50 protein-coding genes and 1 other annotated feature (1 of these 51 running past the window's edge) are annotated in these 57,671 nt (G+C 56.6%); of the genes, 26 read left to right on the top strand and 24 right to left on the bottom strand.

The genetic code is table 11. The features are described 5' to 3' along the window. The 6 genes from A4E19_10105 to A4E19_10080 form a co-directional block, all read right to left on the bottom strand. Positions 1–561, bottom strand: partial view of a hypothetical protein gene (locus A4E19_10105; protein ID OQW30260.1) — the 5' portion only. The gene continues 18 nt to the left of window position 1, outside the view; 561 of the gene's 579 nt are visible here — the first part of the coding sequence; its start codon is at positions 559–561; its stop codon lies beyond the left edge, outside the window. A gap of 86 nt (positions 562–647) precedes the next feature. After that, positions 648–1,157: a hypothetical protein gene (locus A4E19_10100; protein OQW30259.1), complete on the bottom strand. Its 510-nt coding sequence runs from the start codon at positions 1,155–1,157 to the stop codon at positions 648–650. A 78-nt stretch (positions 1,158–1,235) separates the two neighbouring features. Beyond that, entirely contained in the window at positions 1,236–2,066 is an 831-nt protein-coding gene (locus tag A4E19_10095; GenBank protein OQW30258.1) for a methane monooxygenase/ammonia monooxygenase subunit C, read from the bottom strand. 198 nt (positions 2,067–2,264) lie between these two features. After that, positions 2,265–2,912 carry a DNA-binding response regulator gene (locus A4E19_10090; protein ID OQW30257.1) on the bottom strand — a complete coding sequence of 216 codons (648 nt, stop codon included), beginning with the start codon at positions 2,910–2,912 and terminating at the stop codon, positions 2,265–2,267. Then, entirely contained in the window at positions 2,909–3,958 is a 1,050-nt protein-coding gene (locus A4E19_10085) for a hypothetical protein (protein ID OQW30256.1), read from the bottom strand. Before A4E19_10085 ends, A4E19_10090 begins: the two co-directional genes overlap by 4 nt. A 142-nt stretch (positions 3,959–4,100) precedes the next feature. Further along, on the bottom strand, positions 4,101–4,280 hold the full coding sequence (locus A4E19_10080) for a hypothetical protein (GenBank protein ID OQW30255.1): 180 nt from the start codon (positions 4,278–4,280) through the stop codon (positions 4,101–4,103). A 2-nt stretch (positions 4,281–4,282) separates the two neighbouring features. Between A4E19_10080 and A4E19_10075 the strand changes: the two genes are divergently transcribed. Genes A4E19_10075 through A4E19_10060 form a run of 4 tightly spaced genes read left to right on the top strand, consistent with a single transcriptional unit; the run spans position 4,283 to position 8,240 of the window. After that, on the top strand, positions 4,283–5,266 hold the full coding sequence (locus tag A4E19_10075) for a hypothetical protein (protein ID OQW30254.1): 984 nt from the start codon (positions 4,283–4,285) through the stop codon (positions 5,264–5,266). Between the two features lie 21 nt (positions 5,267–5,287). Continuing rightward, on the top strand, positions 5,288–6,076 hold the full coding sequence (locus tag A4E19_10070; GenBank protein OQW30347.1) for a hydroxymethylpyrimidine/phosphomethylpyrimidine kinase: 789 nt from the start codon (positions 5,288–5,290) through the stop codon (positions 6,074–6,076). A gap of 4 nt (positions 6,077–6,080) precedes the next feature. Further along, the gene (locus A4E19_10065) at positions 6,081–7,409 is read left to right on the top strand and encodes a hypothetical protein (protein OQW30253.1); all 1,329 of its coding nucleotides are present in this window, start codon (positions 6,081–6,083) and stop codon (positions 7,407–7,409) included. A 60-nt stretch (positions 7,410–7,469) separates the two neighbouring features. After that, positions 7,470–8,240 carry a hypothetical protein gene (locus tag A4E19_10060; protein ID OQW30252.1) on the top strand — a complete coding sequence of 257 codons (771 nt, stop codon included), beginning with the start codon at positions 7,470–7,472 and terminating at the stop codon, positions 8,238–8,240. Positions 8,241–8,294: 54 nt separating this feature from the next. On the opposite strand, the gene A4E19_10055 is transcribed toward A4E19_10060, so the two are convergent. Beyond that, on the bottom strand, positions 8,295–9,041 hold the full coding sequence (locus A4E19_10055) for a hypothetical protein (GenBank protein OQW30251.1): 747 nt from the start codon (positions 9,039–9,041) through the stop codon (positions 8,295–8,297). 1,009 nt (positions 9,042–10,050) lie between these two features. Here A4E19_10055 and A4E19_10050 point away from each other — a divergent pair. From A4E19_10050 to A4E19_10030, 5 genes are all read left to right on the top strand, one after another. Next, positions 10,051–11,667 (top strand): hypothetical protein, encoded by a 1,617-nt coding sequence (locus A4E19_10050; protein OQW30250.1) that lies wholly within the window; start codon positions 10,051–10,053, stop codon positions 11,665–11,667. 154 nt (positions 11,668–11,821) lie between these two features. Next, positions 11,822–14,692, top strand: a complete 2,871-nt coding sequence (locus A4E19_10045; GenBank protein OQW30249.1) for a hypothetical protein — start codon at positions 11,822–11,824, stop codon at positions 14,690–14,692. Beyond that, positions 14,689–16,488 (top strand): hypothetical protein, encoded by a 1,800-nt coding sequence (locus tag A4E19_10040; protein ID OQW30248.1) that lies wholly within the window; start codon positions 14,689–14,691, stop codon positions 16,486–16,488. Before A4E19_10045 ends, A4E19_10040 begins: the two co-directional genes overlap by 4 nt. 13 nt (positions 16,489–16,501) lie before the next feature. After that, a complete protein-coding gene (locus A4E19_10035; protein ID OQW30247.1) occupies positions 16,502–18,892 on the top strand; it encodes a hypothetical protein in 2,391 nt (796 codons plus the stop codon). A gap of 73 nt (positions 18,893–18,965) precedes the next feature. After that, positions 18,966–20,924 (top strand): hypothetical protein, encoded by a 1,959-nt coding sequence (locus A4E19_10030; GenBank protein ID OQW30246.1) that lies wholly within the window; start codon positions 18,966–18,968, stop codon positions 20,922–20,924. A gap of 39 nt (positions 20,925–20,963) precedes the next feature. On the opposite strand, the gene A4E19_10025 is transcribed toward A4E19_10030, so the two are convergent. Then, a complete protein-coding gene (locus A4E19_10025; GenBank protein ID OQW30245.1) occupies positions 20,964–21,716 on the bottom strand; it encodes a hypothetical protein in 753 nt (250 codons plus the stop codon). A 797-nt stretch (positions 21,717–22,513) separates the two neighbouring features. After that, on the bottom strand, positions 22,514–24,559 hold the full coding sequence (locus A4E19_10020; protein ID OQW30244.1) for a universal stress protein: 2,046 nt from the start codon (positions 24,557–24,559) through the stop codon (positions 22,514–22,516). A 419-nt stretch (positions 24,560–24,978) separates the two neighbouring features. On the opposite strand from A4E19_10020, the gene A4E19_10015 reads away from it, so the two are divergent. Next, entirely contained in the window at positions 24,979–25,620 is a 642-nt protein-coding gene (locus tag A4E19_10015) for a hypothetical protein (GenBank protein ID OQW30243.1), read from the top strand. Positions 25,621–25,892: 272 nt separating this feature from the next. Here the strand turns inward: A4E19_10015 and A4E19_10010 are convergent, their stop codons facing one another. The 5 genes from A4E19_10010 to A4E19_09990 all read right to left on the bottom strand — a co-directional run bounded on the left by A4E19_10010 (position 25,893) and on the right by A4E19_09990 (position 29,238). After that, positions 25,893–26,585: a hypothetical protein gene (locus tag A4E19_10010; GenBank protein OQW30242.1), complete on the bottom strand. Its 693-nt coding sequence runs from the start codon at positions 26,583–26,585 to the stop codon at positions 25,893–25,895. Between the two features lie 187 nt (positions 26,586–26,772). Continuing rightward, entirely contained in the window at positions 26,773–27,126 is a 354-nt protein-coding gene (locus A4E19_10005; protein OQW30241.1) for a hypothetical protein, read from the bottom strand. A gap of 7 nt (positions 27,127–27,133) precedes the next feature. Beyond that, complete coding sequence (locus tag A4E19_10000) at positions 27,134–27,793, bottom strand: hypothetical protein (GenBank protein OQW30346.1); 660 nt, start codon at positions 27,791–27,793, stop codon at positions 27,134–27,136. Positions 27,794–27,874: 81 nt separating this feature from the next. Beyond that, a complete protein-coding gene (locus tag A4E19_09995; protein OQW30345.1) occupies positions 27,875–28,354 on the bottom strand; it encodes a sulfurase in 480 nt (159 codons plus the stop codon). Positions 28,355–28,356: 2 nt separating this feature from the next. Further along, entirely contained in the window at positions 28,357–29,238 is an 882-nt protein-coding gene (locus tag A4E19_09990; GenBank protein OQW30240.1) for a hypothetical protein, read from the bottom strand. Positions 29,239–29,330: 92 nt separating this feature from the next. Here A4E19_09990 and A4E19_09985 point away from each other — a divergent pair, with 92 nt between their 5' ends. Genes A4E19_09985 through A4E19_09975 form a run of 3 tightly spaced genes read left to right on the top strand, consistent with a single transcriptional unit; the run spans position 29,331 to position 35,660 of the window. After that, positions 29,331–31,190, top strand: coding sequence for a hypothetical protein (locus A4E19_09985; GenBank protein ID OQW30239.1), 1,860 nt, complete (start codon positions 29,331–29,333; stop codon positions 31,188–31,190). Next, the gene (locus tag A4E19_09980; GenBank protein ID OQW30238.1) at positions 31,187–34,639 is read left to right on the top strand and encodes a permease; all 3,453 of its coding nucleotides are present in this window, start codon (positions 31,187–31,189) and stop codon (positions 34,637–34,639) included. Before A4E19_09985 ends, A4E19_09980 begins: the two co-directional genes overlap by 4 nt. 25 nt (positions 34,640–34,664) lie before the next feature. Further along, positions 34,665–35,660: a hypothetical protein gene (locus A4E19_09975; protein OQW30237.1), complete on the top strand. Its 996-nt coding sequence runs from the start codon at positions 34,665–34,667 to the stop codon at positions 35,658–35,660. A gap of 475 nt (positions 35,661–36,135) precedes the next feature. Here A4E19_09975 and A4E19_09970 read toward each other — a convergent pair whose 3' ends face one another. Beyond that, positions 36,136–36,822, bottom strand: a complete 687-nt coding sequence (locus tag A4E19_09970) for a hypothetical protein (GenBank protein ID OQW30236.1) — start codon at positions 36,820–36,822, stop codon at positions 36,136–36,138. A gap of 291 nt (positions 36,823–37,113) precedes the next feature. Here A4E19_09970 and A4E19_09965 point away from each other — a divergent pair, with 291 nt between their 5' ends. Next, positions 37,114–37,989: a hypothetical protein gene (locus A4E19_09965; GenBank protein ID OQW30235.1), complete on the top strand. Its 876-nt coding sequence runs from the start codon at positions 37,114–37,116 to the stop codon at positions 37,987–37,989. Between the two features lie 12 nt (positions 37,990–38,001). Beyond that, a complete protein-coding gene (locus A4E19_09960; protein ID OQW30234.1) occupies positions 38,002–38,262 on the top strand; it encodes a hypothetical protein in 261 nt (86 codons plus the stop codon). Positions 38,263–38,332: 70 nt separating this feature from the next. Here the strand turns inward: A4E19_09960 and A4E19_09955 are convergent, their stop codons facing one another. The 3 genes from A4E19_09955 to A4E19_09945 form a co-directional block, all read right to left on the bottom strand. Beyond that, entirely contained in the window at positions 38,333–38,875 is a 543-nt protein-coding gene (locus A4E19_09955; protein OQW30233.1) for a signal peptidase II, read from the bottom strand. After that, entirely contained in the window at positions 38,854–41,658 is a 2,805-nt protein-coding gene (ileS, locus tag A4E19_09950; protein ID OQW30232.1) for an isoleucine--tRNA ligase, read from the bottom strand. The genes A4E19_09955 and ileS overlap by 22 nt, the downstream gene beginning before the upstream one ends. Positions 41,659–41,739: 81 nt before the next feature. Continuing rightward, positions 41,740–42,813 (bottom strand): quinolinate synthase, encoded by a 1,074-nt coding sequence (locus A4E19_09945; GenBank protein OQW30344.1) that lies wholly within the window; start codon positions 42,811–42,813, stop codon positions 41,740–41,742. A 193-nt stretch (positions 42,814–43,006) separates the two neighbouring features. Further along, positions 43,007–43,109: a binding site (TPP riboswitch), on the top strand. 169 nt (positions 43,110–43,278) lie between these two features. Here A4E19_09945 and A4E19_09940 point away from each other — a divergent pair. The 10 genes from A4E19_09940 to A4E19_09895 all read left to right on the top strand — a co-directional run bounded on the left by A4E19_09940 (position 43,279) and on the right by A4E19_09895 (position 52,035). Then, positions 43,279–45,138, top strand: coding sequence for a phosphomethylpyrimidine synthase ThiC (locus A4E19_09940; protein ID OQW30343.1), 1,860 nt, complete (start codon positions 43,279–43,281; stop codon positions 45,136–45,138). Between the two features lie 9 nt (positions 45,139–45,147). Next, on the top strand, positions 45,148–45,948 hold the full coding sequence (locus A4E19_09935) for a ribose 1,5-bisphosphate isomerase (GenBank protein ID OQW30231.1): 801 nt from the start codon (positions 45,148–45,150) through the stop codon (positions 45,946–45,948). Positions 45,949–46,091: 143 nt separating this feature from the next. Continuing rightward, positions 46,092–46,514: a hypothetical protein gene (locus tag A4E19_09930; protein ID OQW30342.1), complete on the top strand. Its 423-nt coding sequence runs from the start codon at positions 46,092–46,094 to the stop codon at positions 46,512–46,514. 90 nt (positions 46,515–46,604) lie between these two features. Next, positions 46,605–47,030, top strand: coding sequence for a histidine kinase (locus A4E19_09925; protein OQW30230.1), 426 nt, complete (start codon positions 46,605–46,607; stop codon positions 47,028–47,030). Positions 47,031–47,048: 18 nt separating this feature from the next. Further along, positions 47,049–48,161 carry a glycine cleavage system protein T gene (locus tag A4E19_09920; protein ID OQW30229.1) on the top strand — a complete coding sequence of 371 codons (1,113 nt, stop codon included), beginning with the start codon at positions 47,049–47,051 and terminating at the stop codon, positions 48,159–48,161. After that, a complete protein-coding gene (locus tag A4E19_09915) occupies positions 48,161–48,580 on the top strand; it encodes a globin (GenBank protein OQW30228.1) in 420 nt (139 codons plus the stop codon). The genes A4E19_09920 and A4E19_09915 overlap by 1 nt, the downstream gene beginning before the upstream one ends. An 890-nt stretch (positions 48,581–49,470) precedes the next feature. Next, the gene (locus A4E19_09910; GenBank protein ID OQW30227.1) at positions 49,471–49,692 is read left to right on the top strand and encodes a hypothetical protein; all 222 of its coding nucleotides are present in this window, start codon (positions 49,471–49,473) and stop codon (positions 49,690–49,692) included. A 5-nt stretch (positions 49,693–49,697) separates the two neighbouring features. Continuing rightward, positions 49,698–50,249 (top strand): hypothetical protein, encoded by a 552-nt coding sequence (locus A4E19_09905; GenBank protein ID OQW30226.1) that lies wholly within the window; start codon positions 49,698–49,700, stop codon positions 50,247–50,249. 47 nt (positions 50,250–50,296) lie between these two features. Beyond that, positions 50,297–51,364, top strand: a complete 1,068-nt coding sequence (locus A4E19_09900; GenBank protein OQW30225.1) for a hypothetical protein — start codon at positions 50,297–50,299, stop codon at positions 51,362–51,364. 245 nt (positions 51,365–51,609) lie between these two features. Further along, positions 51,610–52,035 carry a hypothetical protein gene (locus A4E19_09895; protein OQW30224.1) on the top strand — a complete coding sequence of 142 codons (426 nt, stop codon included), beginning with the start codon at positions 51,610–51,612 and terminating at the stop codon, positions 52,033–52,035. Positions 52,036–52,089: 54 nt separating this feature from the next. On the opposite strand, the gene A4E19_09890 is transcribed toward A4E19_09895, so the two are convergent. Together A4E19_09890 and A4E19_09885 are read right to left on the bottom strand one after the other, a co-directional pair. Then, entirely contained in the window at positions 52,090–52,572 is a 483-nt protein-coding gene (locus tag A4E19_09890) for a hypothetical protein (GenBank protein OQW30223.1), read from the bottom strand. Positions 52,573–52,677: 105 nt separating this feature from the next. After that, positions 52,678–54,147 carry a hypothetical protein gene (locus A4E19_09885; GenBank protein OQW30222.1) on the bottom strand — a complete coding sequence of 490 codons (1,470 nt, stop codon included), beginning with the start codon at positions 54,145–54,147 and terminating at the stop codon, positions 52,678–52,680. Positions 54,148–54,258: 111 nt separating this feature from the next. Between A4E19_09885 and A4E19_09880 the strand changes: the two genes are divergently transcribed. After that, positions 54,259–54,495, top strand: coding sequence for a hypothetical protein (locus A4E19_09880; protein OQW30221.1), 237 nt, complete (start codon positions 54,259–54,261; stop codon positions 54,493–54,495). 30 nt (positions 54,496–54,525) lie between these two features. On the opposite strand, the gene A4E19_09875 is transcribed toward A4E19_09880, so the two are convergent. The 4 genes from A4E19_09875 to A4E19_09860 form a co-directional block, all read right to left on the bottom strand. Beyond that, positions 54,526–54,933 (bottom strand): acetyltransferase, encoded by a 408-nt coding sequence (locus A4E19_09875; GenBank protein ID OQW30220.1) that lies wholly within the window; start codon positions 54,931–54,933, stop codon positions 54,526–54,528. A gap of 351 nt (positions 54,934–55,284) precedes the next feature. Beyond that, positions 55,285–55,605, bottom strand: coding sequence for a hypothetical protein (locus A4E19_09870; GenBank protein OQW30219.1), 321 nt, complete (start codon positions 55,603–55,605; stop codon positions 55,285–55,287). Between the two features lie 254 nt (positions 55,606–55,859). After that, on the bottom strand, positions 55,860–56,252 hold the full coding sequence (locus A4E19_09865) for a DUF4440 domain-containing protein (GenBank protein OQW30218.1): 393 nt from the start codon (positions 56,250–56,252) through the stop codon (positions 55,860–55,862). A 401-nt stretch (positions 56,253–56,653) separates the two neighbouring features. Then, a complete protein-coding gene (locus A4E19_09860; protein OQW30217.1) occupies positions 56,654–56,995 on the bottom strand; it encodes a hypothetical protein in 342 nt (113 codons plus the stop codon). Positions 56,996–57,671: the final 676 nt, after the last annotated feature.

Below are 57,671 nucleotides of genomic sequence, written 5' to 3'. Positions count from 1 at the left end.
CGCCATGAGATCGTCGATGGTTAAGAGACTGATCAGTCGCACTTTTTCCCTTTCCACTCGTGCTCTCCCATCCTGTTCCTGGCGGTCCACGATCACTAATGCATGATCCACCAGAAGCCCGACCTCTCGTGCAACTCCCACAGCTTTCAGCAGCGACCCACCACTTGTCAGCACGTCGTCCACGATCAGCGCTCGATCGCCCGAGCGAATACTGCCTTCGATCAGTTTTCCCAATCCATGGTCTTTCACTTGTTTACGTACCACGAACGTCCGCCAGAGACGCTGATGGGAAGCGGCACAGGCAAAATCGGAAATGGTCACGGCAATCGGGATGGCTCCGAGTTCGAGGCCGCCCAGACAATCGAATTCAATGTCAGTGCAAGCGTCATAGGCCAGTCGGGCGACGAGACGACGTGCTTCCGGATGGGCCATGAGGGCACGGCAATCGACATAGAAAGGGCTGATCTCGCCGGATGCGAGCTTGAATCCCTTGTCACGATTCCATTTGAACGACTGCGTCTCGTGAAATGCTTGTGCCAGTTGCTCCTGAAGTGTGGCCATTCTTCCTCCATCAGGCAGTGACCGCTGCTGGCCTGCATTCTACACCGGGTGGCCAGCCTATGACATGTCTTTTCATGCCGAATGGATTAGGAAAACCGTCGGATTTGCTCAGCTAGTGTGTTCGCCACCAGCTCAAGATCGAATGGCCAGGCGTAACGGAGGGTGACATCTGGGTACTTCGGCCGCAGATGATCGAGAATTTCTGGAATCTCCACTTCCGAATGGGACCCGCCTGGTGTAAACATCGTTGTTGTCACGGTAATGTGCGTCGCTCCTTGCTTGATCAGCGATTCGACGGATGCCTCCAATGTCGGAGCACAAAATTCGTTGTACGCGACGGCAAAGAGGGCGCCGTCGAGTTGAGGCCTAAGGCGCGCCGCTACTGTTTCAAGACCGGCTTGGTAGGGATCCGTTTCGGCGGTTCTCGGCCATTGGCGGATCTTGGTATCAAGGTCGAGCTCCTCCGCGGATGGAGGAAGCTTTGCCGCACGCCGTTGTGCTTCCAATCGTTTTAACTTGGTGACGAGTTCCTGTGGGCATCCCTTCGGAATGCCGCCGTGACCGACCAAAATGACGCCTCGCTTCTCCGTCTTCATGAATCCTCCGAGACATAGTTGGGCCCGGAACTCTCTCCACGGGAGTTCCGGGCCGTCCTAACCCGCTTGCGGGTCGCTTTAGTAGACCGTCTTCGACCCCGGGCCCACCTGGCTGGGGAACGGATCCAGGATGCTCTTCGGCGCATTGTTCCAGATCACGTCCGCCAAGTTCGACATCCGGCTCACGATCTGCGCCGCCACGCCCCCGGCCGCCCCGAACAACCCGCACCAGCCCAACGTCACAAAGCCCCAGTGCAACGGGGCACTGAACAGCTCATCCACGAACCAGAACGCATGGCCCCACTCGTTGAGTCCGACATTCGGCAGAATGAACATCGGCCCCACTATCGCCGCGACTAAAGCGAACGAGGTCGCTTGGCTATACAGCGGCAACCGCGTCTGTGCATACAGATAGCTCGCCACCCCGCACGTGATGTACAGCGGGAACGTCCCGTAGAACGCCACGATGTGGCTCGCCGTGAAGCTCGTGTCCCGGATGATCACTTGATGCCACGCCGCATCCTGCTCCAGTGTGTAGCTGCCCGCGTAGTACACCCCCCAGATGTAACACACCAACCACCCCATCCAGTAAAAGTACCGCTTCAGCTCCAGCTTGTGGTCCAGGTTCGCCAGGTTCCGATCCCGCGTCACCCAGATCCACCCGATGGTCACGGCAAAGAAGACGGCATTGGCCAAGATGTTAAACCGCCACAGCCCCATCCACACCGAGTCAAATTCCGGGGTCATCGAATCCAACCCGTGCGAGTACCCGAACGCCCGCTGATACAGCACCCAAAATACCCCGATCCCTAACATCGCCAACCAGCCGATCTTCACCGGCTTCGAATCGTACCACTGCGAGATGTCATACCCCTTATCATGTGTTGTTGCTGTCTGAGGTGATGCCATGCTTAGACCCCCTTTTTCGGACAATGCTCCTTCCCTAACCCCTAGCCGCCGTGAACAATGCCTCCTTTCGTTGAAAGAGCGGCCAACCCGTCTAAGATCTAACAAAGCACCGCTTCGTGTGCCATAAGGCACTTGCCTAAAGGATGTAAGGAAATTCCACTGGATGGAACGGCAAGGAAAGCAGGGAAATGGAATCGGTTATTCGGATGAAGAAGTGAGGCCGTGGGCGAGGGCGTATTTGGTCAGTTCAGCCGTCGTATGGAGACCCAGCTGTTCCATCAGCTTCGACTTGTGATACTCGACCGTCTTGGGAGATAAACCAAGCGTTGAAGCGATTTCTTTGAGAGTCAGCCCCTCGGCCACGAGCTGTAAGATTTCTCGCTGTCGCACCGGCAAGCGCCCCTCGCCGTCAGTGTCCGGCTCAGTGTCGGAGATCGCTGATTGGACAAGATTTTTTGCAATCAATGAGGTGACGTAGTAGTTGCCCTTCATCACCGCATCAATGGCCTGTAACAGCTCAGACCCCGCCGACCGTTTCAGCAGGTAGGCGGATGCCCCAGCCTTGAAGGCTTGATTGACATAGTCCTGATCTGCATGGACAGTCACAAAAATCAAACGAGCCTGAGGGAGCATCTTTCGCAAACGACGGGCCGCATCAAGGCCGTTCAGTCTGGGCATCGAAATATCCAAGACTACGAGGTCCGGCCGCAATCGTTTCGCCGCATCCAGCAAAGACCGACCGTCCTCCGCGGAACCTACGATCTGACAATGTTCTTCCAGCAGCTTTTTGAACCCTTCCAGCACTAAAGCATGGTCGTCCGCCAAGAGTACGCGGGGCTTGCTCATGCACGCTCCTGTTTGAACGGCACCCAGGCACAGATACGTGTTCCCTGCCCCAGTGTCGACTGTATATCGAAGGACCCAGCAACCAAGGAGACGCGTTCCTTCATGCTCAACAAACCGAGGCTTCCTCGCCGGCCGCCGTCACGATTTACGTCGAATCCCACTCCATCGTCGCTCACCATAAGCTGAAGGCCGTTTTCCACTCGTCGAAGGTCGACGCGGACGTTCTTGGCCTTGGCATGACGAGAAATATTCGCCAAGCCTTCTTGTGCGACGCGGTACAAGCAGGTGACGAGGCTTTGCGCCAAGTGTTGTGGTATATCCTTTCCTATGAACTGGGCGTCGATACCGGTGCGGGTCTGAAAGTCGTCGACGAGGCGCCGAAGCGCGATGGATAAACCCAGATCATCAAGGACGGACGGGTGAAACTGATGGGCCAGGCGGCGAACATCTTCGGAGAGCTCGACGATACGGTTCTGAATCGTATGTATCGTTCGGACAGTACCGATAGGAGCGTCCGAGAGCTGCTGCTCCAACATTTCAATGTCGATGGACAAGAGCGCCAGGCGTTGATTGATGTCGTCATGCAGATCCCGAGAAATCCGCCGTCTCTCCTCCTCCTGAAGGCGAAGCAGCTGCGAGGCAAGCAGTCGAAGGTCCCGTCTGTTCGCTTCGAGCGATTCTTCGGTATCCATCCGTTTTGACACCTCGCTGACGAGTGCGTTCTTGACGGCCATAAGTTCTTCGCTACGGGCATGGAGGCGCGCAGCCCAGCCCTCGTCGAGCCGCTGAAGTTCCTCCTCGCGTTCACGGCGTTGTAAAAGGTACCAAATGGGCAGTCCGATCAGCGCCATGCCGAAGACCCGAGTGACTAAGGGTCTCCACACAGGTTCATCAGAAGCTTGAGGTGAAATGGTGGTAATATTTTCCGTTGTCACCGACGTGAGAGCTTTTTCAACTTCAAACGGCGTCGATAGTTGATGTGGAAACAGCGACAAGAATGATTTCGCCACTTCTGTGGGGAAATGGAAGATCAGCAATCCGACCATCAATACATGGATACTGCCGATAAGAACCCAGCTTCTAGCTCGCGATACAGGCATGGACCGACCTCCCACTCAAATTATCCTCTTTCAGGGTCGTCCAATCAAGGAGGGACAGGTATAGAGAGACTACGGTCTTCTAAACTGATCAGCCCGCAAAAGGCAGCTTACCGTTGTTCATGGTTTCATACGCCTCCGCAATGGTCACCTCCACTGAGTCGTAAGGCGGTGAACACTGACGATCTCCATACCGGACAGCGGTCTTGATCCCGCTCCATTTTTGCTGGCCGCTAGACAGTGAAGTCGCCCCGAGTATAATGACATCCATTCATGCGTATGATTGGAATTCCGGTACTGCTCCTCGGCCTCGCCACTCTCTTCCTGTATCCGGCAACGTCTCGGGCTGGGACGAGTTATGAAGAGGATCTCAAGCAATTGGCGGACGGCGTGACTGAAGGGGCGGCCAAGGCCAAGAAACACCGGCTCGCCTTTTTGGACTTCACCGATTCCAAAGGGAGCCCGACGCCGATCGGACAGTTCCTTGCCGAGGAACTTGCGACACAGGTCATGGTATCCGGTGAAATGACGGTGATCGATCGCACGCTCACGAACTCGACCCTGAAGAAGATGCGTGTGGACCAGGTGGACTCGGCCCATGCGAAGGCCCTGCGACGTGCGGCCAAAGCGATCCGCGCCGATGTATTGGTGGGCGGAGTGATCACCGAAACTCCCGAGGGTCTACAGGTCACGGTACGGCTCATCAATCCGTCGGATGCCCAGCCGATCGGCGCCACGCGCGGGATGCTGCCCAAAGCCGGCCCCTTGAACTCCTTTTTTAAGAAGGAAGAGGCTCCGCAACCGATCTTGAAAGTTGAAAATCCTCTGGAAACTCCCCCTCCGGCAGGTGTGGGGACGCATCGGAACGAGTACTATGAATTGGTGGTCAGGTCGATCGAACGGCAGACCGTCCGGGCCAAGATGGACCTCACCGTCGAAAACGTCTCACGCCGCGACATGAAACTGCTGTGTCACTTGCAGGACACGGTTCTGACGGACGAACATGGAACGACGTGGCACCAGGGCATCGAGGACAATCGAGAAGGTCTGTGTGCCCGCGGACTCGAACTCTCCCCGCGCCGGAAAGAACGCGCCGTCCTCATGTTCACTGGTTCACCGGAGACGGCAGCCACTCAGTTCACGCTGCATTTTCGTGAGAGGTTGCCCAGACGAGACGCGTCCTTCACCATCGAGGGGTTGAAGGCTGGCTCGTCGTCGGAAACTCCGCAAACAATAACGCCCTACGACAACAGATAAAGGATCGTCATGTCGAAAACGTTGAAACAAGTACTCACCATTGCCGGCTCGGATTCCGGCGGCGGCGCGGGGATCCAGGCGGACATCAAATCCATGTCCGCCAACGGGGTGTTCGCCATGTCCGTCATCACGGCGATCACGGCTCAGAATACGGAAGAAGTGACCGATGTCCTCGAATTGCCTCCGGCCATCATCGCCTCGCAGATCGATGCCGTCTTCGACGACTTCGACGTGGCCGCCGTCAAGACCGGAATGCTGTCCTCGGCCGCCATTGTCGAAGTGATCGTGAAGATGTTGAAACCTCAAAACGTGGTGAACCTGGTCGTGGATCCGGTGATGATTTCGAAGAGCGGTCATTCGCTCTTGCAGCCGGACGCGATCGAGGCGGTGAAGACGCAGTTGCTTCCTCTGGCCCTGGTCGTGACACCGAACGTGCATGAGGCACAGCAACTGTCGGGAATTGACATCGCCTCGTTGGCCGATGCCCGGCGCGCGGCCAAAGTGATTCATGGATTCGGATGCAAGCATGTCTTGATCAAGGGCGGCCATTTACTCAATGAGCGGGCGACCGACTTGCTCTATGACGGACGTTTTTTCAACGTCTTGAAGGGGGAATTCATCGAAACCCGCCATACGCATGGCACCGGCTGTACCTTCGCCTCCGCACTGGCCGCTCATCTTGCAAGGGGGCGATCGGTGTTGGACTCCGCGCAGGCCGCCAAGTCCTATGTGACGGAAGCCATCCGGCATGGCTTGGCCATCGGCCACGGACAAGGGCCGACGGACCATTTTTATTTTCTCGACCGATAACCGTATGTCGATGCTCGTACGGATTCCCCCACTCACGTTCTGCATCGCGGGTCTCAGCTGGCTGATCCTTGCGTCGATTCTCGGCGTGGCGACGTTGGTCGGACTGGTACAGGGGACCCCGTTGCCGCCGTGGGTCGGGGCGCTCCATGTCCACGCGGTCCTGGTGGGCGGTGTCGCCCAGATCATTCTCGGCGGATTTATCATGCTTACCCCTCCGCCTGGTTCGGCACATCGAAAAGAACCGGACTCCCATCCCCTCGCATTTTGGGCGCTGAACGGCGGGGTGGTGGGAATGCTCACGGGGTTTTGGTTGCACCAGCACATCGTCATCGGTGTGGCCGGTGCTGTGGTGATCGCCGCATTTATCTCCATCATCTACGGCATTTGGATCCGAGCGAACCGTGCCTGGAGGCTCTCATTCAACGAATCTTGGTGTTACGCCCTCTCTCTCTTCTGCCTCGTGGGCGCATCGGTTTGCGGAGAAATCATGGCGCTCGGATTCGTGCCGGCTTTCTACGGCTATGCGCGGCTCGCGCATATTCACCTGGCGGTGCTCGGTTTCGTGGTTGTAGCCATCATCGGGATGGTGCAGCATCTCCTGCCGACAGTCTGGAACCGGCCGCACATGCATCCCCGGCTTGCCCGCCTGGGCATGATCGTGATGCCGATCGGCATGGCCGTCTTAATCGGTGGATTTCTGAACTCTTCGGTCCCGATCGAACTGGCCGGTGGCGGCATTCTACTCATCGGCGGGTTGCTCTGGACCGGCAATGTGGTCCGAACATGGCTCTCTTCCCCTCCGACCGGCGGCGCAGCTTCGGACCATCTCTTCATCAGCACCTTCTTTCTCATCTTTACCATCACGCTGGGCGAGCTTGTCGGTGTCAATCGCCTCTCGGATCCTCCCGTCCTCCCGTACGGGAAGTTGCACCTGGTCGCTTATACCCATATGACGTTCGTCGGCTTCATCATGAACGCCGTCATGGGCGCGTGCTCCTATTTCATTCCCGTCACAATCGCCGCCGGCCGCGTCCCCAATGCCAAGAAACGCGGGTTGTATCTGGATCAACTCCACGCGATCATGAACCATTGGAGCACCGTTCAAATCGCGTCGCTCAGTCTGGGAACCATGGGACTGGGTCTCATGGCCGCCTTGACGTGGAATGTGCCGCTGGCTTCCATCTACATCCGTATCGCCATCTGGACCAGTCTCGGCCTCCTCATGACCGGCTTGATTCTCTTTGCAGTCAAGCTGACCTTGATGCTTACCAATAAACCGGACTCGCTTCGGAGCGGACAGACCTCCACCGACGAACTCAAACTCACGGCCTGACCGTCCGACGGACCGACCTTCTTTCCTGACCTCGGTCGCGGACTCTGCTACAATCCCCGCGTGGAAAAACGATTCTCGTTTCTCGATCCCCACGGTCATCGAGTCTCCGCCATCTTGACCGTCCCCGACGAAGGGACGGACAAGCTCGCCGTTTTGTGCCATGGATTTATATCGTCGAAAACCAGCTCGACCAACAATGCCTTGACCCGCATGCTGATCGACCACGGCATCGCCACCTTTCGCTTCGACTTCTTCGGCCAAGGGGACAGCGAAGGCCCGTTCGATCAGATCACCGTCAGCTTGGCGGTTGAACAGGCACATCGAGCGGTCGATCTCATGAACGAAAAAGGGTATCGGCGCATCGGCCTGATGGGATCGAGCTTCGGCGGTCTGGTCTCGATTCTGACCGCTTCACAGCGGATGGACTTAGTCTGCCTTGCCTTGAAATGTCCGGTAGTGGATTTTCCGGAGGAGCTGCGGCTGGAGTTTGGCGAAGAAGAAATGGCACGATGGCGGAAGACCGACACGATTCCGAACATCATGGGCGGTCCCAACCGAATCGCGCTTCGCTATGCGTTTTATGAAGACGCCCTCCGGCAGATCGCCTATGCCTCAGCACGATCGATCGCAGCCCCGACCGTCATCGTGCAAGGCGACAAGGACGAGCATGTCCCGCTTCATCAAAGCCGGCAGCTGTACGACGCGCTGCAGGTCGAGAAACACCTCGAGCTGTTGCCTGGCGCCGACCATCAGTTCACGAAAGGGGAAGATTTTAAACGAATGACGAACGTGATAGCGGACTGGTTGGTCGGCCATCTCGCTGAACAGTAGTTCGAGTGACGCCTCTCAGCAGGCGCTGCAGGAACCTTACCGGTGGCGGGGCGACTACACTGCCATGACCTGACCCTCCTCAAGAAACGAGATTCGTTCGATACCAAACCGACTGATTTCCGCTTCGATCTGTGTTTGGAAAGCGGGCTTCATATGGTAGGCGTAAACGGGCAGATCGGGACGCCCGAGCTTTTGAAACTCCTTGAAGAACAGCGACGGAGTCAGGTGTTTTGATTTCTTGGCCAATCCTTCCAGCGTGTCGGGAAAGGATGATTCAATGAAGGCGGCCTTGAGGTTGGGGGTGGTTCGGCCAAGATGCCAGATCTCCTCGGTTTCATGCGTATCTCCGCTATAGAGCAAGGCAGCTCCCCGGTCCTTCACGATGTATCCCACGGTGGGGACTGTATGGTTGACTGGAATTGGAATGACTTCGAGATGGCCGAGCGTGACGGGTTTTCCCGGTTCTAGAACCAGCGCTTGCAAGACCGCGTGCTTCTTGTCCGGCACCTTGAAAAAGTTCGGATAGACCTTGTCGTTAAACACATGGTCCATCAATCCTTGAATCACCGGCTCAGTGGCCGCCACGATGAGCGGGTCGGTGAATTCTTCGGCGAGATTGTCGACCAACGTCGGGAGCCCCTTGATGTGGTCGAAATGAAGGTGGCTGAGCAGTACGAACCGGACGCGTTGCTGTTCCGCCAAGGTGAGCCGTGCTCCGATCGTTCCGGCATCAAGGAGGACGGAGTCATCGATAAGGAATCCGCAACTCTCCTGACGAACCGACCGCTCCGTTCCACCCACGAGGCAGTCCGCCCCGTGGCAACCCAACACTCGAATCTGCATGTGAAGACGACTATGCCAAATTATGTGGCCGGCTACCAGGAGACTGCTTCATGCTTGGTAGGATCTTGCGATCACTTACATCATGCCCCAGCCGGAGGTGCTACCATACCATACTGGTCTTCCCTCTGTCATTGTCCAGTGCTTGGCTTTCTGATGTAAAGAGTCCACTGCGAGTCCATTATTTATTTATTAAGCCTCGTCAAGACACGGCTTTTGGGTCACGCTGATCAGCTTGGGTGCATCCATAAAGATTCAGAGTATCCAAAAAGATTCTGAATCTGTTTGAGCACAATTCAGTTCACCTGCATCGCCTAACCGTTCCGCAGCCTCGAAATCCTCAGAAATACCAACAATTCAATTCAGGCTCGCTTCCTGCGCACCCAGCCGCTACTCGGAAGCGGCCATCTTATGCTTGCTCACCTTTACAAGACCATTTTGGAAAGCAGTGATGAAGTCATCGTGGAAGGCATAATAGCCTTCACTCTTTCGTAGGGGTTGAAAATGCTTGCAGTGCATGTGAGAGTCCCGGCCTCAATCGCTCGGTCTATACTGGTATTTTATTCGTATTCCTTGCATTTACTTGTGTCAACAATATTGACGGCCTATTGACGCGATCGAAAGGATGGCTTCAAGTGGCAATGGGTCTCCTGATCGGCGGGCTTTTCTTGACACCGGCTCATTCAGGTACAGACTCACCTTCGACTTTGATTCAGATAGTGGGAGTACCTGCAGCCGTCATTACTCCCATCGGAGCCCATTCCTATTCCTCTACCGAGCGAAACGCCGGCTACCTTCTTCAGGACGCTGCAGGTGTCGGGACTAACCCTGCCGGGGTTACTGCTCAAAACGCTCCCAACGCAATCGCTCAACCTTTGAGCGCAAACACGACTGGATCTGGAAACCGCCGACAGGCGCAAGAAACAGAAAGACTTTCCGCGAAACGAGTCTTCTAACCTGGGAGGTCCCTATGAACTATCTCCGGTGGGTGGGATTCATGCGAAGTCTACTGATCGTCGGAGTGCTGGGAGCTGTGGTCGCTCCGCTGTCTTCTGAAGCCGCGCCGGCGTCGAGTCCACCGACGATCACGCTCCAGTTGGATAGCGGGACCGTGGTGACGATCAATACAACATTATCATCGACATGTGTCACAGGCTATAACTACTGCTACACCATTCCTACCGGTCAAGTGGTCACCGGCACCAATGGCAGACAGTACAGGCTCGATCCGAACGGTACGCCGAGGGTGCGGATCGCCGACAAGAATGGCCTGGATAAGATGTCGCCCACCGGGTTCAAATTGGTCCCAGTAGGCTCCTGGCCGAACACCGAAGTACATACTCTGACATTAACGGTAAAGCATACATTTAACGCCACCACTGACGGCCCCACGGGTGCCACCATCAATACGGCTAATGCCGGGCTTACTACATGGGCCCTGAGGAGTGCCGGCGAGTTCAATGCGAACAGCGGGTCCGACCCAGTCAACAATAAAGTAACCTTAACGGGGACGGGAATCTTTAGTGGCTCGACGAGCGTAAACATTTTGAGTACAAGTGGTACCAAAAATCGCAGCCCGCTGACTTTTACAATCGCTGGCCCCGCTGCCACGGCCGACATCAACTGGGGCGGTCTCAACAACCTCGACATGGGAATGGAAGACCCAAGCTATCCGCAATTTAACTGCAGTAGTGCCAGCGCAACGGGAGCATGCAGACCGACCGTCACGCAAAAATTGGTGGCCACGATCAGTGGCCCGGACACACTGAAAGTACTGTCCGGGCCGCTCGATGTATTTGGCGCATCATGCAGCCTAACGTTCAGCGCAGAGGAACTCAAACAGGTCAAATTTCTAAAGTTCGCGGTTAGTGTTTTTAAAGTTCTTCTCCCCCACATCCGCAAACCAGATTTACGCGAATACATAGTCGACTTAATAAGCTATTTGGAAAGGATTATTCTTACGACACAGACCCCCCCTTCAGATCCAAACTGTCCGGGAGCGAATGTTGTCACTTTTCATGCAGCGGTGGAGCAGGCCGCCGATGGGTTGGTTATCATATCGGACAACTCTTCCCCAGGAGTTCCCGCACCCCTTCATTATTACGCGGTGATCGACGCGCCCGGCTTGAATTGGGGTTCGGCAAGAGAGGCGGCCCAAGGTCTGAGCACAGGGGGGAATAGCTGCGACTTGGCCACCATCACGTCGGCGGCTGAACAGGCGATTGTCAATGGCCTGTTACCGGACCCAAGTGAGTTCCCAGCCGAACCTGCTCAGCAGTACTGGATTGGCGGACTCCAGACAAGTGAATCGTCAGAGCCTGGTGGTGGTTGGCAGTGGATCAACGGCGAAGGCATGTTCTGGAATAATGGTCCAGTTAATGACATGTTTGCGAACTGGGGGAATACCATTCCTCCGGGATTACAGCCAGACAACGCTTGCAGCGACTCCGGCTGCCAGAATCACTTGTCCTTGGATCACCGCTACGGGTGGGGCTGGGACGACAATGATCAGTTCCTTAACGGAGTAATTCGTGGCTATGTGACTGAAGGTACTGCAGGTCTTTGCGTGCCGCCGGTGATTGATTAGAGGGCTCCGGTTCCATCGTAGGGCCGTGGCACAGTCGCAACGAGAGTCGGCATGCAAGGCGCGGGCTCTATCGGATACGAACACGCTTCGGTTTTTTCACAGCGAAGTGGGGAGCAGCGATCGCTGCTCCCTTTGCCACGAACGGGAGGAGAATATGGATGCACGCAAGACGCCGTTGCAAATTCCTACGTCCAGGAAGCAGGCTGTTCTGTGGGCGTGCCTCCTCATCATGGAACTGATTTCGTTGTCACCATCAGTCGGTGACGCACAGGTGACCACGAACATTACCTCCTCCGGTCTAAATACCCAGGTTAATCACGCTGGCAATTCGTTCAATATCACTGGGGGCACCAGACCAGACAACGGCCCCAACCTCTTCCACAGTTTTGGCAACTTCAGTGTGGGCGGAGGGGATATCGGCAACTTTTCCAACAATACGGGTCTTCCAACGTCGAACATCCTCGGTCGTGTCACGGGCGGCACCATCTCAAACATCGATGGCACGATTCAAACCACCGGGTTCGGCAGCGCCAATTTATTTTTGATGAATCCATCGGGCATCGTCTTGGGCCCGGGGGCGTCGCTCAACGTCGGTGGATCGGTCAGTTTTACGACAGCGCAGTACATACGATTACTCGACGGTCTTTTTAATGGCGCATATTTTTATGCCAACCCCACCAATGACGGCTTGGCGAACAGCATCCTGACCATCAACTCGTCCGCCTTTGAATTTCTCTCCGCCTCCCCTGCTGGATATGGATTTCTCACGGCGCCCGATCCGAATGCCACGATCACAGTCCAGGGCAGTGCACTCTCCGTTCCCTCAGGGCAAACGATCTCATTAGTCGGCGGAAAGGTTGTGATCGAAGGCGGGGCCAACCTGACTGTGCCAGGCGGCAACATCAAGCTGGCGACGGCCGCGTCGCCAGGCGAATTCGATGCCACGACGCTCGGTTCGCTTCCCAATACGGATGGGACTTCGTTTACCTCATACGGTTCGGTGGCCCTTGCGTCGGGGTCCAGTATCGACGTGCATGGGGCAAGCACGGTTTTCATCAAAGGCGGGCAACTTGTACTCTCCATCAACGATGCCACGCTCTCCACGTCAGAAAATCCAGCCCCCGGGAATACGATAGAACTCCGTGGCGGCAGTTCCCTCAGCACGTCGAATTCGGGATCAGATCCTGGCGCCGACTTACAGCTCATCGCCTCACATGTTCGTCTGGCGGATGGATCGTTTCTGATCACGGAAACGTCCGGGCCGGGCCGCGGGGGGAACATTCATCTGACAGCCGATAATCTGACGCTCGAGAACTCGTCGGTTATTGCGACGAGGAATGCTGAACTTGGCCAGGTGGGAGGGGATCTCTTCTTGAATGTGAAGACGTTGCAACTCCTGGGTGGTGACTCCGGCGGATCGCGAATCGCCAGCATCAATAACACGGGAACCGATTTGGACGGTGATGGACTCGTGGATGTCACCGGAGTGGGCGGGAATGTGACCATTCAGGGAACAACCCAAGGAGCGAACAGCGCGGCCGACTCCGTGGTGCTTTCAGGGGGCAGTCGCATCACCAGCGACGCGTCGTCAACAGGTGGGAACGGTGGAGGGATTTCCATCAGAGCCGCCTCCCTGGACTTGAATGGGGCTTCGAGCATCAGTTCGTCCACCGGTGGGACCGGTCAGGGCGGAAACATTGTAGTGAGCGTCCGGCAACTACGCGTGGTCGATGGTGCAACTATTTCGAGTATCACCAGCAGTGAAGATCTGATCCCTGCAGCTGGTGGAATGGTGACGGTGCAAGGACTGGCCGGACCGGGAAGCCTGGCCGGTTCTGTGCAGCTCTCCGGCCCCGATACACGTATCATTACGGATTCCTCCGCTGGCGTGCCAGGCGATATCACCGTGAATGCCGGCACGGTGACCATCACGAATGGAGCCGCGATCGCGGCAGGCAGTTCCTCATCAGCGGGGCCGGCGGGAAAGGTGACCGTCACAGCCGACTCCGTCGTGATTTCTGCGGAGGGGCAGATATTCAGTCGATCTTTCGCCGAGAATTCCGCGCAGGTGACCATCACAACTGATGAGTTGACCATGGACAAGGGTTCCATCGATACCGGCACGTCCAGCGAAAGCGGTGGGAGAGGGGGAGACGTGGTGATACAGGGCGGGAAGGTGAATCTGACGAACAGCGCTGGAATTCGTAGCCAAAGTGGAAGCGAGGAGGCGCGCTTCAGTACGGGACGGGCAGGCGACATTACAATCACGGCCGAGAGTCTGACGCTGGCAAACCGTTCTGAAATCTCGAGCAGCAGCAAGGGGACCGAGGTTGGTGCCGCCGGCGATGCGGGTAACATTACCATTCAGAGTGGCTCGAAGGTGGTCTTGAACAATAGCTCAATCACGACCGAAGCGATTGCAGCCAGCGGCGGTCAAGTCACCATCAACGCGCCGGATATGATCCGGTTGATCGACAGCCACGTGAGTACCTCCGTCGCCGGTGCTGAAGGAGACAGTAACGGCGGCAATATCTCGATCGATCCTGATTTCGTGGTCCTGAAAGGCAGCCAGATTTTGGCCCAAGCGTTTGCGGGCGACGGAGGCGCGATCAACGTGACAGCCGGCCTCTTTCTTGCCGATCCGGCCAGCCTCGTGGATGCCTCGTCCACGCTTGGAGTCAGCGGCACGGTGCAGATCAACGCCCCGATCAACAACCTCTCCAGCGTGGTCGCGCGGCTCCCGGAATCATTACTGGCGGTTCAAGCCCTATTGCGCGCCGCCTGCGCGGCCAGGCTGGCGCAGGGAGAGACCAGCAGCTTCGTCGAGCGAGGGCGTGACGGCATCCCTGCCGGACCCGACGGCTTGCTTGCCGGTCCGTATTTGCCCATCACTTCCGCCACCGTTCGGCAACGACAGGCCAAGGGCTCGACCGGCCTCTCGGGGATCCAGTTGCGCCGAATGCCGGAGCACAAGCAACCCTCGTCGATCATCCGTTTCTCGGACCACGGTGCCTGTGCTTCATGAGGACGCTCCATCGAGCGGTGCAGCAAGGCTCCGCGCGTGCGACTCATAGGCGGTTGTCTTGGGGCATGGGGATCGTCATGGTGGCTTGCTTCGCGGCTCAATCCGTGTCCGCGCAAGTGTTCCTGCCTCCGATTTCCGATCCGGGGGGGCGATCCCGGGATATCCCCTCGCTGAAAGACGAGCCGGTCGCCCCGAAGCCTCTTCCGATCGAGCCGGCCGTGCCCGTACCCCTCACCGAAGGGCAAGAGGCTCTTCCCCCCGTCAAAGTCTTCGTGCGGGAATTCCAATTCGACGGCCATACGGTCGTCACGTCGCAAGAATTGCACACCATCGCCGCGCCGTACTTAAACCGCGAGGTCACGACCGAGGACCTGGAAAGCCTACGGACCGCGGTGACGCTGCTCTACGTCCAGCGGGGCTACGTCACGTCCGGCGCAGTCATTCCCGATCAAGCGGTGACGAACGGCATCATCCGAATCCACATCATCGAAGGCCGGTTGGCGGAGATCAGCGTTGAAGGCGCCCGGTGGTTGTGGCCTGGTTATTACCGGCGCCGGATCGCCCTCGGCGCTGGACCGCCGATCAATATTTACACGCTGCAAGAGCGGTTGCAGCTCCTCCAGCAAGATCCACATGTCCAACGCCTCAATGCCGAGCTTCGCCGGGGCGTGAAGCCGGGGCAGAGCGAGTTGCATGTGAAAGTCTCGGAGCCTCGACCGTTCAGAGCCTGGCTGGATTTCAACAACCACCAATCGCCGGCTGTGCGCGCTGAACGCGGCCTGGCGACGATCGTTCACGAAAGCTTAACGGGCAACGGAGACCGTTTCCAATTTACCTACGGACAATCGCTTCCCATCAACGGCACGACCGGCGTGTTGCCGCTGATCAACGTCTCGTATATGCTGCCGATCACTCCCTACGATACTACCCTGGCCGTCTCCTACCGCCGTTCCGACTTCGAGGTGGTCACCGAACCCTTTCGAACGCTGGACATCGAAGGACATACCGAGATCTTCAGTGTCACGCTGCAACAGCCTGTGTATCGCACGCTTAGTCATTTGGTGAATGTCGGCGTGCAAGGCGAATATCTGTACAACAAGAATTTACTATTGGGCCAGCCCTTCGACTTCTTCGCCGGATATCAGAACGGCGTCGCGAACGTGGCCGCCTTGCGGTTTCTTCAAGATTGGACCTATCGGACACAGGATTTCCTGTTCGGTGCGCGTTCCCGTTTTTCCGTCGGGTTGGACGTGCTGGATGCGACGACCAATTCCGGCCCGGTGGCCGATGGCCGGTATTTCTCTTGGGTTGGGCAACTTCAAGGATTGCGCCGATTTGAGCAGTATGCAGGCACTCAGTTGCTGGGTCGAATCGACTTGCAGCTGACGAACGATCGCTTGTTTCCTCTCGAACAGGTGCCTGTCGGCGGGCGATATAGCGTGCGCGGCTACCGAGAGATCACCCTGCTGCGGGACAACGCGTTTCTCCTCTCGATTGAGCCGCGTTTTCCCGTTTCCCGGTGGCTGTTCGGAGCGAGGGAGGATTTGATCCAAGTGGCCCCGTTTTTCGACTATGCGAGAGCCTGGGCCGCCAAGAGCTCGACAGAATCTCCAAAGAGCCTCATGAGCGTGGGGGTGGGCCTGCGGACCGCCTTCCTCCCCAAGAATCAAGGCTACTTTGAAATCTATTGGGGCTATCGGTTGCGAGGTTCGGGAGCCAATGATCCGCCGTATAGCACGACCGGCAACTTGCAAGACCATGGGATCCATCTGCAGCTGGTCCTGCAGCCCTTTTGAATGTGAGGAGACGATGGCCATGAATAAGCACCAATCACTTCCGCACAGCTCCACCGTCGCGTCCTCGTGCCCCCTTGTCCATCCCGGAAGACATGCCGCGGTCATAAAAATCGGTGTCACCCTTGCGGCATGGTGTTTCTCGTTGCTGATCTCTTCTTCGGCGCCGGCTCATCAGGCGGACACCGAGCCCGCTTTTCCCCATGGGTCCCTGCTGCACGAAGGGTACGACGCCTTCACACGCGGCGCCTTCGAGCAGGCGGCCGAGATCTGGCAACAAGCGGTCCGGTCCTATCACGAGACCGGGCGCGTTGTGGAAGAAAGCGATGCCCGTATGGCGCTCGCGCGAGCCTATTTGTCGCTGGGTTTCCATAACCGTGCCGCCCAGACTCTTGATGTGGCCGTCGTGCTTACGCAGGGGCGTGACCATTCCCGCCAGGCGACGGCGATGGAACTGCTTGGTCAGGCCTATCTGGCCGGAGGACGTTCCGATGCCGCGTTGGAAACGCTTCAGCATGCCAAACAGCTGGCGAGTGATGCGGACGATCAGATTCGTGTCGCCTCGATCGTCCATTCGATCGGTACCGTCCAGAGCGCGCTCCAGCAGGACCAAGAGGCGCTGGCTTCTTACTCGGAAGCGCGGCTCCTCGCGATCTCGGCGCATGCCGAGACACTGGCGGCGACGGCGACGATCAACGGCGGCAAAACGGCGGCCCGGATGGGGGAGTGGGCATCGGCGCGGAAACTGTTCGATGAGGCGCTGACACTGGCGCATCGCCTGCCTGATTCGCACGACAAAGTCTACAATCTGATTGCCATCGGCCTGGGCTTCGAAAGCCTCCACGCCACATCCCCGGATACAGGCGGCTCGCATCTGCAATCCGCCGCGACCCTCGAAAAAGCCGGCGAGGTCGCCAAGGCTCTCGGTGACGGGCGCGCCGCCTCGTATGCCTTCGGGCATCGGGGCCATCTGTATGAGCTGGACCGGCGCCATGATGAAGCACTGCTGCTGACGCGACTTGCCATCGGCTATGCCCAGCAGGTGCATGCTCCGGAATCCCTGTACCAGTGGGAATGGCAATTGGGTCGTGTCCTGAAGGCTCAGGACCGGATCGATCAAGCGATCGTGTCCTATCAACGCGCCGCCGACCTCGTGCAAACATTGCGTCCGGAGATGGCAACCGGCACTGCGCCGGCGGCCGCGTCATTCAGGGACGCCGGCGGTCGGCTGTATTTCGAGCTGGCGGACCTGCTGCTCCGACGCTCAAGTTCGGCCGCGACAGGGGCGGAAGCCCAGCCCTATCTGATCAAGGCGCGCGAGGCCATCGAGTTGTTCAAAACGGCCGAGCTGCGCGACTACTTTGCCGACGAGTGCGTCGATGCATTCCAAACCCGCCAGACGAGGCTGGAGGATGTCTCGCGCCAGGCGGCGATCGTCTATCCCATCATCTTGCCGGATCGAACGGAGCTGCTGGTCAGCCTGCCGGACGGGATGCACCGTGTCACCGTGGCCGTCGCCCAAGAGGAACTCAAGCAGGAAGCCCTGGCCTTCCGGAGATTGCTGCAAAAGGAAACGACCCGCGAATATCTTCGCAAAGGCCAGCGTCTCTACGATCTCTTACTGCGTCCCCTCGAACCGGAGTTCGCGAAGTTCGACATCGACACGCTGGTGATCGTGCCGGACGGTCCGCTCCGCATGATTCCATTCTCGGCCCTGCACGATGGCAAGCAGTTCCTCGTCACCAAATATGCGCTGGCGACGACTCCCGGACTGAATCTTACCGATCCCAAGCCGCTCGGTCGCGAACGGATCCAACTACTCTCCGCCGGACTTACGGAAGGCGTTCAAGGGTTCCCGCCGCTCCCGAACGCGGCGGGAGAGTTGGAAGCGATCGGCGGGCTTTACAAAACGCATCGACTCTTGAACCAAGACTTTCGTGTCCCTCAGCTCGAACGAGAGATGAAGGAGAATCCGTTCACGATCGTGCATATTGCGTCCCACGGAAAATTCGAGCGCGACGCGAAGAAGAGCTTTTTGCTGACGTTCGACGAAAAACTCACGATGGACCGACTGAGCCAGGTCGTGGGATTTTTTAGGTTTCGAGACCAACCGCTCGAGCTGCTCAGTCTGAGCGCCTGCCAGACCGCTGCCGGCGACGACCGAGCGGCGCTCGGTTTGGCGGGAATCGCGATCAAAGCGGGCGCCCGGAGCGCACTCGCCACGCTCTGGTTCGTGAGCGACGAAGCCTCATCGACGTTAGTCGTCGAGTTTTACCGCCAATTGAAGAATCCCGCCCTGTCCAAGGCGCAGGCCCTTCGCCAAGCCCAGCTGAAATTGATGGAGAATCCAGATTTCCAACATCCGATTTATTGGGCCCCGTTTCTTCTGCTGAACAACTGGCTGTAAATGGGATACAGTACGGGCGCCTAATTACTTTTGATGAACAGGCTTGCCGGATTCGTACTCGTGTATCGCCTCCATGCGTAGCGTCCTGAAATCCCTGTATCTATCGCCGGCCATGAGCCTGGTGACCGGCCTTCTTTGCGGACTGGTCGTCCTCGGAATGCGGAGTACCGGCCTACTTCAACAGTTTGAACTGAATATCTATGATTCGCTGCTCCGTTCGCGACCGGCAACAACGGTCGGCGATTCGCACATCACGTACATTACGATCTCCGAGGAGGACATTCGTCGACAGGGACGGTGGCCGATCACGGATGAGACCCTTGCGCAGGCCCTCCGGCTCCTTGTCGAATACCAGCCGCGGGCCATCGGCGTGGACCTGTATCGCGACATCGAAGTTCCGCCGGGACATGACCAACTTACCGCGCTGCTTCCCAAACATTCCCACGTCATCATGATTTCGCAGCTGGGCGGCGGTACCGTTTCCCGCATCCCTCCCCCGCCGGTGCTACAAGGCAGCACGCAAGTCGGATTCAACGACATCCTCGTCGATCCGGACGGAATCATCCGCCGAGCCTTGCTCTTTCAAGACGACGGCGATGATGTCGCGTATGCCTTTCCTCTGAGGCTTGCCATGCTGTATCTGGCACAGGACGGCATTGTCCCTGAACCGGACCCGGCGGTGCCGGAATGGATTCGCTTGGGGCGAACGACGCTACAGCCGTTCACGTCTTCAGACGGGGGCTACGTGAATGCAGACGATGCCGGCTACCAGATCCTATTGGATTTTGGTGCGGCACGCCAGACGCTCGACACGTTTTCGCTGACCGACCTGCTTGTCGGCCGGATTGGCGCCCGTCATCTCACCGACCGCATCGTTATGATCGGCGTGACGGCCGAAAGCGTGCCGGATGTGTTCCATATCCCGGTCCCCTATGGCGTACATGGCGCCGACCAATTCGCGGGAGTCTTCATGCACGGCATCATCACCGAGCAGTTACTCGCCGCTGCGCTCGACGGCCGTCGGCCCATCCAAGCGATGACCGAATCCGCCGAGATCGCCTGGATCCTGGCATGGGGGCTACTCGGTGGAGCATTCGGAATCTTGGTACGATCCATGTGGCGATATTCCCTTATTGCCGTCGGCGGGCTTGTCACGATCACCCTGTCGGTCTACACAGTCTTCGCCTTCGGGTGGTGGGCACCGGGAATTCCTGCGGGTGTCAGCTGGCTTCTGTCGATCGTCATGGTCGTGGCCTCCACTCTGGCCAGGGAACGGAAGGACCGCACCATATTGATGCAACTGTTTTCACGACACGTCTCCCGTGAGGTCGCCGATAAGATATGGCAGGAAAGAGACCAATTGTTCGAAGGCGGACGCCCGCGGCCGCAGGAACTCGTCGCCACTGTGCTGTTCATGGACTTCAAAGGGTATACGGCCGCTTCGGAAACGATGTCCCCCCCCGCCTTGATGAACTGGATCAATTCCTACTTGGATACCATGACAAAGGTCATCATGGGCCATGGAGGAGTGATCGACGACTATGGAGGCGATTCAATTAAGGCGGACTTCGGCGTCCCGCTGAAGCGAGAATCCGATGAAGATGTGTCCAGGGATGCGATCAACGCCGTCATGTGCGCGCTGGCGATGGAGGGCGAGATGCTCAGGCTGAACGAGAAACATGCGCGGACCGGCCTTCCGACGGTGGGCATGCGAATCGGAATCCATACAGGGCCGGTGCTGGCGGGATGTGTAGGGAGCATCCAGCGTATGAAGTACACCACCATCGGTGACACGGTCAATGCCGCAGCGCACCTGGAAAACTTCGGTAGAGAGGCTGTGGCAGAGCCAGAGGGCCGTCGGCCCTGTCGGATTTTGATCAGCGAGACTACGGCTCAACTGCTCGATGACCGCTTTCTATTGGACAGCATCGGAGAAGTACGTCTCAAAGGAAAAAGCCACCCTTTGTTGGCATACCGTGTTGTCCGACCGGCAGATGAAAGTAACCTCAAGACCGGCGTTCACGGCGGGTAGCGCGCACACGTGCTCATTTTTCACATGACGCGCTCAGGCTTACGGTGTGCGCATGTGTTGTATACTGGTAGCCACCTCCCCAAGTCCCCCTTGTTCCAGCAACACTGCACGCTGTTGACGCAGTTCCGCATCGGCCGGGCTTGATTGCATCAGATCGGAAATGGCCATGAGCGCATCGTACCACACACCTGCTTCAGCATAACGCCTCGGCGCATCCGCCTTGTCAGCGTCATTGGGCAGAGGCCGTTCCAGTTTGTCACGATTGACTCGTTCGATCGCTCCCTTCGCGACAACATTGGCGGACGGCTCCTCGGGATCCATCACCAATGCCACCGACCATTGATACCGCTCTCCTGGTGATAATTTCACCTTGTAGTCGGCAAGCCTGATCTGCTGAACACCGGCTCTGGCCGGGATTGGAAGTTTTGTTTCTATGATAGGAGCCTCGGCGTTCTCGGCGATCAGCGTGAACTCATAGGACAGGTTGTGGTTCGTCGGGGTGAACCAAAATAATACCGGCTGCTCATGAAGCGTGAATCCCACGTGGTCCGGAGCCAACAGGCTTATCATCGGGAGGCTCTTGTTCGTACCGCGCGTCCCCCCTCCTCTTCTGAGTCCAGGCGCCGGAGCCCCCTTTCTTGGAGGAACATAGACCAGCGGTCTTATCACCGACTCGGGCTTGGGTTGGGAGGCAACAGGTTGAGCCGCTTTTTCTTGCGCCTCCGTCAGGGAAACCCATGGTGGCGGTAATGCGAGACCTGCGACGATACTGATGATCGTGAAGAGTCTCATATGATCGCTCCTTTGTTTGGCTCCTTAAATTCAGGAGATATTTTGCGCCCGTCAGACCGAATACGGTCGCTGAACGCAGGTATTTTTTTGAGTCGACGCTGATCCGTACATGAACGATTCAATGGACATCTACGCAAAACCCCATTTCTCACCTTAAGAAGCGCTACTAGAACATAAGGTTTAGACGGTCAATATACGCTTATATTCTGAGAGAATCCACCAAGCCCAGTGGGATAAGGAGAAGCTGTGAATCTCACTTCAAATCGATCGATAGCCACGCCCATAAGTCTGGTCAGGATTGCTTGGCCAACGGGGTGGGGCTTCCCTCGTCTGCCTATCCTCTGAAACCCGACGGGCAAAACTCATTCCTGTGTCGTCCCTACTGATGGACGTAAGGCTTTGCAAGGGTCGCTTCAGTTATCAATCCCTTAGCGTGACTGGTTCAAAAATTGACGCGGTGGTTTAAAGCATCAGGAACGGAGGTGAATCCGAAGAGATACGACAATATGCATCTAATTCGATTCACCTGGTTGGCAAGCACTACCGTCGAGATGTGCCAAAGAAAACCGTCGGATGAATCAATCTCCTATTGCGAGCGGCGAGGCCGTCAATGATAATGGTCCGACGAGGAGCACGAGGATGAAACCTCGATCGTTTGTAGGACGATTGGAATTCTGGCTGATATCCCTTGGGATGTCGGTATTTGCTTACCTGCTCGAACGTATGATCCTCCGTTCGGTCAAGAGCGGTGGAGCAAAACCATGATCGTGGAGGATGGTTCGGAGAACGGCTCGAGGTTAGCGCCCACGCATCAGATCGAGAACCAATCCAACGATCAGCAGCCCGGCGACGATCCCGAACGACACTGGGACCCAATCCGCAGCCGTTGCTGAGGTGACCGTGAGTCCGCTGGCGAGAATACTGGCGGCAGCGGTCAGCCCCACGGCGAGACGCCGACCGGCACGGCGAACGGTATCCTCCAGTGAATTCGCCTTAAAGTTGACGACCAGCTTCTGGCCGGGGCGGGCGCCGATGAGGTGTTCAATCGCTTCGATGACCCGCTCGGCGCGTACTTTCAACTTCTGCGACTGATACACCAGCGCCTTGAGATCCAGGGCGGCGCCCATACGTTTCATCATCAATCGCATCAAGAATTTTCCCGCCACACCGTACGGATCGAGCTGAGGATTAAGCTGCGCGGTCGCGAGTTGGACCTGCGCGAGCGCCTTGGCTGCAAGGGTCAATGACGCCGGCAGTGGAACTCCATGTCGAACCCCGATCGCACTCATTTCCTGGAGCAGCGGTCCGATTTGCATGTCGGCCAGAACCGCTTTACGGTATTTTGAGATCATTTCGCCGATGTCATTCTGAAACTGAGGCACGTCCAGATCGCTACGATCAAGAGAGCCGGCCATCATCAGGATGATGTCGCTCAGGAACACCGTATCTTCTTTCCACAACGCCATCAGCAGCAACAAGAGATGCTCGCGCACATTGGCATCCACCGCCCCGACCATTCCGAAATCCAAGAGGTAGATCCGGTCCTTCCACCACATGAGATTGCCGGGGTGAGGATCGGCATGGAAGAAACCCTCGACGATGATTTGCTTGTAGAAACTTTCCAAGAGTTGACGCGCGGCCTCGACGCGTTCTGGCCCGTCCGGTGCCTGTGCGATCGGACTACCCTGAATCTCTTCCATCACCAATAATCGTCCGGTCGACAGATCCCGATGCACGGAAGGGACCGCTAATCGATCGTAGTCCGCGAGCACCATCTGCATCCGGCCGATGTTCTCGATTTCCTGACGGAAGTCGAGTTCACGCTGAAGCGACGTGGAGAGGTGTTTGAACACGGCCTCCATATCCACCACTTGATTCAGCGCGGGACGCTTGCCGACTTTCTGTGCGAAAACCTTCAGGAGAGCCAGATCCTGTTCAATTTCGGCTCGTGCCGTAGGCCGCTGAACCTTGACGACCACCCGATCACCGGTCTCGAGTGTCGCCCGATGCACTTGAGCGATGGTTCCCGCCGCGAGCGGCTTGGGATCGATCGATTCGAACACATCTTCCCACGGCACCCGTAATTCTTGCTCAGCCACGCGCACGACTTCACTCTCGGGCATCGGGGGGACGTGACTCTGCAACATCGCAAGTTCTTCGATGTATTCCGCAGGAAGAAGATCCGGACGCGTCGACAACACCTGCCCCAATTTCGAAAAGGTAGGACCCAGTTCTTCCAGTGCGGCTCGGAGACGCTTGGCTTGCTGACGACGTGTCGCGAGATCCGATTGATCGGGTTGGCTCAAGAATTCTTGTATGCCGTGCTTCGCCATCACGGTGGCGATTTTGACTGCTCGGGCCCCCATGTGAGGTTCAGAAACGGGAGGGTCGGTGTGGGAGGAACTAAGTGGGGCGGCGTCCGCAAGTGGCGCATCGGCTAACAGCTGAGTATTCACGATGATCACGGTGCAACGGGAATTATGACTGATGCGGTTCGGAACGTTCCCGAGCAAAAACTCCTTTCTCCCCGCCATGCCCGAATTCCCCACCACTAAGACATCGATGGCTTCTTGCTCGGCGGCGCGAACGATGGCCAACGCCGGGTCCTCATCCATGACGACGGACGCATGTCCGCGCTCCCCGACAAGCTGACTGACATAATCCGTCAGTTCATGCTTTGCAGCCGCCGCTCGCGTGTGTTCCGCTGTACCGAATTCCGTGGTAGATGGGTGCTGCGGCAAGATGACCTGCACCACGAACAAGTCCGCACCATAGCGGTCAGCGAATCGAGCAGCCCAGAGCACAGCCTGCTCGGCCGTTTTGGAGCGGTCGGTGCCCACCATGACACGTCGTATGGCGTTGTTCAGAGACTGATCGTTCACAATCTATCTAGACCTTTATAAAGCTCACCGGCGAGGATTGGGCGTGAAGTATGACGAGAACCTCTCTCAAAATCAATTCACGAGTTTCGGAGCGAGCGCATGTGCAGAACCGACAATCGCCCTCCCTGCGGATCTGATTTCTTTTCTTCCATCATTAGCGCTATCATAGCGCCGAGCCGGTCATGCTCATTCAAACACTTCCTGCTTATCTTTCAAGCGACAGTGATTCCCTAGATTGGGACCACACGCGGGTTCTTTTAAACGGCGTGAATAAAGGTCTCTGCGGGTAGAGTACCCATTGATGGCCACCGCCGTGACAACGACGTCACGATAGTCTCTCGAACGACTCGCAATGGCCATCACTAGGAAGGTCCCGATCCATGCACTTTGACATCGCCACAGCCATCGGTTTCCTCGGCGGTGCGTTTTATCTCGCCAGTCACTATCAGAAAGACATGGTGTCTTTGCGGGTACTGGCCTTGGCCAGCAATGTCTTGTTCCTTATCTTCGGTCTGCTGCACGCGCGTTTCGACATCATGGAGTTGATCTGGATGCCGGAAAACATTTTGAACATGATCCTGTTACCGGTGAATGCCAAACGGCTGAGTGAAATCCTTCGGCTGACGAAGCAAATCGAACTGGCCACCGTGGAATCACCCATTTCGGAATGGCTGTTGCCGCATATGCATCTCAAGAAACACAAAGCCGGGGACGTGCTGTTCAGGAAAGGGGACAAGGCCCGCGAAATTGTCTACGTGGCCGCGGGACGACTCAGGCTGCAGGAAGTCAACCACTACATCGAGCCCGGCGAGTTGATCGGGGAGATCGGACTCTTCTCAGGTGAGAAGGTACGCACCATGACCGTGGTCTGTGATACCGACTGCGAGCTCTACAAGATGACCGATGAGATGATGTACCACCTGTACTATCAGAATCCTAAGCTCGGCTTCTTTTTTATGAGACTGATCGTCGAGCGACTGCTGCGCGACGTGAGGCGAGGTGCGATTGAATCCGAAATGTAGTCGGCCAACCCCTTCAACGCCGCACATAGCGGGCTACTTCCCTAGGGACCTTCGAAGGATGAAAAGCCCACCGAGCTCTCATGTTCGACAACGGTTTTCCTTCCGGATTTCCTACGGATGACCCAGACCATTGCCGATTAGCTGATTCAACACCTTGATTTCCACTGTCATAGTCACCCATCGGAAAGCGAACGATTCCGGGTTGAGTCGAGCGTAGAGACTCGATCAGTCTGACGTGAGGTGGGACTGAGCTGCCGCTTCTCCGAAGCGGTTCAGGGAGGCTGAATTTCTTGGAGCTCAAACTGTTTCGGTAGGAGAACGGGCAAGATCACACCGATGGGATCGCCCCGCTTGATCGTCGTGGGTTTGTGCAACTGTAAAAGAAAATTGGCCGTGAAGGCTTCGTAATCGGGCAACCACGCGTAGTGATTCGGCGTGCGCTTGTACTCCTGCGTCTTGATGCCTTCCCAAACGCTGAACGTACGGTCCGGATGATGATAGAAGTGGTTGGGCAGATCCTTCATCATCAACCCGATCTGCTTGGGATAGTACAATCGGACTCCACAACAGAGCTTGGGATAGCCGCTGTTCAGGATCAAGTCGACATACATGCCGGAGAAGGTCTTGTACCCGAGCAGCCGCTCTTCCGGCGCGATCGGCGGCGATTGCCACTGAACCCCTGACGCGGTGCGGCGCAACTTCACATCCGCCGGACAGCGGATCAACCAGCCGTAGTTCCCCACGGTTCGAACCGGTCCACAGTCGTCCGGCAACACCTTGTACCCATTGGCGGCCAGCGCCCTTTGTTCGTCCAACGTCATGTTGCCCAACATCGGCCGGTGCGGATGAAAATCCAACTTCAGCCGTTCCGGCGGAAAGGCGGTGGAGTATTCCCGCTCCCAATAAATGACAACTTTCTCGGTCTCCCCGTCCGATGCCGGAGATTCTACGATTTCCTCTTCCATAGGCGGTGACAGTAATCGAAGGAGATAGGCGGACACAAGAGGCTGGAGGCACGGAGATGCAGCCTGACACTTCGAATGAACTTAGGACGCCCACTTGAGCGCCACCTCCGGCTCACATTCTTCTTGCAGAGCTCACGAAGAAAACATGAGGGATAAAAGTGATTGGAGTATCTTCTTCCGGCAGGTCTCACCGCGACACAACCTTGAAGGTATCACCGGCCATGATGAGCCCCTCGGTGCCGTCGGCAAGCTTGACCTTGAAACCGTCATGATCCTCACCGTGATAGACGCCTGCGGCTTTTGCCGTCTCGCCTGCCTTTAGGGTTGCAATGACATTCCCCGGCTGAACGTTCGTACTTGGGTCTTGAGAAGAAGATGCGTGAGTGATGGCATGCACCTCCGTGGGTTGTTCAATCACGAGGATCGTCTCGCGGTCTCCACAACCCACAGAAAGTACCGTACTCAGAATCAGGAAAATCGGGCCAGCGAGGCTATGATGAATTTGTCTTCTGGCCGTGAGCATCCACATCTTGTCTGTCATACGCTCCTCAATAAATGATCCCTCCGACGACCCAATGCCGATCATCAGGGACATCAATCAACAATCGCGTGAGATTCATGCGGGCGAGCTGAGAACCAAGTTCATCTTCTGTAAAGGCCGCGAGCAGCGAATTGTAAAAGTCTCGACGCAAAATGTCCGGCTCATTGGCTGCATACTGATCGACGATGGCCTGTGCCGCTTCCGGCGAGTCGGGCCGGAGCAGATCCATCACCAGCACGGGCGCGCCGGGCTTCACCAACTGTCTGATCTTCTGCCAAAACTGCAGGGGATTCGGCAGATGATGGATGAGACTGTTGGAAATCACCGCATCGACGATTCTCGCGCCGGCCACCTCTTCGTACCGTTCACATCGCAACGTGATGCGGTCACCCAACCCAGCTGTCTTCACAGCCTGCTCACCGAGTCGGATCATCGGGGCTGAGGCATCGACGCCGATGATATGACAAGCCGGATAGAGTTTGGCAAACCGAATGGGGATATCGGCGGGGCCACAGCCAAGATCCAGCACCAGTCCCTGTGAAAACTCCGGGAAGTATTCTTTGAAGCGATCGACGAATCCTTGATTCTCATCCGCGAAGTCGGCCTGAGCGTAGGCTTCAGCCTGTTTGGGATCATCCATCACTTCTGATTCAAGTATTCGATCCATCATCTTCGCCCTTCGTCGTTCGTGAATCGTATCTCGGGAGCAACGGTGAGACCCTTATGTCCACGCTTCACGAAATACGTTTTACGGTTCAATTATCACTTCGTCGCCCGGCCGCACCACACCGCCACGTAAGACCTTCGCATAGACACGGCTCCAGCCAGGATTGATCTTCTGCGAAATACGCGAGAAGTCCTCCTCACGAAACCAGCGCGCATTGTGACTGCAGGGTGTCGTATAGTCGGTCACTTCGAGCCGGATGTCCGGGCCAATCGTCAACCGCACACCTGGTCGTACCAGGTCCCAGTCCAAACCGGACAAGGTCAGGTTTTCACCGGATGATCCGGCGTCAATAGGATGGCCTTCGTCCTGGAGCCGTTCTATGAGTTCAAGCGAGTACAAACAGACCGCACGGTCAGGGCCTCCGTGGAACTTGAGATTCCGCTGCCGATCGCCCTCCAACCCTTGTTCGCGTACTTTGGCCTCCCACACGGGCAACTTAGGCACACCACCATCGGAGATGCTGATCTGATGGACATGGGGATACGGGGGCCTGGTGGACATGGTCATACCTCGCCGTCACAGGATTCCGGCCTGAGAAATTTCATCGCGACCCACCCTTCGTCCTCGCAGCGTTCGGAACAGACCAATCCGAGGCTAGCAAACCGGTCGATGATTTCCGTTTGTTGTTCCACCAGAATGCCGGAGATCATGATGCGTGCCGCGCGCGAGGCAGAACATGCCAAACCGTCGGCAAGCTCCAGAACGGTTTGTCGATCGAGATTGGCCAATACCACATCGGCGATCCGCCGTCTCGCCTGGGACAGCTCAGCCAGCGCACCGACGATAATGTCGATCCGGTCCTTCAACCCATTGAGTGCGACATACTCTCTCGCACAATCGACCGCGACAGGATCGATCTCGACTCCTACGGCGGATGCGGCGCCCAGTTTCACCGCGGCCATCGCGAGAATCGCGCTCCCGGTCCCGACATCCAGAATCTGTTCTTTCCCGTGGATGTCTTTCTGTAACCAGGTCAGCAACATACGTGTGGTCGCATGGTGACCGGTGCCGAACGCTTGCTTGGGATCCAATATGATCTCGATGTCACGAGGATCCAGTGTAACCGGTTCCCAACTGGGGCGAATGAGCAGGCGACCGATTCGAAGCGGCTTGACCGAACGCGCCCAGGTCTCATTCCAGTCCTGAGCAGGCACGCGTGTCACCGAAAGAGACGGCTCCCCGGTCGCTGTCGCTAAGTCTGAAAGGGCCGCACGCACCGATGCCAGCCGCTCCCCATTCCAGTGGTCTTCCGCCCAATAGATGTGCACATTGTTCCCATCGTCCCAAGCTCCCTGAACCGTCGGATCATCAAGGCGACTCAGCAGTTCTCCTGAATCGATAGGACCACGAATACACACATCCATCCAGCCATTCGGCATCGTCATTGGCCACTCGTGGTGGACGTGGTCCTCGAGTCGTGCCGGAGATGCAGCATGATTTGACGTCCCCCGCCCGTTCCCAGTAAGGTCGCCTGTATATGACCGGCTCACGCAAAACCCAAATTGAAACGATGATCCGGCGCACCGACCGCCTCATTACTCGAGGAACCAGAACCAGCGCCACCTTCACTCGATGGCGGTTGGCGATTTTTCTTATCGGCTTCGCCGGTGTCGTAACCCTCTACAAGCTTGACTGGTATCACAGCGGCAATCTGGCTCTCGGAGTCTTCCTGACGCTCTTTATCGCCGTAGCCGCGTATCATAACAGGGTGGAAACGCGGATTCACCGGCTTCGGCAATGGAAACTGATCAAGCTGGCCCATCTGGCGCGTGTCGCCATGGATTGGGCCGCCATTCCGCCAAGACCTGGCACAGCTCCGAAGGCTCATCCCTACGCGGACGACCTTGATCTCTTTGGAACTCATTCTTTGACACACCTTCTCGACACCACCGTGTCGGATCGCGGCAGAGAGCGCTTACATGGCTGGCTGCTCACTCAACCGCCGACTCCTGGCGAATGGCGGGCCCGTCAGCAGTTGGTGAAGGAACTGACCCCACGCTCCTTATTCCGGGACCGTCTGGCTCTCGAAGCCAGATTGACAGGGGACCAGGAAATCAACGGCAAGCGGCTCGCTGCCGTGCTCGAGCACCCGGTCGGCCTGCCGCGCCTCGACATCATCCTGACCATCCAAACTCTTCTCGCGCTGACCACCTTCGGTCTCGGCTCGGCTTCGCTGTTCGGCCTGCTTCCCGGCTACTGGATGTTCTCTTTTGCGGCTTACGCGTTGATCTATTTCATGACCGACCAGGGGGAGGAATTGCTGGAACATGCGGTCGGCCTGCACCATGAGACAGAACGACTTGCCGTCGTCCTCGGCTATCTCGAGCGTCACGCTCGACGACAAGGCACCGCCCTCGCCTCGACCTGTGCGGAGTTGCTGGGTGGTGCCAGCCCAACGCTGCACCTCCGTCAGGCAGCCCGAACGCTTCACGCGATCAGCATCAAGGCGCATCCCCTCGTCCATCTGGCCGTCAACGCGTTGTGCCCATGGGATCTTTGGTTCACTCGCCGGTTGTCGCATGTTCAGCAGATCATCGCGAGTCGCCTTCCTCCATGGTTGAACTGTCTGGCGGACGTCGAAGCGGCATCGGCATTGGCGACCTTCGCCTACCTCCATCCCCATTACGCATGGCCCATCCATCCCATCGCAGCCGACAACCAGGACGGCGCAGTTCCGTCCCTCCATGCCGACGGACTCGGTCATCCGTTACTGTCAGTCAAGACCCGCGTGACGAACGACGTCCATCTGAAGGGACTCGGCTCCATTTACCTGATTACCGGCTCGAACATGTCCGGCAAAAGTACATTTTTGCGGACGATCGGCATCAATCTCTGCCTGGCGCAAGCCGGCGCCCCTGTCTGCGCCCGGTCATTTGAATGGACCTGGAGCCGCCTCGTCTGCTGCATTCGCGTCGACGATTCGCTCGATGCCGGCCTCTCATTTTTCTATGCCGAGGTCAAACGCCTCAAAACGATCCTGGACGCCACGAAGGATCGCGCCTCCCCGCCGGTCCTGTTCCTGATCGATGAGATCTTTAAAGGCACCAACAACCGCGAGCGCCTCATCGGCAGCCGTGCCTACATCACCGAGCTGTCCAAAGGGAACGGGTACGGCCTCGTCAGCACCCATGATTTGGAGTTGGCGGATCTGGAATCGGCCATACCGGGCCTGATCAACGCGCACTTCCAAGAAACCGTCTCGGCCGGCGCGCTTGAATTCGACTACCGGCTCAGACCGGGCCCCTGCCCCACGACGAATGCGCTGCGCATCATGGAGCTGGAAGGTCTGCCTATTTCCCCCACTCCCAAAATCAGGCACAATACCGCTCACGGATGACCACCTCTGCCGGTCCTGAAACTCAACCTGCATCCCACCCGCTACGCGGCCTCCTGATCGCGCAATTCTGCGGCGCATTCAACGACAATGCGTGGAAATTGATGGTGGCCCTGCTGGCCATCCGTCAGGCCACCGCGGGGATGGCGCCGGGTCCTGAACTGGAGACCGTGGCCCAGACGCAAACGGCCATGGCTTTCGTAGTCTTCACACTGCCCTTGGTCCTCCTCTCACTCGTCGGGGGTACCTTGGCCGATCGCGTGAGCAAGCGGACGGTCATCATCTCGATCAAAGTCGTCGAGGTCGTCCTCATGACCGCCGGCACCGTCGCCCTCTGGCTGAACCCCGCCGGAGGCGTTCTGCCCTTGGTTGTCCTCTGCGGCATGGGAGTCCATAGCGCACTCTTCAGCCCCTCAAAATATGGCATCCTGCCCGAGCTGGTCCCACATGAACGGCTCGCCTCCGGCAACGGCCTGTTGGAAATGTGGACGTTCGCGGCAATCCTGACAGGAACTGCCGCCGGAGGCTTTCTCTTACAGGCGGTCGGAGAGCAGCCTTGGCTCGCTCCGCTCGTCTTGACCGCTCTCTCGGTCATAGGCCTCATCTCCGCCTTTGGCATTCCACCGGTATCGCCCGCCCGCATGGCCGGCGGCGTCGACGCCACGATCCAAGGTGCCTGGGCCGCGATCCAATCGGAACGGATGCTGCGCATGGCTATCCCCATGGAAATCCTGTTCTGGACGGTCGCAAGCCTGTTCGGACAAAACGTGCTCGTCTATGCAAAGGCCGTCTTGCATCTGTCCGATGGGATGTCTGGCCTTCCGCTCACCATCCTGTCGGTGGGCATCGGCATCGGTGCGATGCTGGTCGGACGGATTTCGAAAAACCGAGTGGAATACGGACTGATTCCCCTGGGCGCCATCGGCGTCTTTGTGATCTTGCTTTTGCTCGGCCTGCTGACGCCTCCGCTCTCCGGAACGTTTCTCATGATGGTCGTTCTGGGAATTTCCAGTTCGTTCATCTTTGTTCCCTTGAACGCCATTCTCCAATGGAAGTCCCCGTCCGACCGGCGCGGCGCCGTCATTTCGTTTTCCAACACCTGTGTGTTCACCGGCATTCTGTCGGGATCGCTCGCCGGTGGGTCCCTGGCCAATGTCGGCATCTCGACAACCGGTATCTTCCTGGCCGCAGCCGCCATGACCTTGGCCGGCGTCGGATGGGCACTCTGGTCCTTGCCCGACACGTTCCTTCGTTTTGTCCTGGTCCTCCTCACCAATACGATGTATCGTCTGCGCATCGTCGGCGAAGCTCATGTGCCGCAATCCGGCGGCGCGCTCCTCGTTCCCAATCACGTCTCCTTTATCGACGGCTTTCTGCTGATCGCCAGCGTCGACCGTCCCGTGCGTTTCGTCGTCGATTCGCAATATGCCGAGCAACCGATCTTCAAACCGTTCATGAACGCGCTCGGCGCCATTCCCATTACCTCTCATGGAGGCTTGCGGGTTATTCTGCGGGCACTCCGCGATGCCGGCGCCGCCGTCGATAAGGGAGAACTCGTCTGCATATTCCCTGAAGGCCAGATCACGCGTACCGGCACGCTGTTGCCCTTTCGGCGCGGTTTCGAACGGATCGTGAAGGGACGAACCGTACCCATCATTCCGGTTCACCTGGATCGGGTCTGGGGCAGCATTTTCAGCTTCAATCACGGTCGCTTCCTCTGGAAAATGCCGGAACGTCTTCCCTATCCCGTGACAGTCTCGTTCGGCGCACCTCTGCCGCCGAGCACGACGGCTCATGAACTGCGCGGAAAGATTCGCGAGCTTGGCGAAGCGGCCTGGCAACTCAGAAAACCCGGTCGCCGGCCGCTCCATCGCCAATTTATTTCCTCAATGCGTCGCGCTCCTTTCCTACTCGCCATGGCCGACCAGACCCGCCCGCGCGTCTCGTCGCTACAAGCCCTGATCGGGTCGATCGTCCTGGCGAGAACCCTGCGGCCTCATTGGCAAGGCCAAGATCGAGTGGGCGTTCTGCTTCCTCCGACCGTCGCCGCCGCCTTGGTCAATGTCGCCGCCCCACTCTGCGGCAAAACCATCGTGAACTTGAATTACACGGTCGGGAAATCCGGCTTAGAGGCCGCAGTACACCTCGCCGGTCTCCGCACGGTCGTGACCAGCCATACCTTCGTCGAAAAAGCCAAACTGGAACTGCCGAGCGGACCATCGGTGATCTGGCTTGAGGACGCGGCCAAGACCGTCGGCCTCGGCGACAAGATAATAGCCGCCCTACTGGCTTTGTTCGCTCCCTCCCGACTCATCGAACGAGCCTGCGGACAGACGACTCCTCTTACGCCCGACAGTCTGGCGACCATCATCTTCAGCAGCGGCAGCACCGGAGAACCCAAGGGAGTCATGCTTTCGCACTTCAGCATCGACATGAACAGTCAAGGCGCCACGCAGGTGCTCCATCTTTACCAGGATGAACGGGTCCTCGGCATCCTGCCGTTCTTCCACTCATTCGGCTACATGGTGTTCTGGTTCGTCATGTTCAACAACGCGACGATGATCTTTCATCCGTCGCCGCTGGATGTGGCCGCCATCGGCGAACTCATCCGAACATATCGCATCACGTTCCTCGTGACGACGCCGACATTCCTGCAACTCTACACTCGCCGCTGTACGCCTGAGCAATTCAGCTCGATACGGGTCATTCTCACCGGCGCGGAAAAACTGCCGGCACGCCTCGCCCAGGCGATTGAGGACAAGTTCGGCGTGGGACCGATCGAAGGCTATGGCGTCACGGAATGCGCCCCGGTCATTGCCGTCAATTGCCCTGATTTTCGCGCAGCCGGTTATTATCAACCGGCCTCGCGCCGGGGGACCGTCGGTCAACCCCTTCCCGGCGTGTCGGTGCAGATTGTCGATCCGGATAGCTTCGCACCGCTCCCAGCCGGCATGCCCGGAATGTTGCTCGTGAGGGGGCCGAATGTGATGAATGGTTATCTCGGACGCGAAGATCTCACCGCGCAGGTCATGCGGAACGGCTGGTACATTACCGGAGACATCGCCTCACTGGATGAAGACGGGTTCTTGACCATTACCGACCGGCTGTCGCGTTTTTCAAAGATCGGCGGCGAGATGGTTCCCCACGGCAAGGTCGAAGAGGCGCTGCAGCAAGCAGCCGGAGCCGATACCCAGGTCTTTGCGGTGACCGGTCTTCCGGACGAGAAAAAGGGAGAGCGCCTCGCAGTTCTCCATACGTTGGAGGAATCCCACATTTCCGAGATCCTGGAAAAGGTCTCGGCGAGCGGCCTGCCCAATCTCTTCATTCCGGGAAGGCACCAGTTCGTCAAGGTCGAGGCATTACCGGTCCTTGGAACCGGCAAGCTCGACTTGCGGGCTGTGAAGCGGATGGCGATGGAACGGCTCTCCTCTCACGATGAGGTGCAGGGCTAAGGCACGCTCCGTATGGCGGCTGACCATGCAGCCAATCAAATCGCTCATCGACTGCCATGTCCACCTCGCGGCCCTGCCCGACAGGGACAATGGCTGTTTCATTTCGCCGAAACTCCTTCGGAGCCCGCTCTTTCGCTTCCTCTTATGGAAACACGACCTCTCACCATCCCATCCGGGCGAGGCCAATCAGAAGTACCTCGAACATCTTCTGCTGGAGCTCCGTGCCTCACGGCATGTTTCAAAAGCCGTGCTTCTCGGCATGGATGGATTCTACGACCAGACCGGTCTGCTCAATCGCCAGCATACGGATTTTCTCGTCAGCAATGACTACGTCTTCAAGACAGTACGAGCCTATCCCGATGTCTTTTTAGCAGGCCCCTCGATCAATCCGCAGCGCGAAGATGCGATCGACGAAGTCCATCGCTGCGCTGATGCAGGCGCAGTCCTCATTAAAGTCTTGCCGAATGCCCAGCACTTCAACCCGGCTGATCCGAAGTACATTCCGTTTTATCGCGCACTCGCCCAGCGGAAATTGCCTTTTCTGAGCCATGTCGGCTACGAATTCAGCCTGGTCGGTAAGGATCAATCTCTCGGAGATCCTGACAGGCTTCGCCTGCCGCTCGACGAGGGAGTGACCGTGATCGCAGCCCATGCCTGCAGCTACGGCCTCATGTTTTATGAGAAATTCCTTCCGACATTTTTGAACCTCTGCCGGCGTTATCCGAACTTCTATGCCGACATTTCCGCCCTCACCCAGCCCCATCGCTTGAAGATGCTGTTGCACCTCAGGCATCACCCGGAGCTGCAATCTCGGCTGCTCTTCGGAACCGACTATCCGCTGTCCGTCTTCCACATGGCCGCCTGGGGCCGCGTGGGATTTGGCAGGCTGTGGACCATGATTCGCACGAAGAATCGATTCGATCGTCAGGTTGCAGTCTGCGAAGGACTGCACCTCGGTTTTCGCTCACTGGGAGATCTGCTGCACTCAGCACTCCCACCGACCACAGGCGGGGGATCGTGATCGGATACTGACGGCCGTTCGTGAGAAAATTCTCGTTCCGTGGCCTCAGGGTAGTTTGCCAGAGGGGTCTACACGTTTCTGGACTGGTTCTGATTTCGATGGGAGTGGTCCATCCGGGCAGTGCTTATTCAAGATAGTCGTCGTGTTTTGTGTATTCGTCAAGCCATCGGCAAGATTCTTCAATCTCCCTGGGCGCGCTCGCGATTGATTGTCACACCTCGTCGACCGGTATGGAAGATTCCCCGCTCAACCAGCCGTGAGGGTCGGCGACAAGCGCCGGGGTGACGCTCAAGAACAAGCGATTTGCGTCGCTAATCAAGATCCCTTCTTGTCGAAAATCTCGGTCAAACTCTCTTGCCCCAAAACCACGAGCGAAACCGAACAAGCCGCGCAGGGTGATTCGGCCAAACGAAAGGGCCGTTCTCCAGCAAGGAGAACGGCCCTTTCGACTACCGCGGAAACTAACTATTGCGACCTATGGGCTGACGGAGATCCGATCCTTGATCAGATCGAAGGTTTCTTTGGGAACCACGTTTTTCGCTACTAATTCACCCTTCACGCGATAGGGTCGATTGCTCACGATGCGGTCGGCCTCGTCCTGCTTCAGTCCGAGGAAAAGGATCATGTCGCTCGCCGACACCTTATTGATGTTCATCGCCGCCGAAGCCGCCGCCGGGGTAAGCGTGGCGGTTCCCGATGGAGCCTGACTCGGGGTGAGAGTCGCAGAGTGAGACGACGCTCCGGCATTCGAACGATCCTTGAGCTCCTTTTGATAACGCGCCACCAATGACTTCAGCGTGTCGTTATGGCGCTTCACATCCTGATATTCCTGCCGCACGTTCTTATTCTGCGCGGAGAGCGCCTTGACTTTGTCTTCCAATTCCTTGGTTCTTCCCTCGATCGTGTCCCGCTCTTTGTCGCGGCCATGCTCAATACGCTGAAGTTCATCGCGGGCCGCTTGCGCATCGTTGTTGAATTTGACGTTCAGTTCTTTGAGGGTTCGAACCTGTTGCTCCATGGCGCTCTTCTGTTGGCGAGTCTTCTCCAGTTCCATTTTGACGTTGTCCGCGTCGGCCAACGCCTCTTGGTATTTCTTGTTGGATACGCATCCAGTCGTCAACACCGCGCCCACCAACACTATCGCCGTCCACTCGCGTCTCATGCGATCCTCCCTCCATCAAATCCTACGGCTTGCCCGTGCATCCTTTGGAAATTCGTTCCGACCGGCTGTGATCGTGGTTCTTCCGTTCTTCCCCTTGTGTGTATGCCAACATCATGACATTGTCAACTTATTTGCTTTTGTTAGGGATCGATTCCGCTCCATGCACGGCCGTCGAAGCCAAGGCGGCTGATCCTTGACGGATGATCGTGACTCTGTGATTATCGCTTACATTCTATCAAAACCGATCGTACAGGTTGAAACCTCTCGCTTACAATCCGACAGGGGATACGCATGAACGAATGGGGCCCGGCGCTCGCAGTCATCCTCGGTGTGGTTGAAGGACTCACGGAGTTTTTGCCCGTTTCGTCCACGGGCCATCTGATCTTGGTCGGCCATGCGCTTGGATTCACGGGGGACGTCGCGGCCAATGCGGAGATCTCCATCCAGTTGGGGGCCATTCTTGCCGTCATCGTCTTTGAACGGGAGAAAATCGGGCGGCTTCTGTCGGGGGCCTGGCAAGAGCAGAAGGTATGGCGTGCGTCCACGGACAACCTGTCATCCGCCACATGGTCCGATCGCGTCAAGGCCTCCATGCGCAGTCATCCCAACCTCTGGTTCTTGCTGGGACTCGGAATCGCCTTCCTGCCTGCCGCCGTACTCGGTTTGTTGGCGCACGGATGGATCAAATCGTATCTGTTCACTCCCTTGACGGTGGCTTCGACGTCGATCCTGGGAGGCATCATCATCCTCATCGTGGAAGCGACGAAGCGGACCAGCCATGCCAAGAGTCTGGATCAGGTGTCGGCCGTTCATGCCTTCTGGATCGGGATGGCGCAGTGCGCTTCTCTCATCCCCGGCATGTCTCGCTCCGGTTCAACGATCATCGGCGGCCTGCTCGCCGGGTTGGACCGCAAAGTAGCCACGGAATATTCGTTTTTCCTCGCTCTCCCTACCATCATTGCCGCGACGGTCTACGAAACATGGAAGGCTCGAGGGGCGTTTACCGACCAGGACTTCATGGCGCTCGGCCTCGGCATGGTCATTTCATTCCTGGTGGCCTGGGCCGTCATCGCCGCGTTTTTGACCTATGTCCAACGGCATACCTTGCGTATCTTCGCGTACTATCGTATTATTCTCGGCATTTTGGTCATGTTGGTCGTCCGCTGAAAGGAGTTGTTCATGTCTTCGGATACGATTCATGTCTATGACACGTGGGTCAATGGGAAAAATGGTCGCATTCACTTCGATGTCATGACGACTGATGAAACCACCGCTCTCCAACTTGCCCAGGAGTATTTGGTCAGCATCGGGGAACCGACTGCGACGGTCACGACGAAGGAGTGCCAGTTCTGCCATAGCGAGCCCCTATTCATGTTCTCGGCGGAGCAGCAGAAGCAAGTCAAGGAAAAGGGCGGATTTATCGTACGAATGCCGGCCTAACTCGTTTAGTGATGAGTGTTAAGTTCTCAACTCAGAACTCACAACTCAAAACCAATAACTCCTCGCTGGATTACGGAACGGAGGAGGTCTCCGATTCGGTAGGGGGGTCTGCCCGTTTTTCAAACGCAAAGTGAATGATGAGGAAGATGACCCCGACGGTAATCGCTGAGTCCGCTACATTGAACGCAGGCCAGTGGTAGTGGTCGATGTAGACATCTAGAAAATCGATGACTTCGCCGAAACGGAGCCGATCGATCAAGTTTCCGATCGCCCCGCCGAGAATCCCGGCGACACTGATCCGCCCCACCCAGTCCTGCTCCGGCATCCGCGCCAGGATCGTACCCAACAATCCAAGAGCGAAAATCGACGTCAACCCGAAGAAGACCATCCGAAATGCATTACTGCTTCCGGCCAAGAGACCGAAGGCCGCCCCGGGATTCCGGATGTATGTCAGACTGAAAAGATTGGGAATAATGGGAATGGATTCATGTAAGCGCATCGTCTGCATGATCTGCTGCTTGGTCAGCTGATCCAGGAGAATAATGGCACCGGTTACCGACGAGAGCGCCAGATTGCGGAGGCCTGAGGCACTCAACGGATCGCCTCCACACATCGTTCGCATAGGGTGGGATGGGTCACATCCTTGCCGACAGCTTCTCGATAGTTCCAGCAGCGTTCGCACTTCGCGGCATCTGACTTCTCGACGGTGATCTGAATATCCGATTGTCCCATCCCTTGCTTCAGGGTTACGCGCGACACGATAAAAATGGTGCTGAGCTCACCCGCATACGGCTCCAGGAATCGATAGTCGTCGGGTCCCGCCTCAATGCGGACGTGTGCCTCGAGCGACGATCCGATCACCTTGTCTCGACGGCGGGCTTCTAACTCTCCCTGTACGCGGGTTCGATACGTAAGCAGCTTGTCCCACCTGGTCGCCAAACGTTCGTCGCGCCAGGCAGACTCGACCTCTGGAAACGGTGCAAGATGTACGCTCAACGTTGCCCGGCGACCACGCTCCGGCAACGTTCGCCAAATTTCATCGGCGGTAAAACTCAGAATCGGCGCCATGAGCTTGGCCAGGGTCACCACAATTTCCAACAGCACCGTCTGCGATCCTCGGCGCAACGGCGAGTCGGCTCGGAAGGTATAGAGCCGATCCTTCAGGATGTCGAGATAGATCGCGCTGAGATCCACCGAGCAGAAATTGTTCAGGGCATGGAAGATGGAGTGAAACTCAAACTCTTCGTAGGCTCGGCGCACTTTCGTGATCAGCTCCGCGAGGCGCAACAAGGCCCATCGGTCCAATTCCGGCAGCTGCGCATATGGAACGGCCTGCGTCGCCGGATCGAAATCATACAGATTGCTCAATAAGAACCGGGACGTATTGCGGATCTTTCGATAGGCCTCGATCAGATGATTCAGGATCTCCTGTGAGATACGGAGATCTTCCCGATAGTCTTGAGCCGCCACCCACAGACGGAGGATTTCCGCCCCCGATTGTTTGATGACGTCTTGCGGCGCCACGACGTTTCCTGCCGACTTGGACATCTTCTTGCCCTGCCCGTCCACGACAAAGCCGTGGGTCAACACCGCTCCATAGGGCGCGCGATGATCCGTCGTCACACCGGCCAGCAGCGCGCTATGGAACCATCCTCGATGTTGGTCGGACCCTTCAAGGTACAGGTCGGCCGGCCACCATTTCCTCGGTTTCAACACGGCCGCATAGCTCACCCCGGATTCAAACCAGACGTCGAGAATGTCGCGCTCCTTCTCAAACGTGGTTCCCCCACACTTCGGACAGGTCGTTCCCGCGGGTAAGAGATCGACAGCCGCTCGCTCAAACCAGACATCGGCGCCTTTGGATTCCATCAACGTGGCAATATGTTCGATTACAACCGGATCGGCAAGCACATGACGACACCCTTCGCAGGTGAAGCCTGGGATCGGCACGCCCCACACACGCTGACGCGAGAGACACCAATCCGGCCGGTTTTCAATCATTCCGTTGATCCGATCACGGCCATAGCCGGGAATCCATCGGACCCGCTCGATCTCCGCCAACGTCTCTGTTCGTAAATCGTTGGTTTCCATCGACACGAACCACTGTTCGGTCGCACGGAAAATCACCGGATTTTTGCACCGCCAACAGTGGGGATACGAATGCCGGAGTGAGCCATGCCCGAGCAAACGCCCGTTCGCATGAAGATACTCGACGATCTTCGGATTCGCCTTCAAGACCTGTTGGCCGGCGAATTCCTTCACGACCGCCGTGAACCGTCCGCTGTTATCGACCGGCGCCAGAATCTCCAAGCGCTCACCGGGTGACGCCTTGGCATTGTGCTCCAACACGAGGAGATAGTCTTCCATTCCATGTCCCGGCGCGATATGCACGCAACCGGTCCCTTGATCGAGCGTCACAAATTCACCGAGCAGGATCGGTGACAGCCCTGTGGACAACGGCCGTTGCGTCTCCAAGCCTTCGAATCCGTCTCCGCCTTTTTTCACACCGACCACACGATAGCTCTCGATCGCACAGGCCTTCGCGACGCTGTCCAAAAGCTTCTCCGCCACAATGAGCAACTCGTCGCCGACTTGAACAAAGGCATAGTCGAAATCGCGGTGAAGGCAGACGGCTTGGTTCGCAGGAAGGGTCCATGGGGTGGTCGTCCAGATGACGACGGAGACCAGTGTGATTCTTTCAGGGAAAGACACGCCGGGAAAGGTTTGTGTCAATACGGACGGTGAGGTCACGAGGGGGAACTTGACGTAGATCGACGGAGAAGTATGGTCATCGTACTCGACTTCCGCCTCCGCCAAGGCCGTTTGATCTTGCATGCACCAGAGCACCGGTTTGAGGCCCTTGTAGACCCCGCCGCGCTCGACGAATTTACCGAACTCACGAACGATCGTGGCTTCATAGCCCGGAGTCATCGTGAGATAGGGATGATCCCACTCTCCAAACACCCCGAGCCGCTTGAACTCTTCCCGCTGCGTGTTCACAAATCGCTCGGCATAGTCACGACAAAGCCGGCGAATGGCGGAAACATCGAGGTCTTTCTTTTTGTCCCCCAACTCCTTCATGACTTGATGCTCGATGGGCAACCCATGGCAATCCCATCCCGGCATATAGGGAGCGTGGAAGCCCGCCATGGTCTTTGACTTGACGATGATGTCCTTCAAAATTTTGTTCAAAGCGTGGCCGATGTGGATACGACCGTTGGCGTAGGGAGGACCGTCATGTAACACATACCGAGGCCGCCCCTGCCCCATGGCTTGAATCTGGTCATAGAGTTTCTGCTGACCCCACCAGGCCAACATGTCCGGCTCCCGCTGCGGCAGATTGGCCTTCATCGGGAAATCGGTTTTCGGGAGATTGAGAGTTGATTTGTAATCCATAGACAATGGAATCAGCCTGTTCACTAGGCAATCATGCCGAATCACGGGACTATACCGGAAGGCAGGGGGTAGGTACCAGTCTTAACTGATGGCCATCATGCGGTCGAGCGCGACTTTTGCCCAATGTTTGTCGTCGTCCGGCACCACAATACGATTGACGACATGGCCATCGGCCAGATTCTCCATGGCCCAACAGAGATGGGCCGCATCGATTCGAAACATGGTGGCACACTGACAGACCGTAGAGGATAGGAAGAATACTTTCTTATCGGTAAGTTCATGTTTCAATCGATTGACGAGATTCAACTCCGTCCCGACCGCCCACACGGTACCGGCCGGCGCGGCAGTCACCGTTCGAATAATGAATTCGGTCGATCCGATGAGATCCGCCTTATTCACCACATCCTCATGGCATTCGGGATGGACGATGACCTTGCCGTCCGGGTACTGTTTGCGGAAGTGGTCCACATGGACGGCTTGAAACATTTGATGAACGCTGCAATGACCTTTCCATAAGATGAGTTTGGCTCGTGTGATGGCGTCCCTGGTATTTCCGCCGTTGGGTTGATAGGGGTCCCACACGATCATCTGCTCGCGGGGAATTCCCATCTTGTTCGCCGTATTACGCCCCAAATGTTCATCGGGGAAAAAGAGGATCTTTTCTCGCCTGGCCCAGCACCATTCAATGACGGCTTTGGCATTGGAGGATGTGCAGGTGATCCCTCCATGCTCACCACAAAATGCCTTGAGCACCGCCGCCGAATTCACATAGACCGCCGGCATCACCGTCTCTTCCACCGGAACCACACGCCCCAACGCTTCCCAACATTGGTCGACCTGTTCGATAGCCGCCATATCTGCCATCGAGCAGCCCGCAGCCATATCGGGCAAAATCACCGTTTGCCGAGAGCGACTGAGGATATCGGCCGTCTCGGCCATAAAGTGGACGCCGCAAAAGACGATGTAGGGCCGTTCGGACCGTTCGGCGGCCAGTTTGGCCAGCAAAAGCGAATCGCCACGGAAATCGGCGTGTTGGATCACCTCATCCCGTTGGTAGTTATGACCGAGGATCATGACGCGCTCGCCAAGCACTTGCTTGGCCGCAACCGTCCGTCGGTAGAGTTCCTCCGCAGACAGCGTCTGATACTCGGTGATTGGCTTTGGTAATGTCGCAACGGCCGCCACAGCTGCCTCCAATTTTGAGAAAAATCATTGTACGATACCCCCCCCCGCACATTCAATGAATGCTCTGCGAGGAAAAGTCCTAGTTACCCCGTCCCAAAGGATAGTGGACAGTATGGGTCCATTAGCCGGTTGACTTCGCGCGTTCCGAGTAATACGATCGCTACGCTAGAGCTAGGGGAGCCCTGAGGCTGAGAGTCCGAATGATCGGACGACCCTCACAACCTGACCTGGGTAATACCAGCGTAGGGAAGCCGGACCAGAGCGGACTCAGTGAGGATTCAGCCGCGTTCCCGGCTCAGGGGAAAGCGGCTTTTTTATTACCAGATTGCCGCGTCGACATGCGCAGTTTGCTTGTCCGCAAACTCCGACACACTATGAAAGGATCTCTTTATGAGCATCCAAGCCAATACGAACGGATCCGCTAACGGGAATGGGATTCCAACTTCTCCATTGACCACCACGCCCCTTCCGGCATCGCGCAAAGTGTACATAGAGGGTGCGCAGCCCGGTATCCGTGTTCCAATGCGGGAAATCAGTCTGACCCAGACCAAAGGCGCGAATGGGACGAAATCAGACAATGCTCCCGTCGTGATCTATGATACCTCGGGTCCTTACACCGATCCCGCCGTCATGATCGACGTTCGGAAGGGACTTCACCCGTTACGCCGCCCCTGGGTACTCAGCCGCCAAGACGTGGAAGAACTTTCGGAGGTGAGCTCGATCTACGGACGCATGCGGGCGGCTGATGCGAAGTTGGCCGAACTTCGGTTTCAGCACATCCGCCGACCCTTGCGAGCCAAACCTGGACGAAACGTGACCCAGCTGCACTATGCACGAAAAGGCATCGTCACGCCGGAGATGGAATTTATCGCCATCCGTGAGAACCAAGCGCACTACGCAACATCCGCGTCTGCATCCCACAATGGTCACGGCGGTGGCGTGAAGCAGCATCCCGGCTTTGCCTGGGGTGCAAATATTCCTCGCGTGATCACCCCGGAGTTCGTGCGCGATGAGGTCGCCCGTGGCCGGGCGATCATCCCATCGAACATCAATCATCCGGAAAGCGAGCCGATGATCATCGGGCGGAACTTCCTCGTGAAGATCAACTCCAACATCGGCAATTCCGCAGTCGCTTCCTCGATCGAAGAGGAAGTCGAGAAAATGATCTGGTCAACCCGCTGGGGAGCCGATACCGTGATGGACTTGTCGACCGGCAAGAATATTCACGAGACACGCGAATGGATCATTCGTAACTCACCGGTGCCGATCGGAACGGTCCCGATCTACCAAGCACTCGAAAAAGTGAACGGCAAGGCAGAGGACCTGACATGGGAAATTTTCCGCGATACGCTGATCGAACAGGCGGAACAGGGCGTCGATTACTTTACGATTCACGCCGGCGTGCGCCTGGCCTATGTGCCGATGACCGCGAAGCGCATGACCGGCATTGTGTCGCGCGGCGGATCGATCCACGCGAAATGGTGCCTGGCCCACCATCAGGAAAACTTCGCCTATACTCACTTTGAAGAGATCTGCGAAATCATGAAGGCCTACGATGTCGCCTTCAGTCTCGGTGACGGACTTCGACCGGGATCGATCGCGGATGCGAACGACGAAGCGCAGTTTGCCGAACTCGAGACCTTGGGCGAGCTGACCAAGATTGCTTGGCATCATGATGTGCAGGTGATGATCGAAGGACCGGGCCATGTGCCCATGCACATGATTCAGGCGAACATGGAAAAACAACTCGAATCCTGTCATGAGGCTCCTTTTTACACCTTAGGTCCCTTGACGACCGACATTGCCCCCGGCTACGACCACATTACCTCGGGGATCGGCGCCGCCATGATCGGTTGGTACGGCTGCGCCATGCTCTGCTATGTCACTCCCAAGGAACATTTAGGGTTGCCGACCCGGGAGGACGTCAAGACGGGTGTCATCACCTATAAAATTGCCGCGCATGCAGCGGACCTGGCCAAAGGCCATCCCGGCGCCCAGGCGCGGGATAATGCCCTATCAAAGGCGCGATTCGAGTTTCGCTGGGAAGACCAATTCAATCTGTCGCTCGACCCGGAAACGGCACGCCAGTTCCATGACGAAACGCTTCCGGACAATGCAGCCAAGGTTTCGCATTTCTGCTCGATGTGCGGTCCTCACTTCTGCTCCATGAAAATCACGCAAGATGTTCGAGACTACGCCGCCCAGTTGCAGATCGATGAACAGCAGGCGATTCAAATCGGCATGCAAGAGAAGGCCGAAGAATTTAAGAAAACCGGTTCCGAGATTTACCGGTAGGAGTGTCTTATGGCCAAACCACGACCAGCCCCGTTACGTGAACGAGATATCACCCGGCAGATTGCCCGGGAATACTATAAAGAGTTTGATCAACTGATCGAAAGCGACGTCATTATCGTCGGCGCGGGACCATCGGGCCTTATTTGTGCCCATGACCTGGCGGCAACGGGATTTCGCACCGTCCTCATCGAGCAAAGTTTGGCCCTGGGAGGAGGTTTCTGGTCCGGCGGGTATCTCATGAATAAGGCCACCATCTGCGAACCGGCAAATGAAATCCTCGAAGAGATCGGGGTGCCTTGCAAAAAGATCAATGAGTGCGAGGGGATGTATATGGTCGATCCGCCGCACGCCACAGGAGCCTTGATCGCCGCCGCATACACAGCGGGCGCCAAGATCATGAACCTCACACGCGTGGTGGATTTGATCCTACGCCAGGAGGGCCTATTGGAGGGAGTCGTCGTCAACAGCACCACCGCCGAGATGGCGGGGCATGACATCATCCACGTCGATCCCATCGCTCTTGAGAGCAAGATCGTCGTGGATGCCACCGGCCACGATGCGGTGCTGGTCGAGCTCCTTCACAAGCGGAATCTGTATAATAAGGTACCGGGAAACGGCGCCATGTGGGTCGCACGATCCGAAGAAGAAGTCATGGACCGCACCGGAGAGGTGTATCCCAATTGCTTCGTCATCGGATTGGCCGTCGCCGCCGTGTATGGCACGCCACGAATGGGGCCTGCCTTCGGCTCGATGCTGCTGTCCGGTCGGTACGGAGCAGAGTTAATTAAGAAAAAGCTGAAAAGCGAATAGCCTTCAGCCGTCGGCTCCGGACCGGAGCCGACGGCTCACAGCCACTCCTTATGGATGTTCAAGACTTCTTACTGCAAGGCGAAGGGCGCGAGGAAGACAAGCGTCAGGCGTGGGATCTCTTTCAGCAGGCCTATGAGCAACAGATGAAGCGTGAACTGGAAGAGGCCGTCAACCTGTACAAGAAATCGCTGGCCACCCATCCCACGGCTGAGGCCCACACGTTCTTGGGGTGGACCTATAGCTGGATGGGACGGATTGACGAGGCGATTGAGGAATGCCACAAGGCCATCGCGCAGGACCCGGACTTCGGCAACCCCTACAACGATATCGGCGCTTATCTGATCGAGAAGGGTGAATTTGACGAGGCCATTCCCTGGTTTCAGAAGGCGATACAGGCAAAGCGATACGAAAGTCCGGCCTATCCGCACCTCAATCTTGGCCGTGTATATGAACGCAAAGGAAATTGGACGGAAGCTATCGATTCGTATAAGAAAGCGCTCACCCTGGACCCGAACTACACGCTGGCGAGGAAGGCGCTCGGACGACTGGTCAGCTCCTTAAATTGAAATATTCTATTTGATCAATCTTGTCTCTCACGTCAGTTTAGCAGTCGGTCTTACGGACGGTTCTATGGAATCCAAAGTCGAGGCGCACACATGAACACAACGGGGCACCAGACGGACACGACAGACCGACCGGACAAGAAAGCGATTCTGGTCGCCATCACCGATCTGTTCTTCTACACCAAAGTGCGAGACGCGTTACGACAACCGGAATACCAGCTTGAAAAAGCACGTACGCAACAGGACATTGTCGACAAGGCCTTGTCGGCGAACCCGGGCGCGATCATCTTCAATATGAACGACCTGACCCTCGACGCTTTTCAGGCGCTGGAAAAGCTGCACGCCGACCCGCGGCTGAAAAGCATTCCGACGCTGGCTTTCGCCAATCATGAAGAAGTCGAGACCTGGAATCGTGCCAAAGCGCTCGGCGTGACGAAGATCGTTTCCCGCAATGAATTTTCGGCTCGCACGAAGGAGCTGGTGGAAGAGGTCATCAACAACCATGTCATCAAGTCATAAGACATTTTTACACGGAATATGAAACAGTCTCGCCTTCATCAGCAACATGCCCAACTCGGAGCGACGTTTCAGGATATCACGGGCTGGGAAATGCCGGCTCATTATGGCGATGTCGTGGCCGAACATCGCGCGGTCCGCCAGGCAGTGGGGATCGCCGACCTCTCCCATCGCGGCAAGCTCAGGGTCACGGGCGAAGATCGTGTGAAGTGGCTGCAAAGCGTCATCAGCAACGATATCCTTCCTCTCCAACCGGGGCACGGCCGCTATTCCAGCTTGTTAACCCACAAAGGCAAGATGCTCACGTACTTCCGCCTGTACATACAGACTGAAGCGGTCACGCTGGAAGACGTGGGCGAGATCGGGGAAATCACGTTCCAAGCCCTACGCAAATTCCTGCTCTACGGGACCAAAGCCAAGATGGAGAACTGTGCCGAGAGCTGGGGGCTGCTGTTGATCAGCGGACCAAAGGCCACCCATGTGGTGCAATCCGCGTTCGGCGTGGAGGTTACGGACTTGAAGCCGGTCGATTTTGTCACGGCGCAGATCGGCGGCCATCATGCCCTGGTGTTATGCACCGAAGAAACGGGAGAGATCGACATCGAGGTGCTGCTTCCTGCGGATAGTCTCTTGACCGCATGGACCAGTGCCATGCAGGCCGGTGCGAAGTTCGGCATCAAAGCCATCGGCACCCACGCGCGGGAAGCCTTGCGCATCGAAGCCGGCATCCCGAAGGCCGGGCCGGATTTGAACGAAGAGATTGTGCCGCCCGAAGCGAATCTTGAAGGCAAGGCCTTCAGCCTGAGCAAAGGGTGTTATCCGGGGCAAGAAGTCGTGGCACGCATGGATACCTACGGCAATGTACGCCGCAAGTTGGTCGGGCTGGTCTTGAAAGATTCCGTTGTTCCACCGCATGGAGCCAAACTGTATAGCGGCGACCGTGAAGTGGGCTGGATCAGCAGTGCCGTCCGTTCGCCGCAGCTGAATCAGGTGATCGCGCTCGGGTTTCCACTTAGGGATTTTAGTAAGCCAGACACTGCTCTCTCAATCGAAATCGGCGGCCGGCGACACGAGGCCACGGTCCACACCCTACCCTTCCATACGAAGCAGCATCAACTTACCCAAAGCGACTGATGTCCACGCACGAACAACAAGACAGCGTCAGTGTGACCCCTTATGAGGCGGCCGGCGGGATCGAAGGCATCACCAAGTTGGTCGATGAATTTTACGTCAACATGGATACGTTGCAGGAAGCGAAGATCATTCGAAACATGCACCCCCCTGATCTCACCGATGCACGTAAGAAATTGACGTACTTCCTCTGTGGTTGGCTCGGCGGCCCGAGGCTGTTTCAACAGCACTATGGGCCGATCAGCATTCCCGGCGCGCATAAACGGTTCCCTATTGGCTACGAAGAACGCGATGCCTGGCTCTTATGCATGCAGCGAGCCCTTGCCGTCCAGCCGTACAGTGCCGAATTGAAGGACTATCTCTTGGCTGCGCTCAGTATTCCAGCCGAACGAGTCCGGCAAGTGAATGCCGGAGAAATTTAGGCCTCTGCCCTTCCCTTAGCCGCCTGCACAAACTGATCGATTCCCTTCACTCACGCACATTAGGATACAGTCCTGCATCCTTCTGAATACAGGACTACAAACTTCATGAGATCTACTGCACCACCATTGTCCTACAAATCAACCGAATACTGGCTCCGATCCCCCATCGTTCACGTGGCATTCTCTTTGCTCTAACCAGTGCTCAAGGCGATATCAGAATTGGCAAGTGGCGTAAGGTCTAGCGATTGGCTCAGACCCGTCTTCAGGAAGCATCGGGATGACACGACCTACTAGAGAGGAATAGGCGGAAGCGACACTGGACGGTAAAGTGAGTCAAGAGTAGTGAAGGACGAAATGGCTTTCCTCTTCAACAATTCCAATGATCACCCACTTCAGGCGGAACCGATCTCAATCGGATGCGAAGCCTGGATCGACGTGAACCGGTTTTGTGCCGCTGAAAAGTCCGGAACCATCAGAGCCTCTGGAGACCACTCTCATTCGGCGACCTCTCAGAGTACGCTCACAAGGTCGCTATCAGGTCTCCAGAGGAAGTTTCGGAAGAGTTTAGGCGAAGACGTAGGCTAGCCGCGACCGCCACTCCCTCTCTGTTTACCTCGCCTTCGCTCAGAATCTGCGCTGACGAAGCACAAGCGGCATCATTCACATAATCCGAAACGAAACTATCCTAGCCCACACATTCCATGGTAACCGTTTGCATCACTGATGCGCCGTCCGTTCGTTTTACTCCATCATGCGACCATAGCGGCAACTTGCACGCTCCTCATCGGTTGTGCGGCAACTAGGATCGGCACAATTCAGTTTCAACTTGAACCGAACCGCTGGTTTCCTGGAAACTGCCAGGCACATAGAGAGGACTTTCTCCCATCACAATGAGCAGCACCATCGAACACGACTACGCGCCGGTCTGCGATCTGTATGAACGGCACCTTGGGCCGGCCTTGTTTGAGCGCTATGCCATCGATCTTGCCCGGCGCGTGGCCAGGGAATGCACGGAAGGCACCGTTCTTGAGATGGCCTGCGGAACTGGCATCGTCACTCGACGGCAACCGATATCAATCCCGGCATGCTCGACTATGCGCAAAAGAGACTGAAAGATATGGAGGGAATACGCTGGCAACAGGCAGACATCGTGGACCTGCCATTTCCCCATGCCTCGTTCAATGCCACAGTATGTCAGTTTGGGCTCATGTTCGTGCCGAATAAAGACCGCGCGTTTCGCGAAATGCGCCGAGTCCTGGTCAATGATGGCCTGCTCGCGTTCAACGTATGGGATCGTATGGAGCGCAATCCCTACGGCGTCATCGTGCACGAGACCGTTTCAAAATTCTTCCCGGACAATCCACCGCAGTTTTTCAAAGCGCCCTATAGCTTTGCCGATGTTGATGTCTTACAAAGTTTGCTGATTGCAAACGGATTTGACCAGGTGGAGATTCAGACCGTCCCACTGGAGTGTTATAGTACATCTGTGAGGTCACTGGCGATCGGGTTGATTGAAGGCGCGCTAATTCTCGCCGAGATTCAAGAGCGCGGCGCGTCGCCTAGTCCCATCATCGATGCGGTGACGGCAGCGTTGGTCAAAATCGGTCGAGACAGTCCGTTCCGGTCTGTCATGCAGGCGATTGTAGTGACCGCACGGGCGAAGGAATAGCAGGAGCTCTCCACCCTCGGAGGCCTGGATCGAAATACGGAGGTTCTATGAAAACGCACACGTTGCGTGCTCATCACTGTGTGGCAACCCTCACACTTTTTCTTATTCCCACCATAACGTGTGCGATGTCCGGCATGGACATGCCACACGGCGAACAGGCACATATGAGCTCCTCCCTCTCGAAAAATATGGGTAAGCCGATCAACTCATCGGAGTCGGAGATCGAGATGACCTACAGTGCCGATGGAAAGTCGGCCATCTTCGTCTCAGGGCGCAAAGGAAGTATTCCCTCACCAGGCGTATCTTACAACTTCGACATCTGGATGTCTCACAAGGTGAGCGGCGCGTGGCAAGAGCCGATTCATTTGGGACCAGACATTGATCCGACCGTGGGGCCGAACATTGATACATCTGCCTGGGAATTGGAACCGAGTTTCTCGGATGACGGCAATGTTATCTATTTCACACGATACGAGCCCGGCAATCTCTCCACCGGCGACCTCTATGTGACGCAGAAAATCAATGGCGTTTGGCAACCGGCCAGAAATTGGAACGATGTCCCGGAGCTCCCCCACATCAATACGCCGACGGGCGAGGAGCACTGTCCGATCATTGCTTCCGACAACCTCATCTACTTCAACTATCAGCAGCCGGGCGTGACCCAGGACAGCGATATCTGGAAGGTCGAGAAGAAAGACGGCGTCTGGCAGAAACCGGAGAGCCTAGGGCCTCGCATTAATTCGCCCTACCGTGATCATATGCACTGGACCGGCCTGTCGAAGGACGGGAAAAGTCTCATTGTCACCAGTACCCGTCCGGACATGGGCTCGAGGGGCGGACATGATATGTGGATCTCCCACCAAAACCCGAAAGGCGAATGGCAAGAGCCGCTAAACTTGGGCGATACCATCAATACTGCCGGTGAAGATATGTGTTGGACCTTTATGCCGGACGGCAAAACATTCACGGGCGGTTCTGGCCCTCGCGATTCGTACAATCACGATATTCTGTGGGTCCGCAAAGACGATGTCCCGTTGCTGAAGAATTTTGAACCGATTGGGCCGCCACCTAATTTGCTCTCCAATGGTCAGGCGAAACCGAGCGCCACAGAGTGATTGCACTGTTGTTCTCTGAAGGACGTTTTCTCACTCAGAGGCACCTATCTATCAAATGAATGACCAGCCTTCTTAAGCCAGAGTCCGGCACCGGCCACAAAGAGGCACCCTTCGAGCCATCAAGCTCGGAGGGTGTCCTGAAAAGACACAGATACCTTCTAATCGGTATAGTTGCAGGCCTGGTCATAGTTTCCGGCACGGTGTCGATACAAAACAAGAGGCCTCAGTCCGCTGACGGACCAAAAGTGGTGGTTGAGGAAGCCACGATCGTCGGTCCTCTCGTCCAACACAATGTCCCAACCGCGACGGTCCTTCTCAAGAATACCGGGCACTCTCCTGCTCGAACGACCAGAACCCGTCTCGTGATGACCGTCTGGACTTCGAACAGCTTTCCGGATTGGAAGATGCCACTGCAACTCGCGCCCGATGCTCAAAACGTTGGCGAGATCGATCCAGGATCTGTTGCACCCCAGACCGTTTCCTTGATCACTCCGCTCACCGACGTGCAAGGCATGCACTTGGAGCGCCAAGACTGGTTCATCGTGATCCTCGGCGTCGTGTCCTATACAGATGCGGTCGGCAATCCGCACGAGACGAAACTCTGCCTCATCTGGCGAGAGACTTCCAAAGAAACTCTCGACCCCTGCGAGAAATGGAATGAGGTGGATTAGCGAGGGCCGTGGCTCAGGCATGACAACATATTCATGCCTGACGCTTCGCGAAAATCAGCGTTCCGGATTGCGTGCCGCCGTGACTGCCCTGGCGAATCTCAAAAGACTGGCCCGTTCTTCGTCGTCCAACGCCAACAGCAAATGAGCTTCCTCCCCGTGCATCAAACGCAGGCTCAAGAACGGCTCTTCCCGACGCTTTTCGCGGTTGTCCCACATCGCGTCGATCACCTGCACCTTATCCAATTGACCGACCGACACAACGTCGTAACGGAAATAGGAATCGCCGATGACGATGTCGAATACGACATTCCCCGCCGTCAGCAGCGCGAGATTGAATCGACCTTGATCTTCGTATCCTTCCGGCAAGAATCTATTGATATGACAGAGAACGATCTTGCGATCACCCAACGCGCTCCGGAACTTTTTTTTGAGCGCCTCATAATCGATCTGCAGAGCCTTTTCATCCGGTCCGGTGGAGGCTACAGCCGCCGCTTCAGCCTTCGAGAAAACATCATCGGCGGACATTAATTCAGACATGACTTATGCTTCCTTTCTCTCGTTGGAGACACTCAGTGAACTCGGGAGCCGTACGGTACCCGGCCATCTGCGGCAATTGCAAGAGGCTGGCGTGATAAGATGGCATTACTGCCCAGCCGGCACACGATGAGAAAATCGCCGATTTCCGGCCTCGTCCACCACCGTCACTTCAAACACGTCCTTCGTGACACGGACCAGGCCAAAGTTCTGATACCCCGACTCATTCACCAATCGCATGGGATGCAGTTCATCGCTGGCGGCGGTAAGCCTTCCCGGCCTGGCCGAGAGAGGACCTACCATATACTCATGAAAATCGATGATCCCGTCTTGATTAGGATCATAGGCATTGGCCTGGACCCAATGCACATCCCCGGCGAGAAACACGACGTTCTTGACCGTATGTCCGAGGATGGCATCGACAATCAGCTGCCGTTCTCTTCCAAAGCCGGTTCCGGTCGGCTCATTTCCCCACCCATCGTTGCCCAAACCGACTTTCTCGATCGACAGTGGAACGGAAGTGGCAATGACTTTCCATGTTGCCGTAGAGGTGCGTAGCCCATCAAGCAACCATTTCAATTGGTCATTCCCCAGCATCGTTTTGAATGGCCCGTCTCTATCCTCGTTCCGGCTGCGATATTGCCTGGTATCCAGTATAAAAAGTTCGAGATCGGCCCCGCATCGAATGCTCCGATACATGCGATGGGGATCCTGCTCAGGGGACGCGATCGGCCAGTATTCGCGGAACGCCTGACGTCCTGCCGGCATCTGATCGTCATACGGACCGGCAAAATCGTTCCTTACTTCATGATCGTCCCAGATCACATAAACCGGCACCGTTCTCAAAAATCGACGAAGCGCCTCGGCGCCGCGCTGATAACGGTGCCGCGCTCGATAGGTCTGCAAGGTGGTCGCTTTGAAATCAGCACCTGGCTCGTTCGGTGGCGAGGGACAAGGATTGTCGCTATAGATCGTATCCCCAAGAAATAGGAAGAAGTCGGGACTGTGCCGATGGATCATATCAAAGATGGGATAGCCGCTCGCGCCCTGGCGGCAGCGTCCTTGACCGCCGAGATCCCCGCTCCACGCGAACGTCACCACGGCGGAAGTCGTTTCGTCGGGCAACGTCGTAAATTCGCCCTTGGCGGCGAGGCTCGCCGAGCGCTGCCTGGTGTTCTGGTCGGCAGAATCGATCAGGACATGGTAGCGGTAACGTGTCGCGGGACTCAGCCCCTCCAGTGGGATAGTGAGAGTGTAATCCGTCTCAGCAGTCGTCAAGATGGAAGCCGTTCTCGGCACCGGCGTCACGACGGTCGCCTGCTTCAATGCCAGGTCCCATCGTGAAACGGTAGCCCACTCGATCTGAACCGAAGCCGGTCCGTCGGTACGCAGCCAGAGCAACGCGCGTTGTGAACTCACGTCGCCGACCGCGACACCCTGAGGTAAGAGATTCGATCCAACCGCGGTCGTTTCCGTCGATGAACCGTCGGAACGAATACTTTCACGCGGAAAGGCCGAGCAGCCGATGAATAAGGCGAGAAGGATCAGAATACCGGCCTGTTGAAGGAACGCACGCATCGGGCACTCCTACCCTATGCAATGATGAAGGGTCAAGCAGCAGAGCGAACCGCGGACTTGAAAACCGGTACAACCGACCGGCATACTAAGCTGGTTCACAGGAGATCCGCGATGTTGGATACCCACTGTTGCGTACCCAACTGTCTGGAGAACCCCTATGCTCCGGCCGGTACACATTCCATCTGCAAAGACCATTTCCTCAGCTTTCTCACCTGGCGCCGTCGCCGCGGTACTCAGATGTTTCATGCCTATGCCGGCATGACGATGGAGGAACGCGATACCATCGCCGCCGAATGGATGAAAACGCTCCGTACGGACGACGTGCCTGCTGTCGCACCGAAGCTGTAATTACCCTTATTCTGCTACAGCGACAAGCCATCATCCCAAGGCTTCATAGAGTCGTTGGGCGGGAGCGTTTGTAATCGCGGTTGCTAATTCGACACGAACCGCGCCGTTGGCACGAGCCGTTTCGGCAGCCGACTTGAGCAATTGAGTCCCTACATCTCGCCGCCTGGCGTCAGGTATGACGAACAAGTCGCTGAGCACATACATCGGCGCGACAAGGATGGATGAAAAGGTTGGGTACAGCTGCGCAAAACCAACCGCCCTCCCAGCGCCGTCTTCAGCTATGAGGACCACCGACTCATTCCGAACAAAACGATCGCTCAAGAATTGCCTGGCAATAATCAGATCAGAAGGTTGTCCATAGAATTGGCGGTAAGCATCAAAGAGGGGAACGAGTCGATTGAGATCATGAAGCGTTGCTCGCCGGATTGAATGGGACATGCCTATTGAAGATAAGGTATCACATCATTGCGCCGACTATCTCGCCACTCGAAACTATTTGGCTAGGCGTGTTTGCTCAGGACTCCCTCTTTATGCAATCGGCGAAGAAGATCGCTCACGAGAATCTTTAGTTCCTCATGACGGTTTCTTCAGTCCTGCAGCGTATTTTATTAAGACTTGAAGGTGTCCACTTGCCATTATCTGATGAGTGGGATTCTGTGACTCCTGAAAAAGCAGGCTGGCATATTCATACTTATGGACAAGATCATTGTTCATACGAAAAGAGTCAATTAGCCCTCTAGCCCTTGCATATGTCAACACAATCGCCTTGCGAAGATCATTATCTTTGATTCATCCAACAAAAAATGTGTTTGTATTGTAGATCGTAAAGTAGTCCTGCGTGATGGGCCAATACATGAGCATAGGCTGTCCATCCCCTAATGCCTCTATCTGAGCTCCCGCGCTACGAACATAACCGTCCCATAAAGACTCGACTTCGTCATGAATCGCTTGCAGCAGACCCTTCAACTGATCAGCATCATTTTGCTTCTGTGTTGCCATTTGAAGTCGATGGGCAACATACGTAGCCAGTAGAGTTAGGGCACTCCCAATAAGAGCGCCTACCGCAGAAGAGATTAGCGTCCCCCAATCCCAGTAGTTATGTGATGCCATCAGCTCTCTACCAACCTATTGAAATGAAGTTCTAATTCTTACGCTCTTTTCTCTTTAACGCATTCAGCCAGGACCTTCCGAGGTCGCGCGTTGGCCAACACCTTAACCCTCTTTTTCTTATAAGCGGGACGCTGTGTGGTTTTCTCCTGCGCGCATTGAGCGAGCACCGCCCACTGCCCCGATCAACACTTGCCCTGCCGCCTCACCATCTCGGCGGCGTGAACAAACGTGAGGCTCGTTATTCCTCGCCTCGTTCACCCCATCACCGGCGACCCGTGGTGATGGATCATCAACCATTCATCGCCGATGAGTTCGAATAGGTTCGTCGCGAGGACCTTGGCTTGTTGCGGTTCGTCGGATTGTTGGGTGGTGAGATTCTCGACGCAGATGACCCATGCCATATCGCCCGCCACCTGGACCATCACATCGGTGAGCTCGAACTTCATCGAAAAGGTGTTGTTGAAGATCAACACCCAGGAATCACGGACGGCGGGCCATCCGGAACGGATGGTCCAACCCGGATGAATACAGGTGACATATTCTTGATGGGCCCAGATCGCGTCCATTTTCGCAATGTCGAGACTCTCAAAAGCATCGTAGAATATCTGGTTGGTTTTCGTGACGGCTTCGATACGCTGTTTTAGCACGCAGCATCTCCCGGTCGGCGGAGCCGTATCATACTGCAAGCGAGCGTGGCACTGCGAGGACATTTCTCACAAGCAACGGGGACTTTCAACCGCGAATTCAGGAAGAGCCTTCCTATCTGAACCATCGCAACCATGAAGCTTTCGGCGTATCACCTGGCCAAGGTGAGAGTATAGGTAGGCTGGAGAGCACGTTACCGACGCTAACTTGTTTGCAGGAAAGAACTGAATAGGTTCGCGACTACCAAACACCGTTTTATGTACAGATAAGAGGTCGGAGGAACAACGCGTTCATTACCGTAATGGCAAGTTCTCTATCAAGAATCACAAGAGCTTCTCTTTACGCAACAGACAAAATGCGAACGAAGCAGTTCAACTGCTGCCGTCATGTTGGTCACAGAATATTAGGATTTCCCTCCTTTCACCGCCTCCTCTTCCAATCTGGCGACTTTCCTCAACATCAATGTCTTCCTCCGTAGCGGTGTGGCAAAGTTGGCGCCATCAGAAGGCATGCCGTCGATATGCTCATGCAGTCTCGGCAGACTTCGAAACAAGTCATCCAGGGCATCCAGCACTCCGCCGACGATTTTTCGAAGCTCCCGCTCCGTATAGTGAAGTGGAACCAGGCGCCGCCGTTGCCATCCTCGGAGCGCGAAGGTCTTTTCGAACCGCATATGAGACCGCTCGCACACCAACACAAATTCCCTTCCTCGGCCGTCTTCAAGTATCACCCCTTTCAAATTCATGCCGCTTCACCTCCCCCCTCCTTTCTCAGCAAGCCCCATCCGGCCCATCCTGCTCACTCACACTGTGTTTTCATTCCGTCATTTCCGTGTATCACGACGGGTCATGCAACATCGGCGACTTTCGTAACCCCGTTTCCTCGACACGGCGACTCATGCGCCGCTCCGGCATCAACAGTCACTTACATTGCTCACAGTGAATGAACGCTTTTCCCATTGCTGCAGTATATTGGAGGAAATGGCATGGACCCATCGGGAAAATCCTGAAAAGAGAGGCAGACATCACTGATGAAACGCCAGGAATTAACCAAAGGTCGATGGATATAGGCCAAGGCCCTGGGAATGACTGTTTCCAAAACCCTGTCCGCTTCGTTCGGGAGGGTGCAAGGTCCCCAGAAAGGCGTGGGGACCCCGCGGTAAAAGTGGAAGTGGGCAAATCCCTCTTCGATGCCGGCACGGGCATGTGCCGATTGCCGTTACCTGTTTTTCTTTAAGAACTTCCTCCCATTCTCTCGTCTTAGAACCTCACAAAAGAACCAATCACCCTTGCAGTCGATCCACCATTCTGAGAGGGCTAACTGGAGACAGTCCCGTGCGAACTAGTATTGCAGCTGCAACGCGACGTGGAACGAATCGACCTTGTTGCCGACAGCGCCCGGGCCAAAGTTGTTGAAGAACC

It is taken from the genome of Nitrospira sp. SG-bin1 (genome assembly GCA_002083365.1).
Classification (GTDB): Bacteria; Nitrospirota; Nitrospiria; order Nitrospirales; family Nitrospiraceae; genus Nitrospira_D.
Note: the sequence above shows the minus strand (reverse complement) of the source record. Positions and strands in the feature narration are given on the sequence as shown.

Bases quoted from the DNA above. Each gene is read 5' to 3' on its own strand.
- A4E19_09920 (OQW30229.1), top strand. From the start codon at position 47,049: ATGAAACAGTCTCGCCTTCATCAGCAACATGCCCAACTCGGAGCGACG.
- A4E19_10080 (OQW30255.1), bottom strand. From the start codon at position 4,280: ATGGATGTCATTATACTCGGGGCGACTTCACTGTCTAGCGGCCAGCAA.
- A4E19_10095 (OQW30258.1), bottom strand. From the start codon at position 2,066: ATGGCATCACCTCAGACAGCAACAACACATGATAAGGGGTATGACATC.
- A4E19_10040 (OQW30248.1), top strand. From the start codon at position 14,689: ATGAGGACGCTCCATCGAGCGGTGCAGCAAGGCTCCGCGCGTGCGACT.
- ileS (OQW30232.1), bottom strand. From the start codon at position 41,658: ATGGATTACAAATCAACTCTCAATCTCCCGAAAACCGATTTCCCGATG.
- A4E19_10065 (OQW30253.1), top strand. From the start codon at position 6,081: ATGTCGATGCTCGTACGGATTCCCCCACTCACGTTCTGCATCGCGGGT.
- A4E19_09955 (OQW30233.1), bottom strand. From the start codon at position 38,875: ATGTGTGGAGGCGATCCGTTGAGTGCCTCAGGCCTCCGCAATCTGGCG.
- A4E19_09925 (OQW30230.1), top strand. From the start codon at position 46,605: ATGAACACAACGGGGCACCAGACGGACACGACAGACCGACCGGACAAG.
- A4E19_09885 (OQW30222.1), bottom strand. From the start codon at position 54,147: ATGCGTGCGTTCCTTCAACAGGCCGGTATTCTGATCCTTCTCGCCTTA.
- A4E19_10045 (OQW30249.1), top strand. From the start codon at position 11,822: ATGGATGCACGCAAGACGCCGTTGCAAATTCCTACGTCCAGGAAGCAG.
- A4E19_10010 (OQW30242.1), bottom strand. From the start codon at position 26,585: ATGGAAGAGGAAATCGTAGAATCTCCGGCATCGGACGGGGAGACCGAG.
- A4E19_10075 (OQW30254.1), top strand. From the start codon at position 4,283: ATGCGTATGATTGGAATTCCGGTACTGCTCCTCGGCCTCGCCACTCTC.
- A4E19_09970 (OQW30236.1), bottom strand. From the start codon at position 36,822: ATGAGACGCGAGTGGACGGCGATAGTGTTGGTGGGCGCGGTGTTGACG.
- A4E19_09870 (OQW30219.1), bottom strand. From the start codon at position 55,605: ATGGCATCACATAACTACTGGGATTGGGGGACGCTAATCTCTTCTGCG.
- A4E19_10030 (OQW30246.1), top strand. From the start codon at position 18,966: ATGCGTAGCGTCCTGAAATCCCTGTATCTATCGCCGGCCATGAGCCTG.
- A4E19_09980 (OQW30238.1), top strand. From the start codon at position 31,187: ATGACCACCTCTGCCGGTCCTGAAACTCAACCTGCATCCCACCCGCTA.
- A4E19_09935 (OQW30231.1), top strand. From the start codon at position 45,148: ATGGCCAAACCACGACCAGCCCCGTTACGTGAACGAGATATCACCCGG.
- A4E19_09880 (OQW30221.1), top strand. From the start codon at position 54,259: ATGTTGGATACCCACTGTTGCGTACCCAACTGTCTGGAGAACCCCTAT.
- A4E19_10090 (OQW30257.1), bottom strand. From the start codon at position 2,912: ATGAGCAAGCCCCGCGTACTCTTGGCGGACGACCATGCTTTAGTGCTG.
- A4E19_10085 (OQW30256.1), bottom strand. From the start codon at position 3,958: ATGGTCGGATTGCTGATCTTCCATTTCCCCACAGAAGTGGCGAAATCA.
- A4E19_09985 (OQW30239.1), top strand. From the start codon at position 29,331: ATGACCGGCTCACGCAAAACCCAAATTGAAACGATGATCCGGCGCACC.
- A4E19_09975 (OQW30237.1), top strand. From the start codon at position 34,665: ATGCAGCCAATCAAATCGCTCATCGACTGCCATGTCCACCTCGCGGCC.
- A4E19_10020 (OQW30244.1), bottom strand. From the start codon at position 24,559: ATGGTGGGCACCGACCGCTCCAAAACGGCCGAGCAGGCTGTGCTCTGG.
- A4E19_09960 (OQW30234.1), top strand. From the start codon at position 38,002: ATGTCTTCGGATACGATTCATGTCTATGACACGTGGGTCAATGGGAAA.
- A4E19_10100 (OQW30259.1), bottom strand. From the start codon at position 1,157: ATGAAGACGGAGAAGCGAGGCGTCATTTTGGTCGGTCACGGCGGCATT.
- A4E19_10000 (OQW30346.1), bottom strand. From the start codon at position 27,793: ATGGATCGAATACTTGAATCAGAAGTGATGGATGATCCCAAACAGGCT.
- A4E19_09930 (OQW30342.1), top strand. From the start codon at position 46,092: ATGAAGCGTGAACTGGAAGAGGCCGTCAACCTGTACAAGAAATCGCTG.
- A4E19_09995 (OQW30345.1), bottom strand. From the start codon at position 28,354: ATGTCCACCAGGCCCCCGTATCCCCATGTCCATCAGATCAGCATCTCC.
- A4E19_09875 (OQW30220.1), bottom strand. From the start codon at position 54,933: ATGTCCCATTCAATCCGGCGAGCAACGCTTCATGATCTCAATCGACTC.
- A4E19_09890 (OQW30223.1), bottom strand. From the start codon at position 52,572: ATGTCTGAATTAATGTCCGCCGATGATGTTTTCTCGAAGGCTGAAGCG.
- A4E19_10050 (OQW30250.1), top strand. From the start codon at position 10,051: ATGAACTATCTCCGGTGGGTGGGATTCATGCGAAGTCTACTGATCGTC.
- A4E19_10035 (OQW30247.1), top strand. From the start codon at position 16,502: ATGGCCATGAATAAGCACCAATCACTTCCGCACAGCTCCACCGTCGCG.
- A4E19_09915 (OQW30228.1), top strand. From the start codon at position 48,161: ATGTCCACGCACGAACAACAAGACAGCGTCAGTGTGACCCCTTATGAG.
- A4E19_09910 (OQW30227.1), top strand. From the start codon at position 49,471: ATGAGCAGCACCATCGAACACGACTACGCGCCGGTCTGCGATCTGTAT.
- A4E19_09905 (OQW30226.1), top strand. From the start codon at position 49,698: ATGGAGGGAATACGCTGGCAACAGGCAGACATCGTGGACCTGCCATTT.
- A4E19_09990 (OQW30240.1), bottom strand. From the start codon at position 29,238: ATGACGATGCCGAATGGCTGGATGGATGTGTGTATTCGTGGTCCTATC.
- A4E19_10005 (OQW30241.1), bottom strand. From the start codon at position 27,126: ATGACAGACAAGATGTGGATGCTCACGGCCAGAAGACAAATTCATCAT.
- A4E19_10025 (OQW30245.1), bottom strand. From the start codon at position 21,716: ATGAGACTCTTCACGATCATCAGTATCGTCGCAGGTCTCGCATTACCG.
- A4E19_09900 (OQW30225.1), top strand. From the start codon at position 50,297: ATGAAAACGCACACGTTGCGTGCTCATCACTGTGTGGCAACCCTCACA.
- A4E19_10015 (OQW30243.1), top strand. From the start codon at position 24,979: ATGCACTTTGACATCGCCACAGCCATCGGTTTCCTCGGCGGTGCGTTT.
- A4E19_09860 (OQW30217.1), bottom strand. From the start codon at position 56,995: ATGAATTTGAAAGGGGTGATACTTGAAGACGGCCGAGGAAGGGAATTT.
- A4E19_09965 (OQW30235.1), top strand. From the start codon at position 37,114: ATGAACGAATGGGGCCCGGCGCTCGCAGTCATCCTCGGTGTGGTTGAA.